This is a genomic window from Arthrobacter sp. NPDC057013 (genome assembly GCF_042674585.1).
In the GTDB taxonomy this organism is placed as follows: Bacteria; Actinomycetota; Actinomycetes; order Actinomycetales; family Micrococcaceae; genus Arthrobacter.
The window spans coordinates 1-57488 of sequence record NZ_JBHUSE010000025.1; the positions used below are offsets into that span (position 1 = coordinate 1).

General features: G+C 65.7%; 49 protein-coding genes, 1 pseudogene and 1 riboswitch (1 of these 51 running past the window's edge). Of the genes and pseudogenes, 27 read left to right on the forward strand and 23 right to left on the reverse strand.

Annotated elements, in window-relative coordinates; all coding sequences use genetic code 11:
- The 12 genes from ACFTSA_RS21755 to ACFTSA_RS21810 all read left to right on the forward strand — a co-directional run.
- A partial coding sequence (locus tag ACFTSA_RS21755) for an ABC transporter substrate-binding protein (protein WP_377953979.1) occupies positions 1-858 on the forward strand: 858 nt, incomplete at its 5' end.
- 73 nt (positions 859-931) lie between these two features.
- Complete coding sequence (locus ACFTSA_RS21760) at positions 932-2464, forward strand: sugar ABC transporter ATP-binding protein (protein ID WP_377953981.1); 1533 nt, start codon at positions 932-934, stop codon at positions 2462-2464.
- The gene (locus tag ACFTSA_RS21765; RefSeq protein WP_377953983.1) at positions 2457-3506 is read left to right on the forward strand and encodes a ribose ABC transporter permease; all 1050 of its coding nucleotides are present in this window, start codon (positions 2457-2459) and stop codon (positions 3504-3506) included. Before ACFTSA_RS21760 ends, ACFTSA_RS21765 begins: the two co-directional genes overlap by 8 nt.
- 114 nt (positions 3507-3620) lie before the next feature.
- A complete protein-coding gene (locus tag ACFTSA_RS21770; protein ID WP_377953984.1) occupies positions 3621-4982 on the forward strand; it encodes a hypothetical protein in 1362 nt (453 codons plus the stop codon).
- 586 nt (positions 4983-5568) lie between these two features.
- Positions 5569-6603: a LacI family DNA-binding transcriptional regulator gene (locus ACFTSA_RS21775; protein ID WP_377953985.1), complete on the forward strand. Its 1035-nt coding sequence runs from the start codon at positions 5569-5571 to the stop codon at positions 6601-6603.
- Positions 6604-6651: 48 nt separating this feature from the next.
- On the forward strand, positions 6652-8022 hold the full coding sequence (locus tag ACFTSA_RS21780) for an ABC transporter substrate-binding protein (RefSeq protein WP_377953987.1): 1371 nt from the start codon (positions 6652-6654) through the stop codon (positions 8020-8022).
- A 76-nt stretch (positions 8023-8098) separates the two neighbouring features.
- Complete coding sequence (locus ACFTSA_RS21785; RefSeq protein WP_377953989.1) at positions 8099-9004, forward strand: carbohydrate ABC transporter permease; 906 nt, start codon at positions 8099-8101, stop codon at positions 9002-9004.
- Positions 9001-9894: a carbohydrate ABC transporter permease gene (locus ACFTSA_RS21790; protein WP_377953991.1), complete on the forward strand. Its 894-nt coding sequence runs from the start codon at positions 9001-9003 to the stop codon at positions 9892-9894. Before ACFTSA_RS21785 ends, ACFTSA_RS21790 begins: the two co-directional genes overlap by 4 nt.
- A gap of 36 nt (positions 9895-9930) precedes the next feature.
- Positions 9931-11025: a glycoside hydrolase family 172 protein gene (locus ACFTSA_RS21795; protein ID WP_377953992.1), complete on the forward strand. Its 1095-nt coding sequence runs from the start codon at positions 9931-9933 to the stop codon at positions 11023-11025.
- Positions 11026-11387: 362 nt separating this feature from the next.
- Positions 11388-12389 (forward strand): carbohydrate kinase family protein, encoded by a 1002-nt coding sequence (locus ACFTSA_RS21800; RefSeq protein ID WP_377953993.1) that lies wholly within the window; start codon positions 11388-11390, stop codon positions 12387-12389.
- 318 nt (positions 12390-12707) lie between these two features.
- Positions 12708-12965, forward strand: coding sequence for a hypothetical protein (locus ACFTSA_RS21805; RefSeq protein ID WP_377953994.1), 258 nt, complete (start codon positions 12708-12710; stop codon positions 12963-12965).
- Positions 12966-13002: 37 nt separating this feature from the next.
- A complete protein-coding gene (locus tag ACFTSA_RS21810; protein ID WP_377953995.1) occupies positions 13003-13995 on the forward strand; it encodes a LacI family DNA-binding transcriptional regulator in 993 nt (330 codons plus the stop codon).
- Between the two features lie 684 nt (positions 13996-14679).
- Here the strand turns inward: ACFTSA_RS21810 and ACFTSA_RS21815 are convergent.
- Positions 14680-14879: pseudogene (locus ACFTSA_RS21815) on the reverse strand (DUF4193 family protein).
- A gap of 215 nt (positions 14880-15094) precedes the next feature.
- Between ACFTSA_RS21815 and ACFTSA_RS21820 the strand changes: the two are divergent.
- Positions 15095-15571: an NUDIX domain-containing protein gene (locus ACFTSA_RS21820; RefSeq protein ID WP_377953996.1), complete on the forward strand. Its 477-nt coding sequence runs from the start codon at positions 15095-15097 to the stop codon at positions 15569-15571.
- A gap of 55 nt (positions 15572-15626) precedes the next feature.
- Here the strand turns inward: ACFTSA_RS21820 and ACFTSA_RS21825 are convergent, their stop codons facing one another.
- From ACFTSA_RS21825 to ACFTSA_RS21840, 4 genes are all read right to left on the reverse strand, one after another.
- Positions 15627-16523 carry an NAD(P)-dependent oxidoreductase gene (locus ACFTSA_RS21825; protein ID WP_377953997.1) on the reverse strand — a complete coding sequence of 299 codons (897 nt, stop codon included), beginning with the start codon at positions 16521-16523 and terminating at the stop codon, positions 15627-15629.
- A 13-nt stretch (positions 16524-16536) separates the two neighbouring features.
- The gene (locus ACFTSA_RS21830) at positions 16537-18456 is read right to left on the reverse strand and encodes a TRAP transporter large permease subunit (RefSeq protein WP_377953999.1); all 1920 of its coding nucleotides are present in this window, start codon (positions 18454-18456) and stop codon (positions 16537-16539) included.
- Positions 18457-18552: 96 nt separating this feature from the next.
- Positions 18553-19575 carry a DctP family TRAP transporter solute-binding subunit gene (locus tag ACFTSA_RS21835; protein WP_377954000.1) on the reverse strand — a complete coding sequence of 341 codons (1023 nt, stop codon included), beginning with the start codon at positions 19573-19575 and terminating at the stop codon, positions 18553-18555.
- Between the two features lie 47 nt (positions 19576-19622).
- Complete coding sequence (locus ACFTSA_RS21840) at positions 19623-20975, reverse strand: NAD(P)H-dependent oxidoreductase (RefSeq protein WP_377954001.1); 1353 nt, start codon at positions 20973-20975, stop codon at positions 19623-19625.
- Between the two features lie 182 nt (positions 20976-21157).
- On the opposite strand from ACFTSA_RS21840, the gene ACFTSA_RS21845 reads away from it, so the two are divergent.
- Together ACFTSA_RS21845 and ACFTSA_RS21850 are read left to right on the forward strand one after the other, a co-directional pair.
- Positions 21158-22207, forward strand: coding sequence for a LacI family DNA-binding transcriptional regulator (locus ACFTSA_RS21845; RefSeq protein ID WP_377954003.1), 1050 nt, complete (start codon positions 21158-21160; stop codon positions 22205-22207).
- A gap of 16 nt (positions 22208-22223) precedes the next feature.
- On the forward strand, positions 22224-22535 hold the full coding sequence (locus ACFTSA_RS21850) for a putative quinol monooxygenase (protein ID WP_377954004.1): 312 nt from the start codon (positions 22224-22226) through the stop codon (positions 22533-22535).
- 66 nt (positions 22536-22601) lie between these two features.
- On the opposite strand, the gene ACFTSA_RS21855 is transcribed toward ACFTSA_RS21850, so the two are convergent.
- Positions 22602-23606: a LacI family DNA-binding transcriptional regulator gene (locus ACFTSA_RS21855; protein ID WP_377954005.1), complete on the reverse strand. Its 1005-nt coding sequence runs from the start codon at positions 23604-23606 to the stop codon at positions 22602-22604.
- A 142-nt stretch (positions 23607-23748) separates the two neighbouring features.
- On the opposite strand from ACFTSA_RS21855, the gene ACFTSA_RS21860 reads away from it, so the two are divergent.
- Both ACFTSA_RS21860 and ACFTSA_RS21865 read left to right on the forward strand, forming a co-directional pair.
- Positions 23749-24927, forward strand: coding sequence for a Gfo/Idh/MocA family protein (locus ACFTSA_RS21860; protein WP_377954006.1), 1179 nt, complete (start codon positions 23749-23751; stop codon positions 24925-24927).
- On the forward strand, positions 24924-25940 hold the full coding sequence (locus ACFTSA_RS21865) for a sugar phosphate isomerase/epimerase family protein (RefSeq protein ID WP_377954007.1): 1017 nt from the start codon (positions 24924-24926) through the stop codon (positions 25938-25940). The genes ACFTSA_RS21860 and ACFTSA_RS21865 overlap by 4 nt, the downstream gene beginning before the upstream one ends.
- Here ACFTSA_RS21865 and ACFTSA_RS21870 read toward each other — a convergent pair.
- From ACFTSA_RS21870 to ACFTSA_RS21885, 4 genes are read right to left on the reverse strand one after another with little or no spacing between them, the layout of a single operon-like run.
- Positions 25937-26467, reverse strand: a complete 531-nt coding sequence (locus ACFTSA_RS21870; RefSeq protein WP_377954009.1) for a YbhB/YbcL family Raf kinase inhibitor-like protein — start codon at positions 26465-26467, stop codon at positions 25937-25939. The genes ACFTSA_RS21865 and ACFTSA_RS21870 overlap by 4 nt on opposite strands.
- A gap of 9 nt (positions 26468-26476) precedes the next feature.
- A complete protein-coding gene (locus ACFTSA_RS21875) occupies positions 26477-27442 on the reverse strand; it encodes a carbohydrate kinase (RefSeq protein WP_377954010.1) in 966 nt (321 codons plus the stop codon).
- Between the two features lie 52 nt (positions 27443-27494).
- Positions 27495-28688, reverse strand: a complete 1194-nt coding sequence (locus ACFTSA_RS21880) for a fatty acid desaturase family protein (RefSeq protein ID WP_377954012.1) — start codon at positions 28686-28688, stop codon at positions 27495-27497.
- Positions 28689-28702: 14 nt separating this feature from the next.
- A complete protein-coding gene (locus ACFTSA_RS21885) occupies positions 28703-29821 on the reverse strand; it encodes a ferredoxin reductase (RefSeq protein ID WP_377954063.1) in 1119 nt (372 codons plus the stop codon).
- A gap of 288 nt (positions 29822-30109) precedes the next feature.
- Here ACFTSA_RS21885 and ACFTSA_RS21890 point away from each other — a divergent pair, with 288 nt between their 5' ends.
- Positions 30110-31570 carry an insulinase family protein gene (locus tag ACFTSA_RS21890; protein WP_377954013.1) on the forward strand — a complete coding sequence of 487 codons (1461 nt, stop codon included), beginning with the start codon at positions 30110-30112 and terminating at the stop codon, positions 31568-31570.
- A gap of 24 nt (positions 31571-31594) precedes the next feature.
- Here the strand turns inward: ACFTSA_RS21890 and ACFTSA_RS21895 are convergent, their stop codons facing one another.
- Positions 31595-32416, reverse strand: coding sequence for an alpha/beta hydrolase (locus ACFTSA_RS21895; RefSeq protein ID WP_377954014.1), 822 nt, complete (start codon positions 32414-32416; stop codon positions 31595-31597).
- Between the two features lie 204 nt (positions 32417-32620).
- Here ACFTSA_RS21895 and ACFTSA_RS21900 point away from each other — a divergent pair, with 204 nt between their 5' ends.
- The 3 genes from ACFTSA_RS21900 to ACFTSA_RS21910 all read left to right on the forward strand — a co-directional run bounded on the left by ACFTSA_RS21900 (position 32621) and on the right by ACFTSA_RS21910 (position 36320).
- Entirely contained in the window at positions 32621-33727 is a 1107-nt protein-coding gene (locus ACFTSA_RS21900; protein WP_377954015.1) for a GTP pyrophosphokinase family protein, read from the forward strand.
- Between the two features lie 6 nt (positions 33728-33733).
- Positions 33734-35236 carry a SulP family inorganic anion transporter gene (locus ACFTSA_RS21905; protein WP_377954016.1) on the forward strand — a complete coding sequence of 501 codons (1503 nt, stop codon included), beginning with the start codon at positions 33734-33736 and terminating at the stop codon, positions 35234-35236.
- Positions 35237-35416: 180 nt separating this feature from the next.
- Positions 35417-35582: riboswitch (cyclic di-AMP (ydaO/yuaA leader) on the forward strand.
- Positions 35583-35585: 3 nt separating this feature from the next.
- Entirely contained in the window at positions 35586-36320 is a 735-nt protein-coding gene (locus tag ACFTSA_RS21910; protein WP_377954018.1) for an NlpC/P60 family protein, read from the forward strand.
- A gap of 233 nt (positions 36321-36553) precedes the next feature.
- Here the strand turns inward: ACFTSA_RS21910 and ACFTSA_RS21915 are convergent, their stop codons facing one another.
- Positions 36554-37693 carry a diguanylate cyclase gene (locus tag ACFTSA_RS21915; RefSeq protein ID WP_377954019.1) on the reverse strand — a complete coding sequence of 380 codons (1140 nt, stop codon included), beginning with the start codon at positions 37691-37693 and terminating at the stop codon, positions 36554-36556.
- A 157-nt stretch (positions 37694-37850) separates the two neighbouring features.
- Here ACFTSA_RS21915 and ACFTSA_RS21920 point away from each other — a divergent pair, with 157 nt between their 5' ends.
- Positions 37851-38906 (forward strand): bile acid:sodium symporter family protein, encoded by a 1056-nt coding sequence (locus tag ACFTSA_RS21920; RefSeq protein ID WP_377954020.1) that lies wholly within the window; start codon positions 37851-37853, stop codon positions 38904-38906.
- Here the strand turns inward: ACFTSA_RS21920 and ACFTSA_RS21925 are convergent.
- The 6 genes from ACFTSA_RS21925 to ACFTSA_RS21950 form a co-directional block, all read right to left on the reverse strand.
- Positions 38903-40252, reverse strand: a complete 1350-nt coding sequence (locus ACFTSA_RS21925) for an LLM class flavin-dependent oxidoreductase (protein WP_377954022.1) — start codon at positions 40250-40252, stop codon at positions 38903-38905. The genes ACFTSA_RS21920 and ACFTSA_RS21925 overlap by 4 nt on opposite strands.
- 27 nt (positions 40253-40279) lie before the next feature.
- Complete coding sequence (locus tag ACFTSA_RS21930; RefSeq protein ID WP_377954024.1) at positions 40280-41215, reverse strand: ABC transporter permease; 936 nt, start codon at positions 41213-41215, stop codon at positions 40280-40282.
- Positions 41215-42123 carry an ABC transporter ATP-binding protein gene (locus ACFTSA_RS21935; RefSeq protein WP_377954026.1) on the reverse strand — a complete coding sequence of 303 codons (909 nt, stop codon included), beginning with the start codon at positions 42121-42123 and terminating at the stop codon, positions 41215-41217. The genes ACFTSA_RS21930 and ACFTSA_RS21935 overlap by 1 nt, the downstream gene beginning before the upstream one ends.
- A gap of 367 nt (positions 42124-42490) precedes the next feature.
- Complete coding sequence (locus ACFTSA_RS21940) at positions 42491-43123, reverse strand: LacI family DNA-binding transcriptional regulator (protein WP_377954028.1); 633 nt, start codon at positions 43121-43123, stop codon at positions 42491-42493.
- 22 nt (positions 43124-43145) lie between these two features.
- Positions 43146-43967 (reverse strand): hypothetical protein, encoded by an 822-nt coding sequence (locus ACFTSA_RS21945; RefSeq protein ID WP_377954030.1) that lies wholly within the window; start codon positions 43965-43967, stop codon positions 43146-43148.
- A gap of 1 nt (position 43968) precedes the next feature.
- Positions 43969-45765: a multicopper oxidase family protein gene (locus ACFTSA_RS21950; RefSeq protein WP_377954032.1), complete on the reverse strand. Its 1797-nt coding sequence runs from the start codon at positions 45763-45765 to the stop codon at positions 43969-43971.
- 290 nt (positions 45766-46055) lie between these two features.
- Here ACFTSA_RS21950 and ACFTSA_RS21955 point away from each other — a divergent pair, with 290 nt between their 5' ends.
- On the forward strand, positions 46056-48113 hold the full coding sequence (locus ACFTSA_RS21955; RefSeq protein ID WP_377954034.1) for an Ig-like domain-containing protein: 2058 nt from the start codon (positions 46056-46058) through the stop codon (positions 48111-48113).
- Between the two features lie 75 nt (positions 48114-48188).
- Here the strand turns inward: ACFTSA_RS21955 and ACFTSA_RS21960 are convergent, their stop codons facing one another.
- Complete coding sequence (locus tag ACFTSA_RS21960; protein WP_377954036.1) at positions 48189-48938, reverse strand: LysR family transcriptional regulator substrate-binding protein; 750 nt, start codon at positions 48936-48938, stop codon at positions 48189-48191.
- A gap of 92 nt (positions 48939-49030) precedes the next feature.
- On the opposite strand from ACFTSA_RS21960, the gene ACFTSA_RS21965 reads away from it, so the two are divergent.
- Together ACFTSA_RS21965 and ACFTSA_RS21970 are read left to right on the forward strand one after the other, a co-directional pair.
- The gene (locus ACFTSA_RS21965; protein ID WP_377954037.1) at positions 49031-49429 is read left to right on the forward strand and encodes a DUF5997 family protein; all 399 of its coding nucleotides are present in this window, start codon (positions 49031-49033) and stop codon (positions 49427-49429) included.
- Between the two features lie 317 nt (positions 49430-49746).
- Positions 49747-52029 (forward strand): chitobiase/beta-hexosaminidase C-terminal domain-containing protein, encoded by a 2283-nt coding sequence (locus tag ACFTSA_RS21970; RefSeq protein WP_377954038.1) that lies wholly within the window; start codon positions 49747-49749, stop codon positions 52027-52029.
- A 95-nt stretch (positions 52030-52124) separates the two neighbouring features.
- Here the strand turns inward: ACFTSA_RS21970 and ACFTSA_RS21975 are convergent, their stop codons facing one another.
- From ACFTSA_RS21975 to ACFTSA_RS21985, 3 genes are all read right to left on the reverse strand, one after another.
- A complete protein-coding gene (locus tag ACFTSA_RS21975; RefSeq protein ID WP_377954040.1) occupies positions 52125-53168 on the reverse strand; it encodes a hemolysin family protein in 1044 nt (347 codons plus the stop codon).
- Positions 53161-54522, reverse strand: coding sequence for a hemolysin family protein (locus tag ACFTSA_RS21980; protein WP_377954041.1), 1362 nt, complete (start codon positions 54520-54522; stop codon positions 53161-53163). The genes ACFTSA_RS21975 and ACFTSA_RS21980 overlap by 8 nt, the downstream gene beginning before the upstream one ends.
- Before the next feature lie 161 nt (positions 54523-54683).
- Entirely contained in the window at positions 54684-55742 is a 1059-nt protein-coding gene (locus ACFTSA_RS21985) for a hypothetical protein (RefSeq protein WP_377954043.1), read from the reverse strand.
- Positions 55743-55903: 161 nt separating this feature from the next.
- On the opposite strand from ACFTSA_RS21985, the gene ACFTSA_RS21990 reads away from it, so the two are divergent.
- Together ACFTSA_RS21990 and ACFTSA_RS21995 are read left to right on the forward strand one after the other, a co-directional pair.
- On the forward strand, positions 55904-56572 hold the full coding sequence (locus tag ACFTSA_RS21990; protein WP_377954045.1) for a DNA alkylation repair protein: 669 nt from the start codon (positions 55904-55906) through the stop codon (positions 56570-56572).
- A gap of 214 nt (positions 56573-56786) precedes the next feature.
- Complete coding sequence (locus ACFTSA_RS21995; protein ID WP_377954046.1) at positions 56787-57371, forward strand: PadR family transcriptional regulator; 585 nt, start codon at positions 56787-56789, stop codon at positions 57369-57371.
- 3 nt (positions 57372-57374) lie between these two features.
- On the opposite strand, the gene ACFTSA_RS22000 is transcribed toward ACFTSA_RS21995, so the two are convergent.
- Positions 57375-57488 carry the 3' portion of a helix-turn-helix domain-containing protein gene (locus tag ACFTSA_RS22000; protein WP_377954047.1) on the reverse strand. Its footprint extends 507 nt past the window's final position, so 114 of the gene's 621 nt are visible here — the last part of the coding sequence; its start codon lies off the right edge, out of view — the gene reads right to left on this strand; its stop codon occupies positions 57375-57377.

Genomic DNA, 57488 nt, shown 5'->3' on the forward strand with positions numbered 1-57488 from the left:
AAGCCGAAAAAGATCGAGAAGATCGGCCTGATGGTTCAGGACATGTCAAACCCGTTCTTTTCAGCCATGGACAAGGGAGCCAAAGAGGCCGCCGCGAAGATCGGCGCCACCGCCAACACCCAAGACGCCCAGCTTGACCTGGCGAATCAGAACACCCAGATCGACACGTTCATCCAGCAGGGCGTGAACCTGATTGTCATCAGCGCCGTGGATGAAAACGGCATCCAGCCCGCGATCGAGCGGGCAAAGCAGGCAGGCATCATTGTGATCGCCGTGGACACCCCGGCCAAGAGCGCCGACGCCGTGGTCATGACCAATGCAGTCCAGGCCGGTGAAAAGTCCTGCCAGTACCTGTTCGAGCAGATGGGAGGAAAGGGCAGTGTTCTTCTGGTGGACGGAACTCCGCTCCAGACGATCCGTGACCGCATTACCGGCTGCAAGAACGTCGTGAAGAAGTTCCCCAACATCAAGGTTGTCGGGCAGCAGGCCTCCAAGAACGACCGGGCTTCCGGCCTCGCCGTGACTACGGATATGCTCACGGCTACCCCTGACGTTCAGGGAATCTTCGGCATGAACGACCCGTCCGCCCTCGGTGCGGTTCTGGCGGTCCAGCAGGCCCACAAGGCCGGGACCGTGAAGGTCACCGGTGTCGACGGAAGCCCCGAGTCGGTGGCGGAACTGAAGCAGTCCGGGTCGCCCTTTATCGGAACGGCGACGCAGAATCCGGCCGAGATGGTCCGCAAGGCCGTCGAAATCGCGCAGAACATCGTCGACAACAAGCCCCCGGCGGAGAAGACGGTCCTGATCCCCAGCGAGCTTGTGACCCGCGAGAACGTCAGCCAGTACAAGGGCTGGTAAGGCTCCTGCTGCCCTGTGGGGCCGCTCGGCTCCGCAGCGCGGCCCCACACAACCGGACTGAGAATAGGCCGCCATGACTACAACAACCTCCCGCCAGCCGCTGCTGCAACTGGAAGGCATCACCAAGCGCTTCGGCGCCACACTCGCCCTCAATAACGTCCACTTCGACCTGCGTGCCGGTGAAGTCCATGCTTTGATGGGCGAGAACGGAGCCGGAAAATCCACTCTGATGAAAATCCTGGCGGGAAACGTTACCCGCGATTCCGGACGGATCCTGATGGACGGCAACGAAATCGACATCCGTTCCCCGCATGAGGCCGTTTCCCACGGCATAGCCATCATCCATCAGGAGCTGAACACGGTGCCGGCCATGACAGTGGCAGAGAACCTGGCCCTCGGACGCGAGCCTTCGACCAGGTTCGGGGCCTTGGACCGCCGCGCCATGATCGCCCAGGCCCGTGAGAAACTCGCCCGGGTCGGGGCACGGATCGATCCGCGCACCGAGCTCGGCCAGCTCAGTGTCGGCATGCAACAGATGGTTGAGATTGCGCGGGCCGTCAGCGAGAACGCCAGGATCCTGGTCCTGGATGAACCAACAGCGGCCCTCTCACGCAGCGAAACCCTCCACCTTTTCCAGATCATCAACGAACTGCGCGGCGCAGGCGTCGGGCTCGTATACATCTCCCACCGGATGGAAGAGGTCTGGGAGCTTGCGGACCGCGTTACCGTCTTCCGTGACGGAACATACGTAGGGACCCGGGGAAAGACCGAGATCAGCCCTCCCGACGTCGTACGGATGATGGTGGGCCGGAACCTTGAGGACTTGTACCACCACGACCGGCACAGCCCGGGAGAGGTCCTGCTGGACGTGAAAGACCTCACCGACGGAGCCGGCATCGGCCCGGTCAGCTTCCAGGTCCGCGCAGGCGAAGTCGTCGCCCTGTCCGGGCTCATCGGGGCCGGCCGCACCGAGACGGCCCGCATGATCTTTGGCGCCGACCGGCCCCGAGGCGGCACCGTCACCGTCCGAGGCAAGGCCGCAATCGCCTCCAGCCCGGCCCAGGCGATCGCACACGGAATCGCCATGGTCCCGGAGGACCGCAAAGACCAGGCCTTGTTCGTCTCCCACACTGTCGAGGACAACATCGCCGTCAGTTCCCTGGGCGGGCACGTAAACGCCGGCGTGCTCCAGCGGACCAGAATCCGGAATGCCGTGAAAAAGCAAATGGAACGCCTGCACCTGCGGCAGAACGCCCTGCGCCTGCCGGTCAGCGCGCTTTCGGGCGGCAACCAGCAAAAGGCGGTCCTGGCCCGGTGGCTGATGCGCGAATCCGACGTGCTGATCCTGGATGAACCCACGCGGGGCGTGGACATCGGTGCGAAAAGCGAAATCTATGAAGTCATCAACGACCTCGCCAAGGCCGGCAAGGCCATCCTGGTCATCTCCTCGGACCTGCCCGAAGCGATCGGCATCAGCGACCGGCTCCTCGTGATGCGCTCCGGCCAGATCGTCCAGGAACTTAACTCACGCACCGCCAGCGAAGAGGACGTCATGTCCCACGCCACCGGAACAGCAGCACAAACAAACGGAGAATTCCATGACTAACCAGGCTCTGAACAACCCACAGGGCGCCGACGTCCGGCCAGAGGACACACCTGCCACCGCCCGCAGCTTCGACTTTGCCTACTGGTGGGACCGCGTCGGCATCCTCGTGGTCCTGATCGCCCTCGTTGCGCTAATGGTCGTCATCGCCCCCAATTTCGCGAGCGTCAACAACCTCCTCAACATTGCCCGGTCGATCTCGATCAACGCGATCCTGGCCGCCGGCATGACATTCGTCATCCTCGCTGCCGGAATCGACCTTTCGGTCGGTTCCATTCTGGCCGTCTCCGGTGTCGCATCGGTCATGACAGGCATCGCGGGACTCCCCGCGCCCGTCGCGATCCTGGTGGGAGTTGCTACCGGCGCTGTCGCGGGTTGGATCAACGGCATGCTCAGCGCCTACCTGGCACTGGCCGCCTTCATCGTCACCCTTGGCACCATGACCTTCCTGCGCGGCCTGGCCTACACCATGACCGACGGGCAACCCATCGTCTCCAACACGCTCAGTTTCCGAGACATCGGCAACGGCTACTTGGCGGGCATCCCAGTGCCCGTGGTGATCATGATCATCGTCTACGTAGCGGCGTGGTTCATCCTTGAGCGCACCCGCTACGGCCGCCACGTCTACGCAGTGGGAGGCAACGCCGAAGCCGCACGGCTGGCCGGCATCAACGTCAAGCGCGTCATCACTTCCGTTTACATCATCGCCGGCATCTGCGCCGGGCTCGCCGGTGTCATCTTCTCCGCCCGAGTCGTCTCCGCCCAGCCAACAGCCGGCGGAGGCTACGAACTCGACGCGATCGCCGCAGTTGTCCTGGGCGGCACGAGCCTTGTCGGCGGACGCGGACGGATCTACGGAACCCTGATCGGCTCCATCATTCTCGGTGTCCTCAGCACCGGACTGATCCTGATGAACGTCCAGTTCTTCACCCAACTGCTGATCAAGGGACTCGTCATCATCCTCGCAGTGGCCATCGACAGCCTGAAACAACGCACACTCCGCCTGCCATGGTCGAGGGCCATCGCCGCCCAGACACCGGCATAACAGCCGTCCGACAGAACCGGCAGCGCATGCTGCCTGCCGCGCAGCGCAACCCGGCCACTTCCCGGAAGTGGCCGGATTGCAGCCCCACGCCCATTCACTTGAGAGGACAAACCCGTGGCATTGCCCACCATCACCATCACGGACAGCCTTCCCGGCCGCCGGATCAACGAACCCGTCACCTTCACCGTCGAGGGAGAATTCACGGAAAACCTCTGGACCGCAACCACCAGCGCCGGAGAGACGCTTATCTGCCAGCGCCTGAACGCCCAACCCGAACCAGGCAAAACCACGTTCATCACCGTCGTAACCTTCGAGGGAAACCTGGAGCTCACCCTCGCCGCACCGGTCACCCGGCGCGTTGACGGGATCAGCGAACGCGAACCCATCGAAACTGACGCCTTCGTCCGCCTGGACACCGGGTACTTCGACCTCGAAATGTGCGTGGGCACCGCCCAGGGCACCGGCTCCTCAAAATGGGGACTGCGTCACTTCGCAACACTGAAAGAAGGCATCGACCTGCTCCCCTCGGGCAACAACGCCATCGGCGGCTTCTACGGTCCCTTCTTCACCCCCGAAAACGGCCTTATCAACCCGCCCGAACACACCACCGTCGAGATCGAAACCCTGGAACACGGCCCTGTGCTGCACCACTACCGGATGCACGGGACCATCCCCGACGGCCTGCTCGAGGAGCTCAAAGGCAAGACGTTTTCCATCGACTGGAAATTCACCCACGGAACCCCCTATTTCACCCGCAGCTACCGGGTAGATGACTTCCAGACAGTCATCAACGGCCGTTCAATCACCAACAAGATCACCGTCGGCGATGAATTTGAGGCCGGCCCGGGCGACGTGGTCTTCGACCGCTTCGAAGCCTATGGCGGCACACGGTACCGCGACGGGGACCCCTACGCCGCTGAACTGGCACACATGGTCGATGAAACCATCGCGAACTCAACGTCCAGCACCGCGAAGTTCCAGGAATTCCGCCGCCAACTCACCGGAGACATCGAAGCCGCACACTGGGATCTGTACTGGCGCCTGTTCTGCAGCTGGGAAGGCGCCCTGGACGAAGAGGAAATCCGTGCACGCCTCGCCCGGGTCAGGGCCACCTCGCACGTGCTCGCTGACCTGCCCGAGCGGCACTGGACGATAACCGATACCCCCGTCGACGTCTCGGCAATGACGCACGAAACCATCTTCCCCGGGGCGGCCTCCAAAACCGCGGAATTCCATTCAGAACTCGACAGAACCATGGTCTGGTGGACCTCCGAACCCTCCGGCGCCTTCCAGATCGTCCAGCGCCGCCAATCCGGCTGGGTCAACTGGGGAACCAATGGTGAAAACGAATGCCCCGAACTTCCCGTCGGCGTCGACATCAAAACCGCGTACGGCATGTTCAGCGACGGCTGGCAGCACGTAGCCGACCAACTCGAGACTGCACCCACAGTCACCAGCCCTAAAGGCACGCTATAGGCCTTCAGCGGATCGTCATGGCAAGGCCCGTGCGGCCATGGGTTCGGGGCTCAACAAGTGATGCATTCAGCGCCCCGACAGCATACGAATTACGGTCCGCCAGACGGGCTGAACTGTCGCAGCGACACATGAAAATCGTCGAGGACGGCTAAGCACGCCTCCGAATGCGGCGGGAGCTGGTAGGCCGAGAAATACAGGAGAGCGATGTTGGGGGGCGGCGATGACTGCTCCAAGGACCCCGAGGACTCGCCCTCCTGGCACTCTGCCATAAAAAGAACTCGACGAAGGGTCGAACCCGCTCAATCCCCAACAGACCGTCCTGACTGGGGACAGACCACTTTTGGCTTCCGATACGTCCGGCGTGACGGCGGGCATCTGCCCGGCCTGCAAGCGGGTCATTGCAGGTTGCCGGGTCACGTTTGTCGGCTTCAGCACTGCCCAGGAGAGTGCCCGCAAACCGAGGTCCAAGCCTCTTTTGTAACAGTTATATAACGGGGTTGCGTCAAAACGTTTGATGCCAAGACAGTTGCATCAAACGTTTGCAGTCCACGTCAAACGATTGAGAGCTGGAGGGAGTGGGGAACCGATGTCGCTGGTGACACTGAAAGACATAGCTAACGAAGTCGGCGTATCGATCTCTGCTGTCTCACTTGTTCTCAATGATCGCGGGAGCGGTCGGGTCAACCCCGAGGCTGCCGCAAGGATCAAGGCGGTAGCCGATGAACTGGGTTACGTGCCGAATCTTCTGGCTCGCGGCCTGAAGACGAAACATTCCCTGACAATCGGCCTCCTGGCAGATGGAGTGGCCTCCACCCCATTTGCCGGACCGATGGTGGCGGGTGCACAGACCGCCGCCGCTGAGTCCGGTTACCTTCTCATGCTCATTGACACGGTGGGCATGTCAGGCCTTGAGACTCCTGCTGTCAAGGCGCTTCTGCAACGGAATATCGAGGGTTTGATCATCGCGCCGGACTACAACTCCCGGGTCAAGCTACCTCGGGTTCCACGATCCCTGCCGATTGTGGTCCTGGATGGTCAACCGGATGAAGACGCCGGTCCTGCCGACTGGGTGGCACCAGATGAGGCGGGCGGTGCCGCCACGGCCACGCAGCATCTCATTGAGGCAGGCCACCGTCGAATTGCGATGTGCAACCTTGCAGATGACAGGTACATCGCCAGAGATCTGCGCCGCCAGGGCTACGAGGACGCACTCCGCCATGCAGGCTACACACCGGATCCGTCTCTGCATGTGTTTTCCCCGGAACTCACCGCTGCGGCAGCAAGGGCAACAAGCCTGGAGCTACTTCAACGGTCGGAGCGGCCCACGGCAGTATTTTGCTTCTCCGACAAGCTGGCCTTCGGCGTCTATCAGGCAGCAGCGCAACTGGGTCTCCGTGTTCCCGAGGACTTGTCAGTCGTCGGTTTCGACAATCATGCGTTCGTCGCTGAAAGCCTCCTGCCGGGCCTGACGACAGTTCAATTGCCTCATCACTACATGGGCGATTGGGCAGCAAGACAATTGATCGCGCGGAGTCGGGCAGTAGCCGCGACAGGAACTGTCTCGCACCTAGCCATGTGCCCGCTTGTCGAACGGGGCTCCGTCGCCCCGCCGTCCTTCTAACCCAACCCCTACAAACTCAGCACCACTCTGGCAACGGCTACCTTCGCCGTGCCAAAAAACAGCCGAAACTATCACAATAACTCAGAGAGGAGTCGCATTTTGCGACCCATTTCACGCCGTCAGGTCCTTGCCGGGATTGGCGCACTCAGCATCAGCGCTCTTGCCCTTACCGGCTGCAGCCCCACCAGCGCACAGGGTGGGGCATCAGGTGGTAGCACCGGCACATTCAAGATCCTTCAGTATGAAGACCCGACGACGCCACAAGGTCAGGGCTGGAAGAAGGCCGTGGAGATCTTCAAGGCGAAGCACCCCGACGTCACCGTTGACGTACAACAAACCAGTTTCGATGCCTTCCGCCAAAATGCCAAAATCCTTCTCACGGGTAACGATGTTCCGGACGTGGTCGAGTTCAACAAGGGCAACGCTGACGGAGGCCAGCTCGCTTCACAAGGTCTGCTGGAGCCGCTCAATGATGCGGTAAGCAAGTTCGGGTGGGACAAGAAGGTCAGCGGTTCAATGGCAGCCTTCGCCAAGTACAACGAAGAAGGCATGGCCGGCGACGGTGACTGGTACGGAATCCCGAATGTGGGTGAGTACGTGTACTTCTACTACAACAAGGCCAAGTTCAAGAAGGCCGGTATCTCGGAACTGCCCACCGACATGGCGTCCTTCGAAGCCGCTCTCGACAAGCTGAAGGCTGCAGGCGAAGTCCCGATTTCCAGTTCTGCGAGCACCAGCCAGGGCTTTAACCAGATGTGGGTCTGGTACTCCCTGGTCTCGGCCGAAGCCAGCCGCAAGGAAATCGACGACTTCATGTTCGTCCGCGACAAGGTCGACTTCCATACAGGCGCCTGGAAGACCGGAACCGAGCGTTTCCAGCAGTGGATTGACAAGGGCTACGTCGGCGACAAGCTGGGCGGATTGTCCTTCGAACAGGCCACGGTGAACTTCCTCTCGGAAAAAGCGGCCATGCTGCCATGGAACAACGGAATGTTTGCCCGCATCCGCAAGGACGCAAAGTTCGACTGGGGATTCTTCATCATGCCGGGCGCCAAGCTGTCCATGGGCTCGTCGGGCCACCTCTGGGGTGTGCCGGCGAAGGCGAAGAACAAGGATCTGGCCTATGACTGGATCGAGACCACGCTCAGCCCCGAAGTGCAGAACCTGATCGGACAAAAAGGCGGCCTTCCGCTGGCCGGCGATATCAATACCATCTCGGACCCGTTGACAAAAGAACTGACTGAGAAGTTCAACGATGTGGTCAAGGCGGACACCTTGTCCTTCTATCCCGACTACCCGGTCCCCGGCTTCCTGGACTTCATCCAGAACCACATGCAGGCGATGTCGAACAAGAACGAAACCGCAGGCGGATACCTGGACGCCCTGCAGGACTTCTACGACAAGGGCACCAAAAAATAGTGCCCCGGGGATGGGGCGGAGCTCTTCGCCCCATCCCCGCCAATGAACTGCCCTTCAAAAACGAATGGAACCCGCCGTGAGCAATGTACTGGCGCCGAAGCTGCGCCGACCAAGCGGCTACTGGCTATATCTTCTGCCGATCTTCGTCGGCTTCCTGGCCGTGGTCGGTATCCCGTTCGGGATGAACATTTACTACTCCCTCTTCCGGTGGAAGGGTGGCGCCGCACCCATGCGGTGGAACGGCCTGAACAACTACATCCAGTTGTTCCAAGACGTCGAATTCTGGACGTCACTGCGCAATTCCATCTTCATGGTCATAGCAATCGTGGTTATCCCCACCGTTATCGGCCTCCTCCTGGCGGCCCTGCTGACTGAAACCATCGGCCGGCGCTTCGGACCCCGGATTGCCAGCTTCCTCCGTGCCACCTACTACCTCCCGCAGATCCTCCCTGTCGCCGTCGCTGGCTTCATGTGGAGCTGGATTCTCGACCCTTCCAACGGCGCCATCAACACCTTCCTGCAGTCGCTCGGCCTGGACGGCCCGGACTGGCTGGGAAACCCTGACCTTGCCATCTACGCCGTCATGTTGATGCTTATTTGGCTGCAGATCGGATACCCTCTGGTAATTTTTATGGCCGCTCTGTCCCGTGTGGACCCTGAGCTCTATGAAGCTGCCGCTCTTGACGGCGCCAGCAAATGGCGGCAGTTCCTGGCCATCTCCCTGCCGACGATACGGCCCGAGATCTTTATCGTGGTTCTCACCGCGACGGTGGCGGCGCTAAAAGTCTTCGCCCCCATCCTGATCCTGACGGGTGGCGGACCGGAGGGCTCGACCGTGGTCCCTTCCTACTACGCATACCGCAACTTCTTCGAACTCTCCCAAGTGGGCTACGGCTCGACGATTTCCACAGTCATGGCCCTGGTAATTTTCGCGATCGCAGCCCTCATGCTGTGGTGGCAGCGCAGGCAGGAAGCAAAATGAGCACCACGACCACCACCCAGACCGTAGACAGCAATAAGACAGTGATTCCCCGCGCCGGTGGGCCCCGCCAACGGACCGCAGGGGAATGGTGGCTGCTCGCCGTGGCCGTGGTTGCCGGCCTCGCGATCTTTGCCCCGTTTGGACTGATCATCCTTAACGCCTTCAAATCCACACAGGACTACTCCAGCAACGGCCCCCTGGCCTTTCCCACTACCTTCTCACTGCAGGCATTCGTCGACTATCTGGGGCGGGTGAATTTCGGCCAGGCGCTGTGGAACTCAATCGCAGTGTCGGTCTTGGTGGCGGCCATCGCCGTCGTGCTGTCACTCATTAGCGCCTATCCACTGGGCATCGGCCGGGTGAAAGCCAATGGCATTGTGCTCGCCGTGCTGCTGATCGCCACTATGCTCCCGCATGAAGCGCTGATCTACCCACTGTTCTACGGGGCACAGGCGACAGGGACGTTCAACACCATTTGGAGCGTTGTCATTGTTTTTTCCGTGCTCCAGGCCGCCTACGGCACATACCTTATTTCCAGTGTGATGGGTGCTATTCCGAAGGAACTGATGGAGGCCGCCCAACTTGACGGTGCGAGCCGCTGGCAGATCCTGTGGCGGATTTTGGTTCCGATCCTGCGCCCGAGTCTGTCCGTGCTGGTGGTCTTCTTCTTTATCTGGACCTGGAACGAGTTCTATATCCCGGTGGTTCTTCTGTCCGATCAGTCCTCACAGACCGTCCCGATCGCCCTGTCCACGCTCCGAGGGCAGCACAACATCGACATCACCGTTCTTAATGCAGGCTCCCTGCTGTCCCTGCTACCCACCCTTGTTTTCTTTCTGCTCTTCCAGCGCACCCTGGTGCGAGGAGTCGCAGCGGGCGCCGTCAAGTAGAGCGCCCTTTACATCACCCCGAAAGGAACAGATTCCGTGTCTATCTCATGGGCCATCCGGCCCGCCGGCGTCAGCAGCCGGTCAGTTAACGCCGAAAATTTCAGCGGTGAACCCGGACAGGGGGCGCAAGCGTCCTCCCACCTGGGACCGGGCAGAAAAGGTTCGGCGTGGATCGACATCCCTGCCGGTGAAACGGCCACCCTCGCAGCCATCGAAGGTTCCGGCGTCATTCGCCACATCTGGGTGACTGTGGACCATCGGACGGATGCCGGCCCCTTCGTGCTCCGCGACCTCGTCCTGCGTATGTACTGGGACGGTTCCGACGTGCCCAGCGTCGAAGTCCCGCTGGGTGACTTCTTCCTTAACGGCTTCGCCCAGCGCTGTCTGGTCACTTCCGAACCTGTCGTGGTGGCGCCCACAGGCGGCATGAACTCATTTATCGCGATGCCCTTCCGCGAAGGTGCCCGTATCACCGTGGAAAACCAGCACGGAGGCGCAGTCACCCACTTCTTCTACCAGGTCGACTACACCGTGGGGGACGACGTCACCGACGCCGGCTACTTTCACGCACAATGGCGGCGATCCAACGGAAATCTTCCCCTGGGTGAAGACCACATCATCCTCGACGGCGTTGAGGGTAGCGGGACATATCTGGGAACCTACATCGGCCTGGCCTCACTGCAACGCTACTGGTGGGGTGAGGGCGAAGTGAAGTTCTTCGTCGATTCGGACACCACGCACCCTACGCTCTGCAGCACAGGTCTGGAGGACTATGCCGGAGGCGCCTGGGCGTTCCAAAACCAGCTCCGCCTGGACCCCGAACCCGAGGTCCTGACCTTTAGCGCGCCATACTTTGGCTACCCGTTCCACGAGACCAAGGACACGAGCAAGGGCGCCCCATTCCACTGGGCCATGCCCCCCATGCATGCCGTGTACCGGTGGCACATCCCGGACCCGATCTATTTCCAGGAACGCCTCAAGGTGGCAGTCCAGCAGATCGGCACCCGTGACTTCGACGGCGGCCTGTTCGAACGCAGTGACGATATCTTCTCGGTCGCATACTGGTACCAGGAATCGATCAACCAGAACCTTCCCGAGCTGCAGTCCCCACAGCTGCGATGGCCGCGATAGCTGACCGCTGAGCCGGGTGCCCGGCATGATCAGTCCAGTCAAGACGGATACCGGTACCCCGCTTCAGCAGGGTGCCGGCCCGGCTTGATCCGAGCTTGCCTCTTTCCCCAGGGCTTGCACCGGAATGTTCCCACGTTACGTTGCCCGGCCAAGCCCTTTAGGGAGCCGCACGAATCCGGCCAAGACTTCCACATGCATCATCCGGCCCAAAATCATTCACCGACAATAGGACCCTAATGCCCACACACAGCAGTCCTGTCCCTCATCCCAGGCAGGATTCTGTCTGCGAGGATCGGCCCTCCCTTGAGCAGAAAGCAGCCAGGCCGCGTGAGTGGCAAGAGCACGAGCCCTCCACGATCGCTTTGGACCGAACAACATATCCTTCCGATGTCTTTGACACCGAAAGTGGCGGCAAACTTCTTACAGTCATCGGTGAATCACTCATTGACCGGATCCAATCCTCAGGCGAGCTCCCCCACATCACCGAGCACGTAGGGGGAAGTCCGTTGAATGTGGCCGTGGGGTGTAGGCGCCTGGGCCTACCGACGCGGATCGTTACGCATGCCGGCGAGGACATCCAGGGGCAACTCATAACCGATCATCTCGCCGACAACGGGGTGCAAGTGTTGAGTGGGGGTACGTCACCCACTTCGGTAGCCACCGCATCCCTCGGGCCCGACGGCAGCGCGAACTACGATTTCTGTCTGGACTGGGATATCAAGAACGTCTCACTCGCGGCGTTGGAGAGCGTCGAGGCCTCATTCCACGTCCACACCGGATCAATCGCCACAATGCTCATGCCCGGAGCGCGGACCGTTTACGAACTCGTCCAAGGCGCCCATGAGCATGCAACTGTCAGCTATGACCCCAACTGCAGGCCCACAGTCATTCCAGATGTCGATTACGCCCGCACACAGGCTGAGCTTTTTGTCCGGCAAAGTGACGTGGTAAAGGCCAGCGACGAAGACCTAAGGTGGCTTTACCCTGAACTGTCCCTGCACGAGGCAATGGCGGCGTGGCTTGGGCTCGGCCCCGCCCTTATCGTCGTCACCCAAGGGCCCCTCGGCCCGATGGCCCTCAGCAGAAGCGCACGGGTAGCGCTCCCGGCCCACCCCGTCGCTGTGGCGGATACCATCGGTGCTGGAGACTCGTTCATGGCTGCCCTGATCTCTGCACTGGACCAACTGGATCTACTCGGCCCGCGCGGCCGGGAGGGGCTCCAAAAAATCACTGAGGAAAACCTCCTGACCATCCTCAGCTATGCGACCACTGCATCGGCCATTACGTGCTCACGAGCCGGTGCGAATCCACCGTCCCTCGAGGAGATCGGGCTGCTGCCGGTCTCAGTACACGAGACCCAATAAGGGCGGGAGATTCCTGCCCCGTCCTGACCACAAGATTCCTACAGCACCAGGAGCCTGCCATAACTACGTTTCAGCAGGGGCAGGTAGCTGTGGATCAGTCTTTGGCGCGGTCCCGGTGATGGGAATCCGCGGATATTGCTTGGGCCTCGGATGGCGGTTGATGTGGATTAACCTGCAAGCCGACGAACCCCGCCCCCGGCCGGGCGCCCAAAAGCCGGGGACCCACCCTCCGCTTCAGGAGTTGGCACCTGATGAATCTCGGGAGGACCCCCTCCTGACTCGGCTCGCCCCAGGCGCACACGGTCGAACTGCTCCTGGATGTCTGACAATACTCGCTCCGAACGGAAGGACTTCTACATGGGCCAGTACAAAACCAAGGTGATGGTCTTGGACCGCAAGGATCTCGAAGCCCAGCTCGACTCGGCCGTCGATGACGCCATTATGGCTTCCTGCGAGCACCCCGACCACGGCATACTCGTTACCCGGCACACCAACCAAACCTTCACTGTCGCCCTGTCTCCGAACGTTCCCGGCGGAACCATCCGAGAACACGATGCCCGGCTCTGGGCGGCCTGAAATTGCCATGGACGGTGGCGGAGTGGTGAGGCCGACGATGCGTGATGTCGCCCTTTTGGCGGGGGTAGGGATCAAAACCGTTTCCCGGGTAATCAATGACGAGCCTCACGTTTCGGAAGCCAGTCGTCAAAAAGTGCTCAGGGCTGCCCACCAGTTGAATTACCAACTGGACATGGCAGCCCGGAGCTTACGCCGCGCCGGCCAGCACACACAGTCCATAGGGCTGCTCCTTCCCAGTGTCGCCAACCCGTTCCACGGGCAAATCCACCGCGCCTTCGGCGATGTTCTCGCGGCCCATGGGATAGCAGTAATGGCTGCAAGCATGGACGACGATGCTGGCCGTGAGCAGGCGATCGTCACATCGCTCCTCCGGAGGCGAGTCGATGGGCTCGTTCTAACTCCTATCGCCGCAAGTCAGGGATACCTTGCGCCGTATTCCAGAGCCCTTCCGACGATCTTTATTGACAGGGAACCGCACGGTATCGATGCCGATGCCGTGGTCAGCGATAACGCTGTGGGAGCGGCATCGGCATCGGCCCACCTTATTTCCCAGGGCCACACCAATCTCGCCTATTTCGGCGGGCGTGCCGACATCCAAACCGCCTGGGTGCGTCGACGCGGGTTTAGCGAGGAACTGGGCCGCGCAGGTATTTCTGTAGCCAGCATTCCATTCCTGGACGGACTTCAAGGAGAGGATTCTGCGTACCTGGCCGCGAGAACTCTGCTGACCGGCCCTGCGCCGCCCACTGCGATCTTCTCCGCACAAATCCTTGTCACATGGGGCGTTATGCGCGCTCTGAAGGATCTGAGACTTAACAGGACTGTGGCATTGGTCGGGTTCGGCGACTTCACTCTCTCGAACCTGACGAACCCCGGTACCACGGTCGTCGCGCAACATCCGGAGCGCCTCGGTCGTCTTGCGGCGGAACGCATTTTGGCCCGCATAAACGGAGACCGTCAGGAACCCCGGACCTACATTGTTCCCACTGAGCTGATCCACAGGGGTTCAGGAGAGCTTCCGCCGCCCTGACGGATAAACGGCCACGGTGAGGTTTGGCCACCGGCGGTAGGCAACGGACCATGCCGTTGGCAGCCCAACTTCTGGTCGAGGAAGTAGGCCCTGAAATACTCGCGGGTCTAGCCGTCAGGATTCAAAATGGGGGACAGGCTTTCGGCGCGCCACGGGGCGAGTTCGCCGGAACCACGCTCGAAAGGCGCGTATGGTCGACCTCGGGCCTCCGTTCCAGCGGCGGGTACGACTAGGAGTGCACCCGGTGACACATATGCTCCATGCCCCTAGTTTGGTTAGCGCCGGAACGCAGATCGTTCGCGCAGTCGCATTGTCGGGTTTGCAGTACACCCCAACCTGACGTCAGGCAGATGGCCGAAGGTCTGTCAGAATAAGGTCCAATTCGGATTTTCTGACAACGGCGCAAGAAACTCTCAGATCCCAACCTGACAGAAGTGTCTCGCAAGGCTCGGCGAGAACACCGAGACCGAGTGCGGTTGGTAGACATAGTTACGAGACGCTTCCCCGGCGCCTGTGATAGGGCCGCCCCAGTCTCACGCCGAGGTCTCCCAACTCTCAGCTTACGAGACGATTCCGGGGCTGGCTGAGCTTTCCCGCCGATGCCGGTAGCGTCGGGAAATGCCGGGGCGACAAGTGAGGCTGTTGAGGCTGCTGCGGCGTCCGTAGATCTAGCGCCGGGTAATCCTATCCTTCGCACTCGATGCAGTATGAGTGGCGGTTCTTTTCGCGTGCGAGCTGCGACCGGTGCCGGACCAGGAAGCAGAAGTAGCAGGTGAACTCGTCCGCGGCCTGGGAATGACGCCGTCATCCAGTTCGTCAGACTCGTCCAGCTCACGGACGACGCTGCGGGCATCCGGAGCGTTCGCGGACTGCAGCGCATCCAGGGACCGCTCCTGCGATTCCTTTACGTCGGAACGTACTTCGTCGTAATCGGTTGCGACCGGGTCATTCTCTTTTCTGGCGTTTTTGGCCGCTGCGGCAGGTCATGGTGGTCATCGTCGCCAAGTCGCCACCAACGTGGCGGCCATTCTGCTCGCCGGACGAGGCAAGCGCCGCTCCTTGCCGGCCGCCAGGGGTAGCCTTGGGGCAGGAGGGCAACATGGCGGTCAGGAGCTCGGGCCTTCTGCTGTACCGGCGGGACGGCAGAACTGGATTGGAAGTGTGGATCGCCCATATGGGCGGACCCTTCTGGGCGCGCAAGGACCAGCACGCCTGGTCGATTCCCAAGGGCGAGTACCCCGAGGACGAGGATCCGCTGGCGGCGGCGCAGCGTGAGTTCGCCGAGGAGATGGGCGTCCCGGCGCCGTCCGCGGACTACGTGCTGCTCGGCACCTTCCGGCAGCCCTCCGGCAAGCTCATCACCGCATTCACTGCAGAATCCGCCTTCAAGCCCGAGAAAATCCTGAGCAACACATTTCCGCTGGAGTGGCCCAAGGGGTCCGGAACCATCCAGGAGTTCCCCGAGATCGACCGCGCCGAATGGGTCGGTGAATCCGAGGCCCGCGTCAAGCTCGTGAAAGGCCAGCTGCCGATTCTCGACGCGCTGCTCGGGCACCTTGGGGCACGGCGCCCGTGAACCCGACCCGTCCGAGGCCGAGCACGCCCGGCGCCTCACCGGCTCTTAGCTGACGTTAACCTGACCGCCCCAGAACCGTCCGGTAGATCCCGGTGTGGTCCAGGTCGCCGTCGCCTGCGTCCACCATGAGCTCGAAGGCGCCCCGGACGCTGGCGGAAAGCGGCAGCTCCAGCCCGGCGTCCTTGGCGATCTCGGCGATGAAGTTCAGGTCCTTCAGCTGGTTTTTCGCGGAGCCGCCGCCCTCGAAGTTCCCGTCGATCCAGCGCTGTCCCTTCTGCCGGAGCACCTCCGAATTCGCCAGCCCGCCAGCCAGAATGGACTGCACCTTCTCCGGGTCGAGCCCGGTTGCGGTCGCCACGGCCATTGCCTCGGCCAGCGCCGTGACGGTGGCTGACACGACGATTTGGTTGCAGGCCTTGACCGTTGACCCGGCGCCGGCCTCGCCGAACCAGACGACGGTGGAACTGTAGAGCCCGAACAGCGGCAGAAGCCGCTGCACGGTCTCGCGCGGACCGCCCGCCATGGTGCTCAGCCGGCCTTCCTCAGCCCCGATGGTTCCGCCGCTGAGCGGCGCGTCCACCACTGTCACCCCGTGCCGGCTCCTGCAGTCCTCGGCGAACCTGGCCACGGCCACCGGGGAGACGGTTCCGTGAATGACCAGGACCGGTTCGGCGATGCCCGCCGCCTCCCACCCGGCCAGCAGTCCGTCCCTGCCGGGCAGCAGGTCCGCTACCTGTGGCAGGTCTGGCAGGACGGTCAGGACGACGCCGGCCGCAGCCTCCGCCGGCGTGCCGGCCACCTTTCCCCCGCCGATAGCCCGGGCCTTGTCCGCTGTACGGTTCCAGAGCGTGAGGGGAACGCCGGCGGCCAGGATGTTCCGGGCGATTGGGGCGCCCATCGGTCCGGTCCCCAGCAGGGCAACTGACGTCAACTCGTTGTGTATGCCTGTCACTGTTCTCACGTTCTTAGAAGGGGATCAGGCCGGCCATGGCGGGCAGGAAGGTGCTGAACCACGGGACGGCGGCCAGCACCAACAGCCCGATGAACACGGCGATGAGGTACGGCCAGAAGTGCTTCAGGCTTTTCTCCACGGTCTCCAGACCGGTTGCGCAGGCGACGTAGAAGCCGACGCCGGCCGGCGGGGCGAATGAGCCGATGCCCATGGAAATGATCAGGACCATGGCGTACTGCACCGGGTTGACACCGAATTCGGTGGCGATGGGCAGCAGCAGCGGCGCGAAGATCAGGACCGCGGGCAGACCCTCCAGCAGCTGGCCCATGATGACCAGGAGCACCACGGTGAACAGCATGAAGAGAATGGGTGAGTCGCCGATACCGGTCATGAGGTCATGGATCTGCTGGGACACACCGGCGAGGGCAAGCGTCTGGGCGAGCGGGGACGCGGCAGCGATGATGAACAGGACCATGCCCGCCGTCGTCGTCGTTTCCCGGAGGGTATCGCCCAGCAGCTTCTTGCTCCCGCGACGGTAGGCGGCGGCAAGAACAAAGGCGTAGGCGACGGCTACGGAGGACACCTCGGTGGGGGTGGCGAAGCCGCTCAGGATGCCCACCACCATGCCCACCGGAAGCAGGAGCGTGGGGATGGCGAAGAACGTGGCCGAGCCGCGGGCACGCCAGGTGGCCTTCGGGCTGGACACGCCGCCCTGCTTCTTTGCGCGGAGGAAGACGAGCCCCATGACCACGAGGGCCAGGAACGCGGCGGGAACGAACCCGGCCAGGAACAGCGTGGTGGTGGAGATAGTGGTGATCGAGCCCATGATGAGCAGGACGATGCTCGGCGGGATGGTTTCGCCCATGATGGCCGAGGCGGACAGCACCGCGACCACCTCACCGCGCGGGTACTTCCGTTCCTCGAGCATGCCGCGCATGGTGGTGCCCACGGCGGCGACGTCGGCAACCTTGGAGCCGGAGATGCCGGAGAAGATGTACATCGTCACCACGACCACCTGGAGCAGGCCGCCCCGCAGGTGCCCGATGAGCGCGTCCACCAGCTTGGCGAGCGGCAGGGTCAGGCCGGCAGAGTTCATCACGGTTCCGGCGAGGATGAAGAACGGGATGGCCAGCAGCACGAAGCCCTTGGCACCGGATGCCATGCCGATCGGGATGGCGCTGACCTCGGAAATCCCGCCCAGGTAGAGATAGATGCCCGAGGCCAGGGCGAGCACGAACGCGATGGGCAGGCCAAGGAACAACAGGGCGAACAGGGCCACGAGCACGACGCCGAGCAGCAGGTTGGGCGAGGCGTAGTAGAACAGCGGCTGGGACAGGACAACGACGGCGGCCAGGACCGCGGTGATCCCCGCGCCAACCAGGACGGCGCGGCGGGGCTGCCGCCAGAGCTTCAGGACGGCGAACCAGGCGATGAGCACCATGCCGATGGAGAAGGGCAGCGACACCCAGAACACCGGCAGCTGGAGGATCGGCGTCTTTTCCTCGAGCTGCTGGACCAGGGTGGGGACGAAGAGCGCGAAGGCGCCTGCGCTCATGACAAAGACGAGGCAATCGACGAGGGCTGCCAGATAGGGCTTCCAGCTCACCGGGAGCCGCATGATCAGGGCCTGGACGGCCATGTGGGCGCCCTTGGGGTAGGCGATCGCACCGCCGATGAACGCGATGGTGAGCAGTGCGATCTCCGAGACTTCCTGCGTCCACAGCACTGAATCACCCGTGACCACCCTGACCGTGATGTTCAGCAGGATAACCACGAGCTCGGCGAGGATCGCCGCACCCACGGTCCATTCCAGGGCCTTGTCCAGCCAGACCGCTCCGCTCCAGCGCGGCGGGACGTGCCCGTGGTGGAGGATCTCTTCCGCATCGGAGGGAAGTACCTCTTCGAGCTCCTTGGGGGCGAGTGTGTGTTCCATGTTTTTCCAGACTGTCATCGTTGAGAGCGGGATGCTGTGTGCGGGGATGGTGTTTGAGGGCCGGGCGCCGGAAGGCGCTCCGGCCCTCAAAGGGGATTACTTGGCTGCGGCGATCGCCTGGTCGAAGAATTCCTTGCCGATCAGCTTCGAGAATTCCGGGTAGAGGCTCTTGGACACGGCCTTGAACTGCTCAAGCCCGGCGGCACTGGGCTCGTTGGCCTTCATGCCCTTGGCCGTGAGCTCGTCGAGCTGCTTCTTGGACTGCTCGGCGTCGTACTGCTCTTTATAGGTGGCCGTCTCTGCCGAGGCGTCGGTCAGGGCTTTCCTCTGGTCATCGGTGAGGGAATCCCACTTCTTGGAGGACAGTGCCAGGACCCAGGCGTCGTTGATGTGGTTTGTCAGTGAGACGTACTTCTGGACCTCGGAGAACTTGTTGGTCCACGGCACCTCGATCGGGTTTTCCTGCCCGTCGATCGTTCCGGTCTGCAGGCCGGTGAAGACCTCAGAGAAGGCCATGGTGGTGGGGCTCGCGCCGAGCTTGCTGAAGTAGTCAGTCCAGAGCGGGTTGCCGGGGACACGGATTTTCAGGCCCTTGAGGTCTGAGGGCTGCTCGATGGGGCGTACCGAGTTAGTGATCTCACGGCCGGTGCGGGTGAGGAAGGACAGCGCGACGGTGTTCTTCTCCTTGAGCTTTTCCTTCAGCACGTCGCCCGGTTTGCCCGCCAGGAACGCGGCCTCTTCCTTCGTGTCCTTGAAGAGGTAGGGGATGCTGATGGCGTTCATTTCCGGTACCACGTTGGCGTACACCGAGGTGGACAGGATCAGCGCGTCCAGCGACCCGCCCTGCAGCCTGGTCACGGCGGCGTTCTGGTCGCCGCTGAAGCTCGTTCCGTTGGGAACCACGGTCACGGTGACGGAGCCGTTGGAGGTCTTCTTGACCTGGTCGGCGAAGTGCTGGGCGGAGACACCCACGGAGGAGGTCAGCGGGTCCGGGATGGACAGCTGGATCTTCGCTACCGGGGCGCCGCCGCCGGGCGCTCCGGAGGCGCAGCCGGCCAGGACGGAGGCGGCGAGGGTGCATGCCAGCACTCCGGTGAGGGCGCGGGTCTTCGATTTCATGTGATGCCTTTCTTCATTGGAAGGAGTCTTGTGCATTGCTTGGTGAATCAGGAGGTCAGCGCGGCTTCGGTGACCAGGGCCTCGGTTTCGCGGCGCAGCTCGAGGGCCTGGGAGAGCGAGTCGTCCATGATGACGTCCTCCCAGCGGACTGTGGCGCCCTTGGCGACGTCGGCACGCAGCTCGACGTGGTGCGCCAGGGCTACCGGCAGGGCGCCGATTTCCACGGAGTGCCTGGCCGAGACGAGCTTGCCCCAGACGGTGAAGCCGCCCTCGCCGTCGAGGAATTCGCCGGCCTTCAGGTCCTTCTTGGCCGTGGCAACCACGTCGCCGAAGAAGCCGACGGGCGAGCCGGTGGCAATGCCGCGGAGGGCCGCGTTGGCGATGGACATGTTCAGCTCGAGGCCCACGTAGTGGTACGGGCGGTACAGGGCCGCGTACTGGCCGGTGGGGTCCGGGTGCCACGGGTATTCGTTGAAGCAGCCGGAGACGTAGCCGTTCGTGGCCTTGACGACGACGAACACGCCTTCCTGGGTGTTGTGGCTGATCCAGCTGCCGTCGCGGTTGACGCTGGACATGACGTCCACGCTGCCCTCGTGTGCCAGGGCACCGCCGACGGCGGCGGGGCGGCAGATGGTGGCAATCTCTTCCACGTCACCCGGGGTGAAGGTCAGTCCGGAGTCCGACGGCGTGAGGCCGGCACCGTTGGCGACGGCGGCCATTTCGATGGATGCCTTGGTGCCGTCACGGAAGGAGGTGTGCATGTACGGGTTGAGCTGGCCGGAGTCGGTAAGCTCCTTGGAGAATTCCCAGTTTTCCCAGACGTTGTCCGGGTTCATCTCGTGGTAGTGCTCCAGGTACTTGGCGCCCTTGCCCGCGCAGACGACGTCGAAGCCGCTGGTCCGGGCCCAGTCGACCAGTTCCATGATGAGGGCGGGCTGGTCGCCGTACGCCATGGAATACACGACGCCGGCCTCCTCCGCGCGCTTGGCGAGGGCCGGACCGGCGAGGGCGTCGGCCTCGACGGTGACCATGATGATGTGCTTCTTGGTTTCGATGGCCCGCAGCGCATGCTTCACGCCGACGATCGGGTTGCCGGTGGCTTCCACGATGACGTCGATGTCGACGTCGAACAGCTCGTCGGCGTTTGCCACGATGGTGGTGGACCGGTTCTCCAGAGCGGTGGCGATGTCCGGGGCGATCTGGTTCCGGGGCCATCCGACCAGCTCGAAGGCGCCCTCAGCCCGCTTCACATTGATGTCAGCGATCGCCACCACGTGGATGCCCGGGATGTTGTTTGCCTGGGCGAGGTACATGGTCCCGTACCGGCCGGCCCCGATGAGGCCCACGCGGATGGGGCGGCCCTGGTTCTCGCGGTCGCTAAGAAGCTTGTGAAGGTTCATGGGGATCTCTCTGATTGATGTCTGACCGAAGAGGGACGACCTCACACCGGGCGGTGGAGCACCTCTTCGTCATTGCTGCTGTGATCTGGGTAACCGAGTGGAACCGGTTCCACTTTTGTACCAGTCAGTGTTAGGCTGTGTCAACAGATGTCGGTGAACCCCGCCGGCCACAAGGAGGACCATTGAAGAAGGCGCCCACTATCCGCGATGTGGCGGCAGCGGCGGGAGTCTCGGTGTCCGTGGTGTCGCGCGTGCTGAACCCCGACTCCGGTCCGGTCGCGCCGGCCAAGCGGGAACAGGTCCTGAATGTCATCAGCGAACTCGGCTACCGTCCCCGGGCCGCGGCGCGTGAACTCAGCGCCGGCCATGCCCTCACCGTCGGCCTGGTGGTCACGGACCTCGCCAACCCGTTCTTCGCCCAGCTGGCGGACCGCGTGGTGTGGGAAGCTCGCAGCCACGGCGTGCAGGTAGTGGTCATGACCACCCAGGAGGACCCGCACCTCGAGGCCGAATCACTGGACACGCTGCTGGACCGTTCAGTGGGAGGCGTCATTGCCACACCAACGGGCGGAAACGTCGAGAAATGGGACCGCCTGCGGGACCTCGGAGTCAACGTTGTTTTCGTGGACCGCGCCATTGCGGAGCTTGGCGACGTGGACCTCGTCAGCATCGAAAACTCTGATTCGGCCCGGCGGGCCACCGACCATCTCATCGCCCTCGGCCACGAACGGATCGGCCTGATCACCGGACCGGCCAGCACCTCCACGGGCCGGTCGAGGATCGGCGGCTACCGGGCCGCCCTCGAGAGCGCTTCGATCAGCCTCGATCCCATGCTGGTCCGTGACGTCCCCTTCCGCGGAGACGGCGGAGGCGACGCCGTCGGGTCCCTCCTGGCGTCCCCGGATGCCCCCACCGGGCTGATTGTCGCCAACACCGCCCAGGTGCAAAGCTCAGTCCGGCGCCTTGTCCAGATGGGTGTCCGGATCCCCGACGACCTGTCGGTGATCGTCTTTGACGACAACCCCTGGACCGAACTGACGAGACCCCCGCTCAGCGTCATCCGGCAGCCCATCGGCATGCTTGCCGTACACTCGCTCGAACTCGTCCTCGGACGGATGCAGGGCCGGCTCCCGGCCGGCGCCAGGACCATCGAGGTCAAGGCGGATTTCGTGCCGCGCAGCAGCTGCGCGGCCCCTTCCCGCCTTGTCACCAGCAAGTCCGCAACCAGATAAAGGAAAAGGAAAACCCATGACCGTAGTTGTCACCGCCATGTTCACGCCAAAGGAAGGCGCGTTCGACGACGTCGTCGCCGCCCTCTCCCCCGCCATCGCGGAGGTGCACGACGAGCCGGGCTGCATCCTGTACGCCATCCACGAAGCCCCGAACGGCCAGATCGTCATGATCGAAAAGTGGGAAAGCGCCGAACTCCTCGATGCCCACGGCGCCGGCGAGCCGGTCAAGCGGCTGAACGCCTCCCTTGAGGGACTCCTGGCGGAACCGGTGGAGGTGACGCGGCTGGCCGCGATCCCCGCCGGCACCAGCGCGCAGGGCGCGCTCTGATCTGAGGCTCAAGCCTGAAGAACGACGGCGGCCTCTCGCCTGGGCATGTCAGGCGAGAGGCGCCGCTCAGGCGGGCGGCGCCGTCGAACCCCTGACCACCAGTTCCGGGTCAACAAGCTTCGTCTGCACCGGCAGTTCCGGATCCTTCATGCGGTCCAGCAGGGCCTTTGCAGCCCCGGCCCCCACCTCGCCGTTCCGGCCGTCGATGGTGGTCAGGCGCAGCAGGTTTGCCGCCGCAAGGGGCGAGTTGTCGTAACCGATCAGGGAAAGATCCTCGGGGATGCGCCGCCCCCGGTCCCGCGCCGCGGCCGCGACGCCCATCGCCATCACGTCGTTTGCCGCAAAAATCGCCGAGAGCCCGGGGTTCTGGTCGAGCAGCTTCAGCGCACCCTCGTAGCCATCCGGCTCCATCGTCAGGCCGTGGCCCTGCGCCGTGTGGGGCTGCAGCCCGTGTTCGCACATCGCAGCCGCAAACCCCTGGGCCCGCAGGCGCGCGGCGCCGCCACCACCGGTCACATGCCCAATTTCCCTGTGCCCCAGTCCGATCAGGTGCTCCGTGGCCAGGCGTCCGCCGGCCACGTCATCATTGGCCACGATGTCCGCCCCTGGAACAGCGACGTCGCGGTTGCCCGCCACCACGGCTGGAACGTCGACGGCGGCGAACATCTCCTCCGTAGGCTCGGTCGCAATCACAATGCCGTCCACCCGCAACGAGATGAGGCCGTCCACAGGCGTCCGGTCCAGGTGGGCGTTGAAGGACGGGTCGGCGACGGCCACCCGGAACCCGAGGGGTGCGAGTTCGTCGTGCAGCCCTCCCAGCAGGCTGACGAACCAAAGATTGCGGTAGTCGTCCAGGACGACGCCGATGGTCCGGGACAGGTTTCCGGCAAGGGTGGCTGCCGCTCGGCTCGGGCGGTAGTTCAGCCGTTCGATGGCCTCCTCGACGGCGGCGCGGCGGGCGGCGGAGACGCCGGGCGCCCCGCGCAGGACCAGCGAGACCAGGGATTTTGATACCCCGGCCGCGGAGGCAACGTCGTAGATGTTCGGGCGTTTGCCGGTTTCCTGGGTCACCCTGCCATTGTCACCCATGAACCGCACTTTGGGATATTGACAGGACAAACTTCCGCCCCTATCGTTTTTGTGGAGCGCTCCAGTATGCGTCACACCTCACCGCGGCCGAGTCCCGCACAGCCCGTTTCAAAGGAGAAAACCAATGCCCAAAGACCTCGGCGTAGCCGTTATCGGGGCGGGCATGGCCGGCAAGGCCCACGCCGCCGCCTACCGCACCGCTACCGCCCTGTACAACCCTGTCCTGCCGCCGATCCGGCTGGTTTCCATCGGCGACGTGAACCCGGAGTTCGGCTCCCTCGCCGCCCGGCGCTTCGGTTACGAACGCAACGACACCTCGTGGCAGGCCATCGCCGAAGCCGACGACATCGGCGTCGTCAGTGTTGTGATCGCCAACTCGCTGCACCGCGAGGTGGTGGAGGGCCTCCTCGCCGCCGGCAAGCACGTGCTGTGCGAGAAGCCGCTCAGCGACACCCTGGAAGACGCGCAGGCCATGGCCGGCGCCGCCCGCAACGCGTCCTCGATCGCCCGCATCGGCTTCACCTTCCGCCGCACCCCGGGCATCGCCTACATCCGCGACCTCATCCGCAACGGAACCCTGGGCAAGGTGCTGCACTTCAGCGGCCGCTACTGGACCGACTACGGCTTCAGCCCGGACGCACCCATGAGCTGGCGCTACAAGGGCGGCCCCGGCTCCGGCGCCCTGGCCGACATCGGAAGCCACCTCACGTACGTGTCCGAATTCCTGTGCGGCGACATCAGGTCCATCAGCGGCGGCCGCCTCAGCACCGCAATCGACAAACGCCCTCTGCCGCTGGGTGCCGTCATCGGACACGATCACGCCGCCGTCAGCGACACCTACGAGGCCGTGGAAAACGACGACTACGCGGCCTTCTCCGCCGAGTTCGACAACGGCACCGGCAGCCTCGAAGTCTCCCGCGTCGCCGCCGGGCACGCCAACAGCCTCAACTTCGAGGTCTTCTGCGAGAACGGCGCCGCGAAGTTCGACCAGCGCCGCCCCGGCGAGATCCAACTGTTCCTCAACGACGGCTCCGGAAATGAGAACGGCTACCGGCAGGTCAGCCTCGGCCCGGGCCACCCCTACATCGCCGGCGGCCTGGCCATGGACGCCCCCGAGGTCGGCTTCGGCCAGAACGACGCGTTCGCCTACCAGTCCCGCGCGTTCCTCGAAGAGGTCGCCGGCCTCAGCGAAGCCGAATCCCTGCCGCGCTGCGCCAGCTTTGACGAAGGCGTCCGCAACATGGAACTGCTCGCCGCCGTCACCGAATCCGCCCTGAACAACGGAAAGAAGATCACGCTATGAAGCTCGGCGTCTACAACGCAATCCTGCACGACCGCCCGCTGCCCGAGGCCCTGAAGGTCGTCGCGGACCTGGGCCTGACGGGCATCGAGATCAATTCCGGCGGGTTCCTGCCCGCAACCCACGTCCCCACCTTCGATGACATCCTCGAAAGCGACGCCGCCCGTGATGACTACCTCGCGATCTTCGAAGGCACCGGCGTCTCCATCGCCGGGCTGAACTGCAACGGCAACCCGCTGCACCCCAACCGGGCCATCGGCGACAAGCACGCCGAGGACATCCGCCGCTCCATCCGCCTGGCCCACCGCCTCGGACAAAACCGCGTGGTCACCATGTCCGGCCTGCCCGGCGGGGAGCCCGGCGCCACCGTGCCGAACTGGATCGTCAACGCCTGGAACTCCGCGGCCTTGGATGTCCTGGACTACCAGTGGGGCGTCGCCGCCGGGTTCTGGAAGGAAACCGACCGGCTCGCCGCCGACCACGGCGTGAAGGTAGCCCTGGAACTGCACCCGCAGAACCTCGTCTTCAACGCCGCCGACGTCTACAAACTCGTAGAACTCACCGGAGCCACCCACATCGGCGTCGAACTGGACGCCTCCCACCTGTTCTGGCAGCAGATGGACCCCGTGGCCGTCGTCCGCGAACTCGGGCCGCTGGTCTTCCACGCCGCCGCCAAGGACGTGCGCGTCAACAAGGACACCGCCGCCGTCTACGGCGTTCTGGACAACCGCTTCCGCAGGCTCGCCCCCGAGGAAAACCGCACCAACCTTGGCGGCGACGAGTGGGCCAACGAATGGCCCAAGCCCGCCGCCTGGGACTTCGTCGCCCTCGGCAAAGGGCACGACGCCGCCTACTGGACCGAATTCCTGCGCGCCCTCCACGACGTGGACCCGGACATATTGGTCAACATCGAACACGAAGACACCGAACTCGGCCGCATCGAGGGCCTCGAAGTCGCAGCCAAGGTCCTGAAGGAAGCGGACGCAGCCCTGGCCGCCTCGCTGGTCAGCCCCTAGCGCTGGTAGACGCCGGTGAGCGTCGCCGTGCCCAGCAGATGCCGGGCGAGTTCGGCACCCAGCTGCGCAGGCTTCGCACCTGTCCCGCCAGGCAGCTCCTCGACATCCAGCGCGTACACCGTGACGATGTAGCGGTGCCGGCCGTGCCCCGGCGGCGGGGCCGCGCCCAGGTAGCCGCGGAAGCCGCCGTCGTTCTTCAGCTGCACGGCGGCGGGCGGGAGTTGCGGTCCGTCCTCGGCTCCCGCACCCTCCGGCAGGGAGGTGGTGTCCGCGGGGATGTTGAGGACCGCCCAGTGCCAGAATCCGCCGGCCCCCGGCGCGTCCGGATCAAACACGGTCACGGCGTAGCTCCTGGTCCCGTCCGGGGCCCCCGTCCAGCTCAGCTGCGGGGACTCGTCCGCGCCGCCCGCATGCATCCTGCCGCTGCGCTGCGGCGGCGGCAGGGTGCCGCCATCCTGGAAGGACCGGCTGGTAAGCCCGAACGCGGGGACGTCCGGCAGGTTTGAAAACGGGCCCGGCGATGTCATGGCTGCTCCTCAGATGGTGGGAACTTCGGCTTCCTCTGCTGCTGCTTCGACGTGGTTGAGCTCCGCCCGGGTGGGCGGATTGGCGCCGGCACGGGACACGGTCACCGCTGCCGCGCGCGAGGCGTGGGCCAGGAGGGCGGTGAGTCCCTCGGCCGGGAGCGCCCGCAGATCACCCCGGTTCTGGGCGCCGTCCAGGCCGCGGTCCACCACGCCGGACAGCAGTGCCGCCATGAACGAATCCCCGGCGCCAACGGTGTCCGCCACGTCCACTCGGGGGGCCGCAAACTCGGCCTCCCCTGCGGCGGTGATCCCCCACGGCCCTGCCGCGCCGCGCGTCACCACCACGACGGCGGGACCCTCCGCACCGCCGAGCTTCAGCCAGCGGCGTGCAGACTCCAGCGGGTCCACGCCGGGGTAGAGCCAGGCGAGGTCCTCGTCCGAGGCCTTGACGATGTCCGAGAGGGTCACGAACTTTTCAGCCTGCCGGCGGGCGTAATCGGCGTCCGTGATGATGCTGGGGCGGCAGTTCGGGTCAAAGCTGATGGTCGACGCCGGGTGGGCGTGCTCGACGGCGGCCAGCACCTCCGCGGCGCCGGGCGCCAGCATGGTGGCGATGGAGCCGGTGTGCAGCAGCGTGGTTCCCTGCAGCATGAACGGCAGCCGTTCCTCCAGTCCCGGGAGCTCCCAGGCGAGGTCGAACGTGTAAGTGGCGGCGCCGTCGTCGTCCACCAGGGCGGTGGCCACGCTGGTGGGCAACCCGTCCGGGGCCTGCGGGAGCATGACGGAACTCGCCCGAAGGTGGGCGGCCACCGACTCACCGTAGGCGTCCCGGCCGTACCGGCCGACGAACTGCACCGGGTGACCCAGCCGGGCAAGCCCGACGGCGACGTTGAGGGGGCTGCCGCCCACATGGGCTTCGATTCCGGAGCTGCGCTGGACCACGTCAACGAGGCCCTCGCCGATAACAGTGAGCATGGTCATACTCTGCCAGAGAACGCCGCCCGGCGCTCGGGTTCCCCGCTGCGGGCTAGGCCTTCTTTCCCGGCAGCGCGAGCTTGAAGACCTTCGCCCAGGAGGATCCCACCTGCTTCAGCAGCGGCCCGGTGGTGTACGGCAGGCCGTAACGCTGGCAGATTTCCTGCACCTTCGGTGCCACTTCCCCGTACCGGTTGGACGGCAGGTCCGGGAACAGGTGGTGCTCGATCTGGTGGGAGAGGTTGCCGGTCATGATGTGCATGAACTTGGAGCCGGAGATGTTGGCTGAGCCGATCATCTGGCGGACGTACCAGTCGCCGCGGGTCTCGCCCTCCACCATTTCCTCCGTGAACGTGTCCGTCCCCTCGGGGAAGTGGCCGCAGAAGATCACGGCGTGGGCCCACACGTTGCGGACGGCGTTGGCGGTGAGTGTGCCCAGAAGAGCCTGCTTGCCCGAGCCGGTGAGCATGGCCACGGCCGGGGTGGCGGCATAGTCCTTGGTGAACTGCTTGAGGGCCTTGACACCGAGCGCCTTGAGGTCCCGGGTCATGGCCTCCTTGCTCTTCTTGCCCTCCTTGTATTCGACCAGCTCGAGGTCGTAGACCGCGATGCCCCATTCGAAAATCGGCGCCAGGATGGCGTTGTACAGCGGATTGCCCAGGGCGCGGGGGGTCCATGGCTGGTCCTCGTCCATGCGCAGCAGGTTGTATCCGACGTCGTTGTCCTTGCCCACCACGTTGGTCCAGCGGTGGTGGAGGTCGTTGTGGGTGTGTTGCCACGAGCGCGCCGGCGTCACGAAGTCCCACTCCCACGTCGTGGAGTGGATGTCCGGATCGCGCATCCAGTCCCACTGGCCGTGGAGGATGTTGTGGCCGATCTCCATGTTTTCCAGGATCTTGGCGAGGCTGAGCAGGCTGGTGCCGGCCACCCAGGCGGCCTTGTTGCGGCTGCCCAGCAGCGCCGCCCGGCCGGTGATCTCCAGCCCGCGCTGGATCTTGATCACCCGGCGGATGTACGCGGCATCGGAAGCCCCGCGCTTGGCGAGGACCTCGTCCTTGATGGCGTCCAGTTCCCGGCCGAGCTCTGCCACCTGCTCGTCGGTCAGGTGCGCCGCGGCGGGCGGGCGCACGGCCGGCCGGCCGGTGGCCGCCAGGGCCCCGGGCCGCGGCTTTGTGATGGGTTTGTCGTTGGCGGCCCCGTCGGAGGATCTGTCAGTCGCCGCTGTGCGATCGGATATTGCAGTCATACTGGTGATGCTCCTCAGATGTCGAGGTTAACGGGCCCGGCAGCTGCCGAGACGCACGTCTGGATTAGTTGGCCCGGTTCACCGTGGACTTCGCCGGTGCGCAGGTCCCGGACCTGCCCTGCACGCAGGGGCAGCAGGCAGCTGTGGCAGATGCCCATGCGGCAGCCGCTGGGCATGAGGACGCCGGCGTCTTCGCCGACGTCGAGAAGGGGGGTGTCGCCGTCGGCCTCCACCTCGCGGTCGGAGGCCTCAAAGGTGACCAGACCGCCGTCGTGCCCTTCGCCGCCCAGCAGGCTGGTGTTGAAGCGTTCGATGATGAGGTTGACGGGGTCCGCCGCGAAGGGGCCGGTGGCCCCGTCCCCGCGGGCTGACCTGGGGTTCCTGGGATGGGCGGCCGCTTCGGCGGCCCAGAGGCCTTCGGCCTCGTCGAGGAACCCTTCCGGCCCGCAGGCGTAGGCGGCTCGCCGGCGCCAGTCCGGGCACAGGGTGTCCAGTGCGGCAGCCGAGCCGAAGTCCACTCGGCCGCGTTCCCCCGTGTACCAGTGGGTGACGCGGAAGTTGGGAAACTGGTCTGCGAGTTCGGAAAGTTCCTCCCGGAAGATGCTGTCCTCCCGCCTTCTGGCGGAGTGGACCAGCACGACGTCGGCGTCGGGGCGGTGCGGCACCAGCGTGCGGACCATGGACATCACAGGGGTGATGCCGCTGCCGGCGGTGAGCATCAGGAGCGGGCGGGGATGTTCCGGGAGGACGAAGTCGCCCTGCGGCGGCGCCAGGAACAGGACGTCCCCGGGCCGGGTGTTGCGGACCAGGACACCGGAGACGGCACCCATGTCGCTCACGGTGATGGCGGGGTCTTCCCCCGCGGGGGCGCTGAGCGAATAGGAGCGCCAGTGCCGGACGCCGTCGAGCTCGACGCCGATGCGCGCCCACTGGCCGGCTTTGTGAGCCTTCCAGCCGCGGCCGGGCCGGAAGTGGATGGTGGCTGAATCCGCTGTTTCGGGCACAACTTTGGTGACCACGCCGCGCAGCTGCCGGGCCGAGAACACCGGGTCAAACAGCGCGAGGATGTCCTCCGGGGCCAGAGGAGTTGTCAGTACAGACGCCGCGCGCGCCAACTTGCGGAGCCGGATCACGCTGTCCACCGCATGATGGGTTCACCCATGTGTATCTCCTAGTGAAACCCGGGATCGTAATATACAAAAGTACCTCAGCCCCCACCTACAAGGGTCCTCCTTGCCGGCTGCGGGAGCAACCGGCGTCCACTTCTGGGTGGGGTCAGACAAGGCAATATCCTCCGTTGTGGCGTCTGCGGCATTCGCGGTTGATAATAAGCATACTTACCGCCGGGGTGGATACGGCGGTAGATATGGCACGGTGCGCCGCTGCCCCCATTTACCGGCCCCGCATTTACGATCTACCCCATGACATTGCAACGAACGGAACTCAATGGAGTTCCCGTGTTCTGGGTCGAGGGCGCCCAGCCACTCACAGCGCAGCTGGTTTTCCGCGCCGGAGTCAGGGACGAAACCTTCATGACCGCCGGGCTCACGCACCTGGCGGAGCACTTGGCAATGTCAGGCGTCCCCGACTTGCGGCGCCAGAGCCACAATGCCACGGTCGGGCCGACGTTCACCTCATTTACCTGCAGCGGCAAGGCGGAGACTGTGGCGTCATTTCTCACCGCCGTCTGTTCCTTCCTTTCAGTACCCGACCTCGGCCGGATCGACATCGAAAAGAAAATCCTGGCGGCCGAGGCTTCCACCACAGTTCCACCAGCCACCGCAGAGCACCTGCGCCACCGCTTCGGGATGTCCTCCCTGGGGCTGACGGACGTGGCGCCGCCGTCGCTCGAAACGCTCGGAGCGGACGAGGTCCTGCAACTGCTGCAGAGCCACTTCACGGCGGGCAACGCGGCGCTGGCCCTGAGCGGGGCACCGCCGGAGGGACTCCGCCTCGACCTTCCGGCAGGATTTCCACGCCGGCCGGACACCCCGTCCCCTATTGCCACACCCCTGCCGATGTGGTTCGAGCAGGGGTGGCCGCGTCTCGGCTTCTCCTTCGAAGTTCCTGCGCGGACGGAGGCCGCACGCGAGGCGGCCCGCACCGTGTCGCGCATCGCCTGCCGCCGCGCCCACCGTATTCTGCGGCAGGAGCACGGCTGGGTCTACGACGTCGACGTCATGCATTTCCTCGACACCGGGGACACGGGCATTCTTTGCTTCGAAACCGATCCGACACCGCAACACGCCAACGACGCACGGCTCGGCCTCTTGGCCATTCTGCGGGACCTTGAGCGCAATGGCCCAACGGCCGGGGAGCTCCAGACCGACGCGGAGGAATTGCAAGAGTATTTGGAGGATCCGGTATCGGCCATTGAGATGGCCGCCGCGGCCGCGGAATCGCATCTGCTGGGACGGGAACCGGTGTCCCCGGCGGACAAGCTGGCCCTGGCCCGCAACGTCACCGCCGAAGCCTGCCGCGCAGCCCTGGCCGGCCTCGAAGCCACTGCCATTTTCGGGATGCCTGAGGGAACCCGGCCGGACGATGACTCCATCAGATCGGATGTTGACCGCCCCGTCGAATGGCTGGGCGGCCGGGAGTTCCGGCGCAGCGTACGCGGCGCCCTCTACGGAGTTCCCGGCGGCAGCAAACTGTTCGTCGGAGACAAGGGCGTGACACTCTCAGCGGACTACACCGCCAGTATCCCCTGGGACGACCTCGTGGGCGTGGCAGTGGCGCCGGACGGACTGGTGACCCTGATCGGCATGGATTCCCAGCAGATCCAGGTCCGGGAGGCGTGGTTCGGCAAGGGGCAACAGGCCATCGATGCCATCCTGGACAGGGCCGGGGAGAAGCGGTGCTTCACCCCGCCCGACGCCTGAAGTTCCCCGGACGACGCCGAAGACCTAGAGCTGCAGCAGCTCCTGCACGAGCTCGCGGCACTTCCGGTAGGACGCGGTCTTCGGGTCAATGAGCGAGAAGTGGTCGCCGGGGACCTTGACCACCTGAACCGGCGCCCCGGCGGCGCGGGCCGCGGTGGCGTAGGCCTCGGACTGGCTGACCGGCACGGTGTCGTCTTCGAGCCCGTGGACGGCGTAGACCGGGATGGTGAGCGGCACGGCGCTCATGGGGTCCGCGTACTTATGCCGCTTGGGGTACCTTTCGGCGGAGCCGCCCAGGAAGTTGCTGACGGCGCCGTTGCTGAGATCGGCCCACTCGGCCTGCGCGAGGTTGAGCAGCCCGGACTGGCTGACCACGCCGGTCAGGTGGACGGCTTCACCGTTGAGGTTCCGGACGACCTGCCGGTCGGCGTCGGCAGCACCGAGTCCCGCAAGCCGGTCCCGGCCGGCTGCCCAGACGGCAAGGTGGCCGCCGGCAGAATGGCCCAGTGCCACCACGCGGTTCAGGTCGAGATCGTGCTCGCCGGCCACCTCCCGGAGCTTGTCGATACCGGCAAGGATGTCCTCGAACGTCCGCGGCCAGCCGCCGCCGTTGCCCGCACGGCGGTATTCCAGGTTCCAGGCCACGATGCCGTGTGCCGCAAGGTCTTTCGCCAGGGGTTCACCCAGCTCGGCGCCGTACTGCGAGCGCCAGTAGCCGCCGTGGATCACCACTACAACGCCGCGCGGGGACGGCGGCCGGCCGTTGCGTGCGGCAGGTGTCTCCGGCAGGAAGAGCTCGCCCCACTGGCTGGGGTGGTCACCGTAGTGGTACTTCTGCCGCTTCACTGCATCCTCCTAGGATCCTTCGAACGGGGCGCCGGACCCCTCCTTGCCACCGCCCGCACGCCCGGGGTCCGGGCCTGCAGGGCACGACGGCGCACAACAGCCATGTGCCGAGCCTACATGGACGCCGCTTCTCTGGGGCAGAAGGGGCTGCAGTGGCAGGGGTGTCACCGGCCCGCTGCCGCACCGCCTTGATAGTTTGGACACATGGCAAGCAACTGGGATCGCCTGGACGTCACTCAGCGCGACTCCGTGCAGGAAAGCGTGGAACTCTACGAGCGCGTCCGGCCCGCCCTGAAACTCGTCACCCGGGAAGTCCTGCAGATCCTGCGGACAATGCTCAAGGACACCGAGGTCACCCCGCTGTTCGTCACCGGCCGGACCAAGTCGGTGGATTCCTTCCGGGAGAAGATCTCCCGGACCGAGGAACCGCTGGAACCGGGCGGCCCGCGGCTCCTGAAGTTCCCGGACCCGTTCCGGACCCTCAACGACATGGTGGGCGTGCGCGTCATCACCAAACTGCCAACGGAGAACGCCCTGGTGGCCAACCTGATCAAGCGCCAGCGGAACCTCTTCGACTGCCGCGGAGACCGCGAAAAGGACATCGGCTCGATCGAGTCCGGAACCTATGGCTACTCCAGCCGGCACCTGATCCTGCGCACCATCCAGAACGATGTGGTGAAGAACTACCAGCAGGTTTTCAACCCTGAAGTCCCGCCCAACGGCAGCTACTTCTTTGAATGCCAGATCCGCACCGTCTTCGCCCACGCGTGGAGCGAGATCGAGCACGACATCCGGTTCAAGGCCGAGGACCCGCGGGCATGGACGCCGCATTTCGACCGCCAGTTCACCGCCACAGCGGCAATGCTGGAGACCGTGGAGAGCGCCTTCGCGGACCTGCATGAACGGTACGAGGAGGTCCGCAGCTACTGGGACGTGGACGGCGAGGGCGCGGCGCAGCTCACTCCCAACCGGATCCGCGACGTCTGGCGCACCCTGCTCCCGCACGTAGACCGTAAAGTGGATGATGACTGGGGATGGGCGGCCGAACTCCTGGCGGCCCACGGACTCAAGCAGACCGTGCAGCTTGCCGGCCTGCTCAGCGCCAACCGGATCACCGAGGTCCGCAGGGCCCTGGACCACCGCTACTCCCCCGGCCCGGACCGCCTCCTGGATGACCTCCTGCTGTGGCAGTACGGCACCAAACACATCGACCTCACCGCCGAGGCGCCCGACGCCGTTCCCCACCCGCGGCGCGACAGCCTCCTGCGGCGGCTGAAGCAGATCGAGCGTTACCGCCAGACCAAGAAATAGAGTTCCATGAAGCCCGAACAGCTCCAGTCCGTCCGGGCCACGCTCCGTTCCCCGCGGCGCCTCAAGACCGAGGCCCTCGCCGGACTGGTGGTGGCCCTTGCCCTCATTCCGGAAGCCATCGCGTTCTCCGTGATCGCCGGCGTGGATCCCCGGATCGGGCTGTTCGCCTCCTTCACCATGGCCGTCACCATCTCCTTCGTGGGCGGCCGGCCTGCAATGATCTCGGCCGCAACTGGCGCCGTCGCCCTGGTGATCGCGCCGCTGATGCGCAGCCACGGACTGGACCACCTGATCGCCGCGGTTATCCTCGCCGGGGTGTTCCAGATCCTGCTCGCCGTCCTGGGCGTCACCCGGCTCATGCGTTTCATCCCGCGTTCGGTGATGGTGGGCTTCGTGAACGCGCTGGCCATCCTCGTGTTCATGGCCCAGCTGCCGGAACTGATCGGGGTTCCCTGGCCCGTGTATCCGCTGGTCGCTGCGGGCCTGCTGATCGTCGTCGGCCTCCGGCGGATTACGACGGACGTGCCGTCACCCTTGGTGGCCATCGTCCTCCTGACGGTCCTCGCCGTAGTGGCCGGCATCGACATTCCCACCGTCCAAGACAAGGGCCGGCTGCCGGAAAGCCTGCCGACGCTGTTTATCCCTCAGGTGCCCCTGACGTGGGAAACCTTCCAGACCATCGCCCCCTTCTCACTGTCCATGGCGCTGGTGGGGCTGCTGGAATCACTGATGACCGCCAAGCTCGTGGACGACATCACCGATACCCGCTCCAACAAGACCCGCGAATCCTTGGGCCAGGGCGTGGCCAACATCGTCACCGGTTTCCTGGGCGGCATGGGCGGCTGCGCGGTCATCGGGCAGACCATGATCAACGTCAAGGGTTCCGGCGCCCGGAGCCGGGTGTCCACCTTCCTCGCCGGCGCCTTCCTGCTGGTGCTGGTGGTCACCCTGGGCGACATCGTGGGCCTCATCCCCATGGCGGCGCTGGTGGCGGTGATGATCTTCATCTCGGCCATCACCTTCGACTGGCACTCCGTTGCGCGCTCAACGCTCAGGCGTATGCCCAAATCGGAAACTGCAGTCATGCTGATCACCGTGGGCACGGTGGTGGTCACGCACAACCTGGCGATCGGCGTCGGCGTCGGGGTGCTGGCAGCGATGGCGATGTTCGCCCGCCGGGTGGCCCATTTCGCCACCGTGGAGCGGACGGAAGTGGAGCTCAACGGCCGGACGGTAGCCACCTACACGGTGAACGGCGAACTGTTCTTCGCCTCCTCCAACGACCTCTACACACAGTTCAACTATGCCCGCGACGCCGGGCCGGACATCCACAGCGTTGTGATCGATCTGCACGCCTCCCACCTGTGGGACGCATCCACCATCGCCGCGCTCGACTCCGTCACGGAGAAATACCGCAGGCACGGCCGCGAGGTGGAACTGATCGGCCTTAACTCAGCCAGCATCCAAATGCGGGAACGGCTCGCCGGCAAACTCAATGCGGCGGAGTGAGGTTCACCACACTAATCACACCCTGAACCCATAGCTGACGCGGGCCAGCACGATGTGAACGACACGGCCCCGTTACCTGAATGTGACATTGAGCGAAGCCTCCCGTACGGTGGAAAACGTGCCATTTTCATCGAGGAGGCACTCCCGCGCTGATTGCCTAACTCTGCCGCAGCCCGAGGAACCAATCGAAAACCCATGTCCGGCAGAGACGGGGAAACCACTTTTCGGCCCGCTTGAAGCGGGCCTTGGGGTGAAGCCGCACGGTTCCTGACCACGCTCAGGACCGCGGCCGGGTGCCTCCCATCCGAATCCGACAGCTCACCTCGCAGGCATCGGGAGAGGCTTCTTCATGTCGTTCCGCTTTATTTCTGGCCGCCGTGCTGCGGCCATCCTTGCAGCATCCGGCCTGGCCTTCACTGGCAGCGTCGCGGCCAATGCCGCCAACGCTCCGGCCCAGCAGGCCCAGGCTCCCGCCGGCGTCTTCGCGACGGCAGGCCAGGTCCAGGCTCCCCTGAGCGCCGCTTCCAGCGTCAAGATCGACTTCGAGCGCCCCGCGGTCAAGTCCGCACCCGCCCCGGCGGTGGCAGCACCTGTCGTCGTCGCAAAGCCGGCAGTCAAGAAGGCTGCGGCACCTGCCGCCGCCAAGGTCGCCGTGAAGGCCGCGGCTCCCGCACCCAAGGTCGCCGTGAAGGCCGCGGCTCCCGCAACCAAGGTCGCCGTGAAGGCCGCGGCTCCCGCGCCGAAGGCGCCGGTCAAGGCTGCTGCAGGCGTCAACGCAGCCATGCTGGCCTCGGCTTACGCCCAGATCGGCATCACGCAGGACTGCACCGCCATGGTGGAGAAGGCCCTCGGCGCCGCCGGCATCCACGTGGGTGACCTCGCCCCGATGCAGTTCCTCAGCTACGGCAAGGTGGTTTCCACCCCGCAGCCCGGCGACATGGTGGTCCAGTCGGGCCACGTGGCCATCTACGCCGGCGGCGGGAAGGTCATCAGCGGCGGCATGAACGGCATCAACGCCACCATGGCCCACCCGCTCTCCTGGCTTACCGCCACCGGCCCCGTCACGTTCGTGCGCGCGGCCTAGCAGCCGCGCGGCCCGGCGGAACTGAATAAACCGCCGTGTTCCGCTGCCTTGGGGGCGGCGGAACACGGCCACCCCCCAAGGTGCTCCCACCTTTCCACAAGGACTGCGGAACACACTGGCTGTGCCTGATGAAAGACCGCAGTCTCCGGCTGCGAGTCAGGATCACCGGGTCCGGATTGTCCCCCATGCATTCCGGATCCGGCGCCTGCCTTTAAGACGGCAGCAACCCCGCCTCAGCCCCTGACCGTGCGGTTCCGACCCTGCGATTTGGCTTCGTAGAGGGCGACGTCTGCGGCTGCGATCACCTCGTCGAGATCGGCGGTTTTCGCGTTGTAGGTCGAAATTCCGTAGCTGACGGTCGGCATCCGCAGCAGCTCGGGAATGTGCTGCTCTGCCAGCCTCCTGCTAATTTCGCCCGCGATGATTTCCGCGCTCTTGGGGCCGGCACCGGGAAGCAGCAGGATGAACTCCTCGCCGCCGTAGCGCCCCGCGACGTCCGTGGACCGGACCGATGCGCTGCACGCTGCGGCAAACGCCTGCAGCGCCAGGTCCCCCGCCGCGTGGCCGAAGGTGTCATTGACCGATTTGAAGTGGTCGAGGTCGGCGAGGATCAGGGACCCGCCGCTATTGGCGGTCCTGCTGCGTTCCAGTTCCTCTGCGGCCGCCTCCAGAAAGGCGCCGCGGTTGAACAATCCCGTGAGCCCGTCCTGGGTGGCGACCGTCCGCAGCGCCCGGGTCTGCTGCTCGGTGCTCAGCCCCGCCATGCTGAAGGAAACCACCACCAGCAGCACCATGGTGACCATGGTGGTCACCGCGGACCCGAAGTAGGTGGTGAAAACAGGACCGTTCGGCCCTTGGATCAGGAACACCAGCAGGCGGCAGGAGTAGAAGAAGGCCACCCCGCCGGCCGCGATGGCCATGGGGATCCGCACCCGGGAGTAGCCGGGTTCAAGCCGCCACAGTTCGTGCGAAGCCAGCCCGATAAGCACGGCCATGGACGCCAGGAAAACAGCACCGCCGGCCCACGTGTTGGATCCCGGGCTGTCGACGCCGGCGGCGGCGCCGGCAATGACCGGCAGCGCCACGGACAGCCACAGGTTGTACTTCAGGTTCCGCAGGGACCGCGCCCCGGCCCAGACGCCTGCCGCGCCGGACACCAGAAGGAAGTTGCCCAGCGGATTGGCCCAGACCTGCTGCGGCGTGCCGTTGAGCAGGAAGGATGCCGAGCCGGAGAGGAACAGGAGGAGGGCGGCGCACCACCAGGCGCTGTAGGGCGAGCGGGTGCTGCGGAACGTTGAAAAGTAGAACAGCAACGCCAGAACCAGGGTCATCGCCGCGAAGGCAACCCGCAGTGTTGCCGTGTCTAGGATCATTCCGTCCCCTTGAATGCCGATCCAGTGCAATCCAGTATCGCACCGGGAACGATCGGGGCCCGGCCCGTGCCGCAGAAAATTTTGCCGGGCACGACACATTTGTCAGACATCAGTCATGAATTGGCCCGTTGCGGCGCTCCGGTGCCAGCATTATTGAATGCTTGAGGCAACAAAATACCCCGTATCCGCTCCCCCGGCCACGGAGGCCGGCGCCGCACCCCTGAACCCGGCCCTTGCCGCGGAAGCCAGGATTGCGCGCGTCGCGGTGACCGTCTTCCCCCTTCTGGTCCTCGCAGCGGGGGTCGCCGGCTTCCTGCTTCCCGGCGCCTTCAAACCCCTCGGCCCGGCGGTGCCGTACCTGCTGGGAATCATCATGTTCTGCATGGGCCTGACGCTGACGCCGCCGGACTTCACGGCCGTTGCCCGCAGGCCCTGGGCTGTGGTGCTGGGCATCGTGGCCCACTACGTCATCATGCCCGGGGCAGGCTGGGCAATCGCCACCCTTCTCCACCTGGAGCCCGCACTCGCCGTCGGCCTGATCCTTGTCGGCTGCGCTCCCTCCGGCACGGCCTCCAACGTGATGGCGTTCCTGGCCAAGGGCGATGTGGCCCTGTCTGTGGCGGTGGCCAGTGTATCCACGCTGATCGCTCCGGTGGTCACGCCCGTCCTGGTGCTGTTCCTGGCCGGTTCCTTCCTGACCATCGACGCGGGCGGCATGGTGCTGGACATCGTCAAGACCGTGCTGCTGCCGGTGGTGGCGGGCCTCCTGGCCCGGCTGTTCCTCAAGAACCTCGTTGCCAAGGCACTTCCGGCACTCCCCTGGGCGTCCGCCGTCGTTATTTCCCTCATCGTGGCGGTAGTGGTGGCGGGAAGTGCCAACAAGATCCTGGCTGCCGGTGGCATTGTGTTCCTGGCCGTGGTGCTGCACAACGGCTTCGGCCTGGGCCTGGGCTACCTCGCCGGCAAGGTGGGCCGCCTGGACGCCAAGGCACGCAGGGCACTCGCTTTCGAGGTGGGCATGCAGAACTCGGGCCTGGCGGCGACGCTGGCCACCGCCCACTTCACGCCGCTGGCGGCCCTGCCGTCGGCCGTGTTCTCGCTGTGGCACAACATCTCCGGTGCCATCGTCGCTGCCTGGCTGGCCCGCAAGCCCTTGCCCGGGAACCCCGAAGTGCCGGAGCAGCCGGAACTGCCCGTGCAGCAGAACGCCTAAGCGGGTACGGCTTCCTCCGAGCCTGCCGGGGCAAAGGCGCTGGCGGGCCTCGGCAGTCCGTAGTGCTCACGCAGCGTGTTCCCCGTGTACTGCCGGCGGAACAGCCCGCGGGACCGCAGGATCGGAATGACGTGGTCCACGAAGGCGTCAAGACCCGAGGGCAATACGGGCGGCATGATGTTGAAGCCATCGGCCGCGCCTTTTTCGAACCACTCCTGGATGGCGTCCGCCACCTGCTCGGGCGTTCCGGAGAAGGTGCGGTGCCCGCGCCCGCCGCCCAGCCTGCCGATGAGCTGCCGCACGGTAAGCCGCTCGCGCCGGGCGAGCTCCACAATCAGCGTGTACCGGCTCTTGGCCCCCTCGATCGCATCCTCAGAGGGAAGGTCCTCGGGCAGCTGCGCATCCAGCGGAAGGGATTCCGGCGAGACCCGCAGGACGCCGGCCAGCTGCTTCCTCGCGTGCTCGGGGTGGATGAGCTCATCGAGCTGCCTTTCCAGCCGCCGTGCCTCGTGCTCGGTGGAGCCGATCACCGGGACAATGCCGGGCAGGATCTTGATGTGGTCCGGGTTCCGGCCCGCGGCCGCCGTCTTCCGCTTCAGGTCGGCGTAGAAGCGCTGCGCCTCGGCGAGGGTCTGCTGCGCCGTGAACACCGCCTCGGCGTAGCGGGCGGCGAAGTCCTTGCCGTCTTCGGAGGAACCGGCCTGGACGATGACGGGGTGGCCCTGCGGTGAACGCGGCACGTCCAGGGGACCCTGGATCCGGAAGTAGCGGCCGGTGTGGTTGATGGCGTGGACGCGGGAGCTGTCCGCCCAGACGCCGTTGCCCTTGTCCCCGACAGCGGCGTCGTCTTCCCAGCTGTCCCAGAGCTTCCTGGCGGCGTCGAGGAATTCGGCGGCGCGCTCGTAGCGGCGCCAGTGCGCGGGCTGGTCCTCCAGGGAGAAGTTCCGCGCGGCTGCCTCACCCGCCGTCGTCACCACGTTCCACCCGGCCCGTCCGCCGCTGATGTGGTCCAACGAGGCGAACCTGCGGGCCAGGTTGTAGGGGTCGTTGTAGGTGGTGGAGGCGGTGCCGATCAGGCCGATCCGCTTGGTTACGGCGGCGATGGCACTGAGCAGGACCGTCGGCTCGAGCGTCCCGTACGGGCGCTGGCGCACGTCGCCGTGCAGCACGGGCGAGTCCGCGAAGAAGATCGAATCGAAGGTACCGCGTTCGGCGGTGCGGGCAAGCTGCTGGAAGTGTGCCACCTGCGTTCCCGCGAAGCTGTCGCTTTCGGGAAGCCGCCAGGACGCCTCGTGGTGTCCGGTGCTCATCAGGAAGGCGTTCAGGTGGAGCTGTCGTTCAGGCATGGTGTGGTTCCTTAAGTAGGGGGCGGGTCAGGCGGTCCGGGATCCGACGGCGGTCCGCCAGCGGGAGAAATGGCGTTCGACGCCGACCAGCAGGTAGTTGACCAGCAGGCCGAGCAGGGACACCGTGAGGATGCCCGCGTACATGTCGGGGATGAGGAAGCTCATCTGGGAATTGACGATCAGGTAGCCCAGCCCGGCCTTGGCGCCGACCATCTCCGCGGCGATCAGGACGAGGATGGAGGACGTGCCGGCCATCCGGATGCCGGTGAAGATGGTGGGTACGGCGGACGGCAGGATCACCTTCTGGAACAGCTGGAAGTTGGACAGCCCGAGTGAGCGGGCCGCACGGATCAGCAGCGGGTCAACAGTCCGGACGCCGGCGATGGTGTTCAGCAGCACCGGGAAGAACGCGGCGTAGGCCACGATGCTGATCTTGGAGGTCTCCCCGATGCCCAGCAGCAGCGTGAACACCGGGAGCAGGGCCAGCGCGGCCGTGTTCCGGAAGACCTCCAGCAGCGGGTTGAGGAAGCGGTCAAGGGCGCCGTACCAGGCCACGAGCAGTCCGAGGGCCACGGCGGTGACGACGGCGATGCCGAAGCCGCTCCCGGAGCGGCTGAGGCTGGCGGCTAGGTGGTTCTGCAGCTGGCCGTTTGCGATGAGCGTACCCAGTGCCTCGAGCACCACGTGCAGCGGCGGAAGGAATACCCTCGTCGATGCCGGCGCGAGGTAGGTGGGTCCCAGTTCCCAGAGCAGGAGGAACAGGATGATGGCGCCGGCGCCCCAGACGGCTTTGCCGCCCTGCAGGGCGTACAGGCGCAGCCTGGCTGCCGGTGTCTTGCCGGGGCCGGGACGCAGGGCCGGATTCCGCTGGGCCGTTGTCTTGTGCTGGGCCGGGGCTTCCCCGGCAGCGGACGCGGGACCGGTGCGGGTTTCCGCTTCCGTGGTCAGTGTTGGCGTGCTCATCAGGCTGCCTTTCCGGTGGTGATGGTCCTGGTTTCGTCCGGCGCCGTTCCGTCCGGCTGGATCTTTGCGTGCCCGGCTTCCTGGGCGCGGCGCACCTCGTCATGCAGCAGCGACCAGACCTCGTGCCGGTGTTCCACGAAGGCCGGGTTGGAGCGGACATCCTCGTCACCGGAGCGGTTCCCGAGGTCGATGTCCACGATTTGCTTCAGCCGTCCCGGCCGGGAGCTGAGAACGGCCACGCGCTGGCCGAGGTACACGGCCTCGTCGATGCCGTGGGTGATGAAGATGATGGTCTTGCCTGTGGTGGCCCAGATCCGGAGCAGTTCGGTCTGGAGCTGCTCGCGCGTCTGGGCGTCCAGTGCCGCGAAGGGTTCGTCCATCAGCAGGATGTCCGGCTCGTAGGCCAGGCTGCGGGCGATGGCCACGCGCTGCTTCATGCCGCCGGACAGCTCGTGCGGGTAGCGGTCTTCAAATCCGCCGAGGCCCACAAGCCCGAGGTATTCCCGTGCCTTCTCGGCCCGTTCCCTGCGGGTGTAGCGCTTCCCGTCGCTGCCCACGCCTTCCAGGCCGAAGGACACGTTGGCGGCGGCCGTGCGCCAGGGGAACAGCGCATACTGCTGGAAGACGACGGCGCGGTCCCGGCCCGGGCCCGACACTTCCCGGCCGTCCACCAGCACCTGGCCGGTGTCCGGCTTGGTGAGGCCGGCCAGGAGGTCCAGGAGGGTGGTCTTGCCGGAGCCGCTAGGGCCCACCAGCGTGACGAATTCACCTGCGGAGACGTCGAGGGAGATGCCGTCCAGGGCGGTCAGGACCGCCCCTTCCGGGTTGTCCCTGCTGGGCCGCACCGTGAACTTCTTGGTGATGTTTTGAAGGCTGATTTTCGGTATCGGCCCGGTTCCGGAGGTCATGGGGTGCTTCCCTTCAGCAGGTCGTTCAAGGCGTTTGGTGTCCACCATGAGAGCAGAGATGGACCACCGCCTGAAGAGCACAGTCACGAGGGGAAACGGGGCGTAACCTGCCGGCCGGGGCCGCGGATGGCGGCCGCCGGACGCGCGGGGACTTCAAAGCAAACAATGCGTAAAGGCTGGCGTCTTCCGGGGACACCGGATGACGCATGGCGACAGAAACAGGCCGCGACGGCGGCTGATGTTGCGGCCCGCTACGGACCGTGACACGCAGCCGCCGCCCGGGCCCTGGGCCGGGCGCGGACAGGCCGAAGGTCCGATTGTTACGCGGCTGCCGGTTCCTGGAAGCTGGTTCCTGGAAGACGGGCTCCTAAAAAACGGGGATCTGCTCGGCAAACGCGCCGGCCGCGGACAGGATCTCGTTCAGCATCTGCAGCGCGCCGCCGCCGAACAGGGCATGTCCGCTGAGGCGCTTCCAGGAAGGGCTTTCTGCGGCCCTCGCCGCGTACCCCGCAATCCGGTCCATGAGCAGCGCAACGGCCTGTTCGGCCTGCACCGATTCGGAGATGACCACCTGCGCGATGCCCCGCCTGGCCAGTTCGGCAATGGCGTGGTCCTCTTCCTCAGTGGTGGGCAGGACGCCCACGATCACGCCGTCCGCACCGCCGGCCAGCATGAACTGCCGCCAGGACTGGCCGAGCAGGATGACCGGCTGGTAGCCGTGCCGCGGAAGTATCGCGGCGGCGGCCGTGGCGAGCGCCCGGTCCGGTGGCCATTCCAGGTCGTCAATGGCGATGGCCACCAGTTCCGTCCGTCCGCGGCGCATTCCCCGCGCCGCCTGGTTGGGCACGTAGCCAAGATCGTCGACGGCGGCCATGACGCGTTCCTGCGTTGACGGGCTGATCCGGGTGGTGCCTCCGGTCCTGCCGGACAGCACGTAGGACACCGTCGTCAGTGAGACCCCGGCCCGTTCGGCAACGTCCCGGATGGTGGGGCTGGACATGCTCCTCACTGTTTTCTCCTAATCACTCGGTGTGCGGATGTATTGCCTGGCCTTCGAGCTGCTCCGCATCCCACGGCGGTTCCGCGGCCATGTCCACGCCGGTTCCGGATGCGGACCTGGGGGCGACGGTCACCTCCGCTGCAGGAACTTTCGCCTGCCTGCTGATGCCCTCGCGGACGCTCTCCACGGTTTCATCGCCGAGCAGCGGACCCGTGTAGCTGATGCTGAGCTGCCCGCCCTGTGCCACGGTGCTGTAGTTGCCGAGCGCGTCGGAGACGATGCCCTCCCTGTCCACCGCAGCCGACACCGCGCCGGGATCCGCTGCGGCAACACTGAAGCGCAGGTCGTGCACCAAAACCGGCAGGACGTAGAAGTTCTTCACGCCCAGTTTCCGGGTGTCCTCCTCGGTGACTGCCCGTACGATGGTGCGTCCGTCGTCGGGCGTGGCCGTTGCCGGAAGGGCCACGGTGACCTCGGGGACCATCTGCAGCAGCACAGCGGGTTCGAGCACATCAGGCGAGATGGCGGACAGGACAGTGCCCCGGGCCGCGGCGGCCGCATCCAGCCGCTTGCGGATGCCCGTGACGTCGGCGTCCAGCCCGGTGTGGACGGCGATCACCACCCTGCGCCGGACCATCAGGCCCTCATAGCTGACGGTGGGCCGCCCGTTCCCCAGATCCTGGCCTTCCTCCGCCTGCGCGAGGACCCGGTCCGCGGCGGCGGCGGTGCTTGCGGGCGGGGTGGGGGCCGGGTTTGCGGCGGGGCTGGCCTGGACACCGCCGGTGCAGCCGGCCAGGGAGAAGGCCAGCAGCACCGCCGGTGCGATCAGGAGTGTCCGCTTCATGTCAGGTCCCCGCCGGGTAGGCCAGCTTGTACTTCGATGCGTAGTACCCCTCGGGCCGGGTTTCCACCACCGGCTTGTCGGCGTTGATGGGATCGTTGTTCCGCAGGTCGCCCACGGAGAACTGGACCATCATGTCGTGGTCCTCGTGCACGAGGTTGTGGCAGTGCACCATGTACCTGCCGCCGACGTGCTTGCCGGTGTCGAACTGCATGAGGACCGTGACGGACTCGTTCTCGCCCGCATAGAAGACGTCCTTCGGTCCGCCTTCCCAGGCGAAGGGCTTGCCGCCGTTGGTGTTCCGGGCAATGACCTTGCCGTCGATCAGGTGGATGTGGACCGGGTGGAACCAGCCGCCGGACTCATTGACGATGGTCCACTGCTCCACCTGGTTGCGCTGCGGGTTGGCGAAGCACCGGGTGAAGTTGGATTTCTCCACGTCATCCCAGGTCTCCCCGTTGATGGTCCATTCACCGCTCTGCCGCTGAACCCGGAGGATCCTCTTGGCCACGGCCATGTCAGGGGTCAGCTTCATGGTGTCCAGCCCGCCCGTGGCGCGGCTTGGGTGCGGGCCTGGGTCCAGCGTGGTGGGGATGGAGCTGATGGTGCGTGATCCGGGCTGGGCGGGGGAATCGGCCACCACCTGGAACTTCATGACCTTGCCGGTGTTGGCGAAGTTCACGTTGTTCTTGTTGCTCAGGTTCAGCAGCTCCACGGACTGGCCCGGCTTGTACTTCCGGAAGTCGATCAGCACCTCGTATCGCTCGGCCGTGCCCTGCCGCCACGAGGACACCGCCTGCACCTTGGGGGTCATCCCGGCGTCGGTGCCCACCACGTGGAACGGGTCGCCGTTGGACAGGGCGAAGCGGTAGGAACGGGTGATCGAGCCGACAAGGAACCGGAACCGGTAGATGCGCGGCTTGACCTTCATGGTGGGCCACGGCACCCCGTTGACCATGATGATGTCCCCCCACAGGCCGGCGTGGCCGTTGTCGTTGTAGCCCAGGGAACCGTCGGCGTTCAGCATCACGTCCGAGACCAGGATGGGCACGTCGAACTCGCCCTGGGGCAACTGCGCCCGCTCGGCGGCGTTGGTGATCGAGTAGATGGAAGCGAGTCCCGAGTACACGCCCTGAGCCGTCAGCATGTGGTTGTGGTCGTGGTACCAGAGCGTCCGGGCCGCCTGCCAGTTCGGATAGCGGTAGTTCTTCACCTTGCCGGGTGCGGTCCGGTCGTTGGCGTACCCGTCGTACTGGGGCAGCGACGCCGAACCGTGCAGGTGCGTGACGGTGTTGAATGTGTTCGGGTACAGCAGGCCGGTCGCAGGCAGGCGGTTGCTGATCCTCAGTTCGCTCCGGGTGCCCTGCTGCACGCGGACGGTGGGGCCCGGGAAGATGCCGTTGTACCCCGCAAGGGTGGTGCTGAGGCCCCGTGCGATCTGGGCCCTGCCCAGTTTTTGGTTCAGGGCATACTTCGCAAACGGCGTGCCGTCTCGGTCCCGGCCGGTGGCGTAAGGAAGCAGTTCCGGCGGACGCCGGAAGGCGGTGGTGAACGGAACCGGCATGTTCGCCGGCGCAAGCGTGCTTGGCGTGGTGACCGCTGCCTCGGCGCCGTCCGCGCCACGGCGACCCGGGACACCGGCGAGCGCCGGCCCCGCGTTCGATGCCGTGACGGCGACTGCGCCGCCTAACAGGCTTAGTTTCAACACGTCCCTCCGTGTTGTTGCCATGACGTCCTCCCAGCTGGTTGTGATGGCCTCAGCGCCGGCGTCGGCGCCGGCCAAGAGTAGAAACACAGTCATGGTGCGACGTGCGACTCCAGAAAACCTTGGGAAGCGGCGTCCACGGGCGCCCGGCCCACCTGAATAGGTGGGAGCGGCTGCCATTGCGAACACGGCGGGGCGGAAGGACCCCGCGGCGGCTCGGCCGCGGGGGTTGGTCCCCCCACAAGGGTGAATGGGGACTCATTCGGGGGTGTACCCGCCGGGCGTATATCCAAGCTCTTTGTTTGATGCTTGCCGTGGTTGGGGGCAAATCTCCTGGCTTGGCCTGGAAGGTTCTGGGGGCCATCTTGAGCACCGAAGGAGTCATCATGTTTGCGAAATTCCACCGCACACGGGTCAGGGGCGGACTGGCAACTGTTGCCGCCGGCGCCCTGCTGACCGCTGCCTTGTCGCCGCTGGCTGCCGTGCCGGCGAGCGCCGCCACCGCAGGGGTGGGTCCCGTGGATCCGTCCAACGGCTTTCCCACCTGGTTTTCCGACGGCACGGTGAAACTGCAGCTCTGCTACATGGCCGGTGCCGGGTGCCTCTCCGAACCGCCGGACCCGACTGCACCGGCGTCATATCCGGACAACTTCCCCGAGGAGGCGTTCTGGTTCAACGCGTCCGCCACCGGCGGCAATCTGCGGCTCTATGAGGCAGGCCTCGAAGGCGCCCACACCAACGGCGTGGTGGAACCGGGCCAGCAAATGGGATTCGCGCGGCTCCGCTTCCTCGTGGACAACCTCGTCCCCAATGCCTCATACACCATCACCCACCCTTACGGCGTGAACGTTCTGACTGCCGCGCCTGACCCCAAGAACGCGTCCCTGGGCAGGATCAAGACCACCATCGACTCCGGCGTCTGCGCGCCCAGCCCAACGGCACCGTGCGACTGGGCCGGAGTCGGCGCAGCCTTCCTGGGTGACTACAAGGCCGGCAGCACCGCCACCTTCCTCCGGCAGGTCGGCGCCGCGCCCGGCACGTTGGGCGATATCAACACAGCACGGGCGGTCACCGGCGCACCATCGGGAACGAACGCCGTCGTCATCACCGGCCCCAACGCCGGCGGCCCGGGGATCAACACACTCACCGTCAGCACCTTTACGGTGCAGGGACTGCTAGCCGAAGGGTCCGACGGCGCCCCCGCCACGCCGGATCTGGCGGCAGCCAGTGACAGCGGACGTTCCGCCACGGACAACATCACCAGCGTCACGGCACCCACCATTACCGGTGCCCTGCCGGCAGGAAGCACCGCCCCCGTGCAGCTGATCGTGGACGGCGCGGCAACCCCCGTCGCCACCACCCTGGCCGGCGGAAACTACTCGGCCCGGCTGGCGCCGCTCGGCCAGGGCGTCCACAAAATACAGTCCAGGACGGCAAACCCGGCCTACATCGCGGACCCGCTGACGGGAGTTGTTCCGGCAGGCGTTCCGCAGTTCCTGACCTCCCCGACGCTGACATTCACCGTGGACAGTGCTGCGCCGGTTGCCTCGGTCATCGCACCGTTCCCGTCAACGCCCACGTTGGACAACACGCCCACGCTGAACTTCAGCAGCGAAGCCGGCGCCCGGTTTGAATGCCAGCTGCTGCCGAGCAACGCCGATTGGGACCCCACTTGCGCGGCACCCAAAACCTGGGATGCGCAGGCCAACGGGACGTACGTCTTCAACGTCCGGGCAACGGATGCCGCCGGCAACGTCAGCGCCGTAGCCAGCCGGACGGTGCAGATCGGCCCGGCAGACACGGTGGCTCCAACTGTCACGGGCAGGACACCCGCCTCGGCCGCCACCGGTGTGGGTACCGGAACCAGCGTCACAGCCACTTTCAGTGAGTTCGTCCAGGGTGTCTCCGGCAGCACGTTCACGCTGAAGAACGCCGCCGGCGCCACGATTCCTGCGACGGTGACCTACGACCCGGCCACCCGGCGGGCAACGCTCGACCCTACAGCCCTGCTCACCCCGAACACTGCCTACACCGCCACCCTGACCGGCGGCACGGCCACCATCCGCGACCTGGCCAACCGGCCGCTGGCTTCAACCAGCTGGCGGTTCACCACCAGCACCGCACCTACTGTGAGCTCCCGGGCTCCGGGAATCAACTCCACCGGCGCCCTGCGGACCGCCAACATCACGGCTACGTTCAGCAAGCCGGTCAACGGCGTCAGCACGGCCACCCTCACCCTGAAGAACGCCGCCACCGGCGCCGCCATAGCAGCCACGGTCACCCGCAACGGAACCACCAACCAGTGGATCCTCAACCCCGCAGCCACCCTTGCTGCCAGCACCAGGTACACCGCCACCATCACGGGCGGCCCCTCAGCAGTACGGGATGTGGCCGGCACGCCCCTGGCCAGCACGGCCTGGAGCTTCACCACCGGCACCCGCTGAGCGCCTGAACTGGAAGCACAGGAACCGAAACAACAGCAAAAACGGTGGCGCCGTCTGCACATGCTGCGGACGGCGCTACCGTTTGCCCTTCTTCCGTGAGCCGCGGCCCCGGCCCTTGTCCGGGTTGGGTGCGTAGCGCTGCGCAACCTTCGGCTTCTTGCCGCCTGCCCCCGCACCGCTGCCGCGGCGGTCCGGCTTGGGAGCCTTCTTTGGCGCCTCCTGCCGTGCGGACGGCTGCCGTGAGCTTTGCGCCGTGCGGCCGCGGACAATGCCGATGAACTCCTCGATGACCTCGTCCGTGGCGTCGCTTGGCCAGGCCAGCGCGATCTGCGTTCCCGGCGCCCCCGTGAGGCGGCGGGCCACGGTGTCCTTGACGTTGAAGTGACGCGCCACGGACATGGGAAGGATCAGCAGGCCCGCGCCGGACGCCACCACCTGGAGGGCCGTCTCCGGCCCGCCCAGCTCATCGGCGTCGAGGAAGGTTTCCTCTGCGAGGTCCTCCAGCGCCACGTCCTCGAACACGGTGATTTCGTGGCCCTTCGGCGCCACCACCACGGGCTGTTCCTCGTACAGCGGGATGACGTTCAGGCCTTCCCGCTCCACCGGCAGGCGGACAAAGCTAAGGTCCGCCGAACCGTCGGTCAGCACGGAAAGCTGCGTACCGGCGTCGGACATGAACGACCGCAGGGGGACGTGCGGCATCCGTTCTTCCCAGCGCCGGATCCACTTCCCCGGCGTCACTCCGGCGACGTAGGCGAAGCAGAGCTCGTGCGGCGGGGACTCCGGCGCGGCCGGGTCCAGGGCGGGTTCATCTTCAGCGGGCACACCCTCACAGTACTGCCACCGGCACGCACAGCGCGGCGCGGCCCGGTACAACCTTGGTCAGGGGAACCGGTCCAGCCGGATACCCTTAATGCATGACCTCTGCTAACTCCCAGTCCATGAAGCCAGCCACCGCTGCCAAGAAACTTGGCATCTACCTGCCTGCGACGCCCCAGGAGTTCCAGGATTCAACCATCACCCGCGCGGATTTCGCCGAGCTGCAGTCCAACCCGCCGGAATGGCTGGCCGAACTGCGCCGCAACGGCCCGCACCCCCGCCCGGTCGTAGCCCAGAAGCTCAATATCTCCATCAGCGGCCTGGCCCGCGGCGGCGTTGAAGAGGCACTGACGACGGCGGAAATCACCGCACTGCTGCAGGCTCCCCCCGCGTGGCTGGTTGCAGAGCGGGCCACGCACGCCGCCGTCCGCGCCGAAGCCCAGCGGGTCAAGGACGAGGCTGCCCAGAAGACAGCGAAGAAGGCCCGCCAGGGCTGAGGCCGGCCGCATTTCCGGCTATTCCCTTGGGGAAACCCGGAATTCTGATCCCCCCGCGCTGGGGGAAGTGGGGGTCTCCACCCCTCTGCGGGGTGCACGTCCCGCCCCTGACTGAGCGCCGGGAATGCCAGCCCTGACATGGGAAAACCGCTTTCTTCCGCCGCATGGGCCCCTCCATGTGGGGGGCCCAAAAAGTACGGTCAAACCGGTGCGGCAGCGCGTTTCCCCAAGCCGAACCGCCCAGCGTTTCCCCAAGGGGACTTCTTGATTCTGTGATTGTGCGTGATAGTCGCGCACCTCGGATCGATGAGGTCATCATGAAATCAGCACAAAGCGAGCCGGGAGCGCACACTTCTCGCGGCGCCCGCAGGGCCGGTGTCATTGCCACCGTCTCTGCGGTCATCTGCTCAACCTCCATGTTCGCCATTCCGGCCGCCAGCGCGGCTGTCCCTACTTTCCCGGACAACATCGTCGTCTTCCCCAACCGTGACTTCGTCACCATCGAGGGCTACCAGAACCACATCGGCGAGACCGGCACCGTCGAGGTGCGGCGTGCCGGCAAGGTGATCGGCTCAGCCCGGGGCGTGGTGGCGGCCGGCGATGTTGCATTCGAGGTCAACCACCCCGGCGGCTACTGCTGGGGCGCAGGAACCGGCCTGAACGTCACGCCGGACATCCTCCCGGGCGACGTCGTCTCCATCAAGTTCGGCGCCACCGACGGCGGACAGACCACCGTCCAGGACGCCTACGTGACCGGCGATGCCACGCTGAGCGGCACCACCCTCACCGTCAAGGGCCACATCGGCGCCGGAGTCAACCCCGCCCAGGTGGAGCAGCGCATCATTGAGCCGGCACTTAGGGACACCACGGTGGCCCGCCGCGACATCCGTGCCATCCCCGGCCCGCTTACCCCGGCCCCCAAGGGCGGCTACACCTCCGGCCTGGAACTCGTAGGCGACACCTTCACCGCCACCTACAACTTCGACGACGCCGCCACGGCTGAGATCGCCGCGAACGCAGGGCTCGGCGAGCGCGCCATGGCCTGGGAGTTCGAAGACGCAGACGCCAACCGGCAGGGCCTCACCATCGCCGAGTACGGCGAGCCCGGCGGACCCGGCATGGGCGGCTGCCCCAACGGCCCGCTGCAGTCCGGTCCCCCCGCGCCGTCCGGCATCACGGCCGCCAAGGTTTCGGGCGGACTTAAGCTGAACTGGACGCCGGCCGAAGCCATCCCCGGCACCCCGGCAATCACCGGTTACCGTGCCGTTGCGGTCGGCAAGACCGTGACCGGAAACGAGCAGGTGGAGATCGGCAAGCGCATCTCCGGCCAGGCGGCCACCGGCACCACCATCACCGGCCTCTCCGCCACCGAGGACTACGACGTGTATGTCGTCGGTGTCAGCAGCGTCGGCGAGACCTACCCGGCCGCCCACGCCGTCCCGGCGACGGACACCACGGCTCCGACGGTATCGGCAACCCCCAACGGCGGCACCTCCCCGGTTGCCCAGAAGGTCACGTTGGCAGCCAACGAGACTGGCAGCGACATCTACTACACCACCGACGGTTCCGATCCGGTCCTCTCCGGCGGCGTCCTCGGCGCGACGGCAGTCCGCTACACCGGCCCGATGAACATTCCGGCCACCACCACCCTGCGGTTTGCCGCGTTCGATCCCTCGGGCAACGTCTCCGCCATCGGCCAGGCCGTCTTCACGGTCACCAACGATCCGGTTCCCGCCACCCCCGCCTTCTCAGGCGCACCCGTGGTGGGCCAGGGCACGGCCACGCTGACGTGGACCGCACCGGATCCGGGCGCCCCGGGCCTGACGATCACCGGCTACACCCTCCAGGCGTACACCGCCGGCGGCGCCGCATTCGGCGCCCCCAAGACGGCAGCCGGCACCGCAACGTCCCTCGTCTACGGCGGACTCGCGGGCGACACCGCCTACCAGTTCACCATCAAGGCCAGTAACGCCAACGGCAGCAGCCCCGAATCGGCCAAGACGGCCGCCGTCACCGCACAGGGTGCCGTCGTCGCAGTGGCCGGCCCGGACCAGAACATAGTCCGCGGCACCACGGCCACCACGGTCACTCTTGACGGCACCGGCTCCACCACCGCCGGAGCAACCTACCAGTGGGCACAGGTCCTGACCGGGCCAACCGATCCGGATAAGGTCACGCTCACCGGGGCCACCACGCTCAAGCCGACGTTCAGCCTCCCGGTCTTCCAGTCACCGATGACCAACAACGCGCTCACGTTCCGGCTCACGGTAACTGTCGGCACGACGGTCCGGACGGATGAAGTGAAGGTGGTGCCGGTTACGGACCGGGTCACCATCGGCGTCGCCCAGTGGAAGGCCGGCGACCTCCGGATTGACGGGACCAGCTCCGTGGTCGGCGGCACCGTTACTGTCCGCGTCGGCGGACCCACCGGCCGGGTCCTGGGCCAGGCAGCAGTCACCGCGGCTGTGGCACCGGCAACGGGCGGCGTCTACACCCTCCGGCTCCGCAACGCGGCCGCCGGCTCCAGCAACCCGGGCACCGTGTGGATTGAATCCACGCTCGGCGGCACCGCAGGCCCCAAGGCGGTAGCCAACAAGTAGAGCCAGCATTAACCACCGGGTCCGGTGGCCGGCGGCATCAGCCGTCAGCCACCGGACCCGTTTGTGTTCCCGGTTTTATTTGTTCGGAGTCCCGTTTAGGAGCTGCTGGTGGCGTCCTGCACCTCGCCAACCAGCTCCTCGATGATGTCCTCGAGGAACAGCACGCCGGTGGTGTTCCCCCGTGCGTCGAAGACCCTGGCCACGTGGGCGCCGGTGCGGCGCATGGTGGCGAGGGCATCCTCGAGTTCACTGCCGCGGTAGGTCGAGCCCAGCCGCCTGATGCGTTTCTCCGGCACGGGCCGGCTGAACTTCTCCGCCGTGGTGAGGTCCATGACGTCCTTCAGGTGGAGGTAACCGGAGGGGTCGCCGTCACCGTCGGTCATGATGTAGCGGGAGTACCCGTGCTCGGCCACCGCACGCTGAATGTCCGCGGGCGTCGACGACGCCGGCAGGAGCACCATCTCGGCGATGGGAACCTCGACGTCGGCCACGGTCTTCTCCGTGAACTCGAAGGCTGCGGTGAGGGCACCGGTGTTGTCGGTCAGGACGCCTTCCCGCGTGGACTGCTCCACGATGCTGGCCACCTCGTCCAGGGTGTAGGCGCTGGTGGCCTCGTCCTTGGGCTCCACCCGGAACAGGCGGAGGACGGAGTTGGCGATGCTGTTCAGGGTCCAGATGACGGGTTTGAACACACGTGCCACCATCACCAGCGGCGGGGCCAGGATGAGCGCTGCACGGGTGGGGACCGAGAACGAGATGTTCTTGGGGACCATCTCACCGAGGACCACGTGCAGGAAGGTCACCAGCAGCAGCGCCGCCACGAAGGCGATGATTCCGATCGCCTCACCGGACAGGGACGTCAGGCCCAGCGGGATCTCCAGCAGGTGGTGGATCGCCGGTTCGGAGACGTTCAGGATCACCAGCGAGCAGACGGTGATGCCCAGCTGGCTGGTGGCCAGCATGAGCGTGGCGTGCTCCATGGCCCACAGGGTGGTTTTGGCGGCCTTGCTGCCCGCCTCCGCCTTGGGCTCGATCTGTGACCGGCGGGCCGAGATGACGGCGAACTCCGCGCCGACGAAGAAGCCGTTAACCACCAGCAGGACGGCGAGCCAGATGATGCCCGGAAGGTACTCACTCATGGGTCAGCTCCTGTGTCAGGCTGTCGATGATCCTGTCGTGCGCGCTCCTGGGCGGTTCTGCCGTTTCCTCCGGCGTGAATTTCAGGCGCCCGACGTGGGTGCCGGCCACCCGCTCCACGCGGAGCGTGCCGCCGTCCACCGCCACCTCGTCGCCGAGTTCCGGGATGCGGTCCAGCCGGTCGGCGACGAAACCGGCCACGGTGTCGTAGTCTTCGCCGTCGGGGACGGCGATGCCGGTTCGGTCGAGGAGCTCATCGGGGCGCAGCGATGCGTCAAAGGTGATGGAGCGGCCGGTCCGGACCACTCCCACCCGGGCGCGGTCGTGCTCATCCTCAAGTTCACCCACGATTTCCTCCACCAGGTCTTCCAGGGTGACAATGCCCGCCGTTCCGCCGTGCTCGTCGGAGACAATGGCGACCTGGAGGCCCTGCTTCCGGAGCAGCACCAGGAGGGAGTCGACGCCCATGGATTCGGGGACCATGAGCGGCTCGATCATCAGGTCGGCGGCGAGCACGTTCGCGCGTTCCTCGAGGGACACGGCAAAGGCCTGCTTGACATGGAGCACGCCGAGCACGTCGTCCCGGTCCCGGCCGATGACGGGAAAGCGCGAGTAGCCGGTGGAGCTGGCCATTGCGATGATTTGCTCGGCCGTGTCATCGGTGTTCACGGCGGTCATCCGCACGCGCGGAGTCAGGACATCGGCCGCGCTGTGCTCGGAGAAGCGCAGCGTCCGGTGCAGCAGTGCCGCGTGGTCCAGGTCGAGGACGCCTTCCAGCGCGGAGCGGCGGACCAGCGAGCTCAGTTCCTCGGCGCTGCGGGCGCCTGACAGTTCCTCCTTCGGCTCGATGCCGAAGGACCTGATGATCGTGTTCGCAGTGTTGTTGAACAGCAGGATGACGGGTTTGAACACTGCTGTGAACAGGGTCTGGAACGGGACCACCACCTTGGCGGTGGCCAGCGGCAGAGCCAGGGCGAAGTTCTTGGGCACCAGCTCGCCGATCACCATCGAGAAGATGGTGGCGATGAAGATCGCGACGACGGCACCCACGCCGGGCACGAGGCCTTCCGGGAACCCGGCCGCCGTCAACGGACCGCTCAGCAGCCTGCTGATGGCAGGTTCAAAGGTATACCCGGTCAGGAGGGTGGTGAGGGTGATGCCCAACTGCGCACCGGAAAGGTGCGTCGAGGTGATTTTCAGGGCTTTGATGGTGGGGGCAAGGCGTTTCTCACCCCGGGCCTGGCGTGCTTCCAGGTCGTTGCGGTCAAGATTGACCAGGGCAAACTCGGAAGCCACGAAGAATCCGGTGCCGACTGTCAGGATCAGGCCGATCCCGATCATGATCCATTCATTCATTGGGGGCGCCCCTCTCCCGCGCAAACCGGAGTGCCGGTCAAATGGGTGAGGGGCCAGGGCATATGTGAAGGAGGGTCGTCCATAGTGCCCTCCACTATATCGGGTGCAGCAAACGGCTCGGCGACACGGGCACCGGGGGTTCACGCCGTCGTCGTAGTCCCTTAGGACACAGCGTTGGTGAAGGGGATCCGTTCAAAGGACAGCACGCCGGGCGCGCCTGGCTTGGTGGTGGTGACCTTGAGCCAGTCCTTGGCGTTGTCCGATCCGTCAACGGTGACCCGGGTCAGGTTCTTCGCGGCCGCGGGCTGGCCGTAAAAGTCCAGCCATGGGGAGCCCGCCGCCAGCGGGTGGTCCTGGTTGTAGACGTGGCTGTCGCCGTTGATCAGGTACACCGGGCCGCCGAAGGCGTTCGATTCGCGGATCAGCGTCCGGACCAGCGGCGTGAACGCGCTGTACTTCGCCTGCGTGGGGGCGGGCACGGTCGGGTCGAACATGTCCGCCTGGGTCATCACGACGACGGCCCGGTCGCCGTTCTCGCGGGCCTTCCGGAACGTCTCGGTCAGTTCCCTGATGTCAGCGGCGGTGCGGTCCCGCACCTCTTCCGCCTGTTCGGCGGTGGGTGCGGTGTTGCCGAGCCCGGACCACGGCAGCAGGCCGTTGTTGCTTCCGGTGATGTTCACGGCGGTGAGGGCGATGCCGTGCCTGCGGAAGTTCACGTTTTCGGGGAAACCGAGCCGGTCCTGGGAGCTGACCTTCATCGGGGTTCCGAGCGTGGTGCCCGGCTTCGGGAAGAAGGTTTCGCGGACCTGGTCCAGCCGCTCCAGGGGGTTGTACGCGCCGTTGTTCGTCCGGTGGCAGTCGGTCCACTCGTTATCCCCGGGCGTGTAGACCAGGGGCAGGGTGAACGTGTCGAAGTTCTTCCGGATCGCGGCGAAGTACTCGTCGGTGCACTTGGTGGAGCCGTTCTTGATGTCCCCGAGGTGGGCCACGAAGGAGAGCTCCTTGTGGGCGTTGATGTCCTGGATGTAGGACGGGAACGCGTGGAACTCCGCATCGCCGTACGGTACGTCGCCGATGACGGCGAAACTGAAGGTGCCCTTTGTGGCGGCATTGTCGTTTGCCGCGAGTGCCGGCGGTGCCAGCACCGAACCCGCCACCAGGGCTGCGCCTACACCGGCCAGTGCACGGCGTTTAATTGATCGGCATCTGATTGATCGCATGGCTTCTCCTTGAGTGTGTCCATCGGTTTTCCGTGGTCAGGCTAAGGCCCGGAAACGAACCGCAGCCGTCCGGCAAGTGAACGGGCCCTGCGGCAGTGCGGCGAACCCCGCAGTTCGCGACCGTAGAATACGACCGAAGAGGCCGGCGAGGAGGAGCGGTGATGGCGGAAACAACGATTGACGCGGTGATGGCCGAACTGGCCGCCCTTGAGGATCCGAAGATGCGCGAGGCGAACCAAAAGCGCGGCGATGACCACGGCGTGAACCTGTCGGCCTTGCGCGCGGTCGCGAAGCGGCTCAGGACCCAGCACGAGCTGGCCTGCGAGCTCTGGGCCACGGACGACACCGCCGCCCGCCTGCTGTCACTGCTGATCTGCCGGCCAAAGTCCTTCGAGCTGCAGGAACTGGACGCCATGCTGCGCCAGGCCCGGGCACCCAAGGTGCATGACTGGCTGGTGAACTACGTGGTGAAGAAGAGCCCGCACGCCGAAGAGCTGCGGGTTGCCTGGACTGACGATCCGGACCAGGTGGTCGCGAGCGCCGGCTGGGCCCTCACCACGGAGCGGGTCGCCAGGAAGCCCGAGGGCCTCGACCTGCCGGGGATCCTGGACACGATCGAGGCGGAAATGAAGGGCGCTCCGGGCCGCCTGCAGTGGGCCATGAACCACACCCTGGCGCAGATCGGCATCGAGCACGCAGACCACCGGTCCCGGGCCATCGGCATCGGCGAACGCCTGGAAGTCCTGAAGGACTACCCGACCCCGCCGAACTGCACGTCCCCCTTCGCTCCGATCTGGATCAACGAGGTGGTAAGCCGGCGGGAGGCCTGAGGGGACTGTCATTCTCGCTGGGCCTCTCCTGGGCAGCAGTCGGCCTCGCCTATCTCGCGCACCTCACCCGCGGCTTCCGCCGCCCGACGCCACATCTGCAGCTCGAGGAGGCCTGACCAAAGAGGCGGTAAGCTCTTGACCGCCGATATGTACCGATATATCGTTGAGTATCGCTTCGGGTCGAAGTGATACTCAACGAAAGGACGATGCCACCATGAAAGGCATTCACGAACACCCCAGATTTGCCGATTTCGGCCCCGAGGCGGGCCGCTTCGAGCGGGGAAGGAGCCGGCGCGGCCCGCACGGCCACGGCAGGTTCGGCCCAGGCCGCGGATTCGGCCCCGGGTTCGGCCCCGGCGGTTCGCGCCGCGCCAACAGGGGCGATGTCCGCTCCGCGATCCTCTCACTGTTGGCGGAAGCTCCGTCCAACGGCTACGGGATCATCAAGACCATTGCGGAGAAGTCGTCCGGCGCTTGGCGGCCCAGTCCGGGATCCGTCTATCCGACGCTCCAGCAGCTCGTGGACGAGGAGCTCATTGCACCGGTGGGTGACGGCCGCCGCACCGAGTTCGCCCTCACCGACCAGGGACGGGAGTACGTAACGGAGCACGCCGAGGAGCTGGGCCGCGCCTGGAACACCAACGCGGAGGAGTCTGGACCCGCGTTCCACCAGAGCGTGGAGAAGCTCATGGGCGTCATCCACCAGTTCCGGTTTGCTGCAACCGAGGAACAGCGTGCCGCCGCGATGGAAAAGATCGACGAGACCCGCCGCGCCCTCTACCAGATCCTCGCGGACTGAAGCCTACCTCGCGGCGATGGCCAGGAACCGGATGGGCAGGTCCAGCAGTTCCAGCGGGCCGTGCGGGCCTTCCCCGTCCAGGAGCAGGGAATCGCCGGGTTCCATCGTGTATTCGTA

What these genes read in the sequence shown, in the direction of transcription:
- ACFTSA_RS21925 (WP_377954022.1), bottom strand. Translation starts at nt 40,252, where the DNA reads ATGCCTGAACGACAGCTCCACCTGAACGCCTTCCTGATGAGCACCGGA.
- ACFTSA_RS21805 (WP_377953994.1), top strand. Translation starts at nt 12,708, where the DNA reads ATGTCTGACAATACTCGCTCCGAACGGAAGGACTTCTACATGGGCCAG.
- ACFTSA_RS21775 (WP_377953985.1), top strand. Translation starts at nt 5,569, where the DNA reads ATGTCGCTGGTGACACTGAAAGACATAGCTAACGAAGTCGGCGTATCG.
- ACFTSA_RS21890 (WP_377954013.1), top strand. Translation starts at nt 30,110, where the DNA reads ATGACATTGCAACGAACGGAACTCAATGGAGTTCCCGTGTTCTGGGTC.
- ACFTSA_RS21975 (WP_377954040.1), bottom strand. Translation starts at nt 53,168, where the DNA reads ATGAGTGAGTACCTTCCGGGCATCATCTGGCTCGCCGTCCTGCTGGTG.
- ACFTSA_RS21920 (WP_377954020.1), top strand. Translation starts at nt 37,851, where the DNA reads ATGCTTGAGGCAACAAAATACCCCGTATCCGCTCCCCCGGCCACGGAG.
- ACFTSA_RS21850 (WP_377954004.1), top strand. Translation starts at nt 22,224, where the DNA reads ATGACCGTAGTTGTCACCGCCATGTTCACGCCAAAGGAAGGCGCGTTC.
- ACFTSA_RS21955 (WP_377954034.1), top strand. Translation starts at nt 46,056, where the DNA reads ATGTTTGCGAAATTCCACCGCACACGGGTCAGGGGCGGACTGGCAACT.
- ACFTSA_RS21865 (WP_377954007.1), top strand. Translation starts at nt 24,924, where the DNA reads ATGAAGCTCGGCGTCTACAACGCAATCCTGCACGACCGCCCGCTGCCC.
- ACFTSA_RS21930 (WP_377954024.1), bottom strand. Translation starts at nt 41,215, where the DNA reads ATGAGCACGCCAACACTGACCACGGAAGCGGAAACCCGCACCGGTCCC.
- ACFTSA_RS21835 (WP_377954000.1), bottom strand. Translation starts at nt 19,575, where the DNA reads ATGAAATCGAAGACCCGCGCCCTCACCGGAGTGCTGGCATGCACCCTC.
- ACFTSA_RS21985 (WP_377954043.1), bottom strand. Translation starts at nt 55,742, where the DNA reads ATGCGATCAATCAGATGCCGATCAATTAAACGCCGTGCACTGGCCGGT.
- ACFTSA_RS21870 (WP_377954009.1), bottom strand. Translation starts at nt 26,467, where the DNA reads ATGACATCGCCGGGCCCGTTTTCAAACCTGCCGGACGTCCCCGCGTTC.
- ACFTSA_RS21970 (WP_377954038.1), top strand. Translation starts at nt 49,747, where the DNA reads ATGAAATCAGCACAAAGCGAGCCGGGAGCGCACACTTCTCGCGGCGCC.
- ACFTSA_RS21910 (WP_377954018.1), top strand. Translation starts at nt 35,586, where the DNA reads ATGTCGTTCCGCTTTATTTCTGGCCGCCGTGCTGCGGCCATCCTTGCA.
- ACFTSA_RS21875 (WP_377954010.1), bottom strand. Translation starts at nt 27,442, where the DNA reads ATGCTCACTGTTATCGGCGAGGGCCTCGTTGACGTGGTCCAGCGCAGC.
- ACFTSA_RS21820 (WP_377953996.1), top strand. Translation starts at nt 15,095, where the DNA reads ATGGCGGTCAGGAGCTCGGGCCTTCTGCTGTACCGGCGGGACGGCAGA.
- ACFTSA_RS21900 (WP_377954015.1), top strand. Translation starts at nt 32,621, where the DNA reads ATGGCAAGCAACTGGGATCGCCTGGACGTCACTCAGCGCGACTCCGTG.
- ACFTSA_RS21765 (WP_377953983.1), top strand. Translation starts at nt 2,457, where the DNA reads ATGACTAACCAGGCTCTGAACAACCCACAGGGCGCCGACGTCCGGCCA.
- ACFTSA_RS21810 (WP_377953995.1), top strand. Translation starts at nt 13,003, where the DNA reads ATGCGTGATGTCGCCCTTTTGGCGGGGGTAGGGATCAAAACCGTTTCC.
- ACFTSA_RS21935 (WP_377954026.1), bottom strand. Translation starts at nt 42,123, where the DNA reads ATGACCTCCGGAACCGGGCCGATACCGAAAATCAGCCTTCAAAACATC.
- ACFTSA_RS21965 (WP_377954037.1), top strand. Translation starts at nt 49,031, where the DNA reads ATGACCTCTGCTAACTCCCAGTCCATGAAGCCAGCCACCGCTGCCAAG.
- ACFTSA_RS21880 (WP_377954012.1), bottom strand. Translation starts at nt 28,688, where the DNA reads ATGACTGCAATATCCGATCGCACAGCGGCGACTGACAGATCCTCCGAC.
- ACFTSA_RS21905 (WP_377954016.1), top strand. Translation starts at nt 33,734, where the DNA reads ATGAAGCCCGAACAGCTCCAGTCCGTCCGGGCCACGCTCCGTTCCCCG.
- ACFTSA_RS21760 (WP_377953981.1), top strand. Translation starts at nt 932, where the DNA reads ATGACTACAACAACCTCCCGCCAGCCGCTGCTGCAACTGGAAGGCATC.
- ACFTSA_RS21790 (WP_377953991.1), top strand. Translation starts at nt 9,001, where the DNA reads ATGAGCACCACGACCACCACCCAGACCGTAGACAGCAATAAGACAGTG.
- ACFTSA_RS21940 (WP_377954028.1), bottom strand. Translation starts at nt 43,123, where the DNA reads ATGTCCAGCCCCACCATCCGGGACGTTGCCGAACGGGCCGGGGTCTCA.
- ACFTSA_RS21950 (WP_377954032.1), bottom strand. Translation starts at nt 45,765, where the DNA reads ATGACTGTGTTTCTACTCTTGGCCGGCGCCGACGCCGGCGCTGAGGCC.
- ACFTSA_RS21840 (WP_377954001.1), bottom strand. Translation starts at nt 20,975, where the DNA reads ATGAACCTTCACAAGCTTCTTAGCGACCGCGAGAACCAGGGCCGCCCC.
- ACFTSA_RS21980 (WP_377954041.1), bottom strand. Translation starts at nt 54,522, where the DNA reads ATGAATGAATGGATCATGATCGGGATCGGCCTGATCCTGACAGTCGGC.
- ACFTSA_RS21830 (WP_377953999.1), bottom strand. Translation starts at nt 18,456, where the DNA reads ATGGAACACACACTCGCCCCCAAGGAGCTCGAAGAGGTACTTCCCTCC.
- ACFTSA_RS21915 (WP_377954019.1), bottom strand. Translation starts at nt 37,693, where the DNA reads ATGATCCTAGACACGGCAACACTGCGGGTTGCCTTCGCGGCGATGACC.
- ACFTSA_RS21990 (WP_377954045.1), top strand. Translation starts at nt 55,904, where the DNA reads ATGGCGGAAACAACGATTGACGCGGTGATGGCCGAACTGGCCGCCCTT.
- ACFTSA_RS21945 (WP_377954030.1), bottom strand. Translation starts at nt 43,967, where the DNA reads ATGAAGCGGACACTCCTGATCGCACCGGCGGTGCTGCTGGCCTTCTCC.
- ACFTSA_RS21995 (WP_377954046.1), top strand. Translation starts at nt 56,787, where the DNA reads ATGAAAGGCATTCACGAACACCCCAGATTTGCCGATTTCGGCCCCGAG.
- ACFTSA_RS21860 (WP_377954006.1), top strand. Translation starts at nt 23,749, where the DNA reads ATGCCCAAAGACCTCGGCGTAGCCGTTATCGGGGCGGGCATGGCCGGC.